We start from the raw sequence: 54,228 nt of genomic DNA, 5'->3' as shown, positions 1-54,228 counted from the left end.
GCCCGCTCGAGGGCCGCGGGCGACCTCGCAAGGGTTAAAAACGACGGGCAAAAAGGGAGGGGTATGAGTACGACGGACGAGCAGGACAGACGCTCCTGCGTCTCCTGTGGGATCAATATCGCGGGCACGAACGCCGCGGCGTTCAAGTGTCCCGACTGTGGCGCGCGCATCTTCCGCTGTGCCAAGTGCCGCAAGCAGAGCAACCTCTACGAGTGTCCCGACTGCGGATTCACCGGGCCCTGATACGACCATGGGAAAAGTCGCTGCCAAGATCAAGGTCATGCCGGACAGCCCCGAGATGGACCTGGACACCCTCCAGGAGCGCCTCGAGAGCTCCCTCCCCGAGGGCGCGAAGATCAACGGCGTCGAACGCGAGGAGGTCGCGTTCGGTCTCGTCGCGCTCATCCCGACCGTCATCGTCCCCGACGGCGCGGGCGGTACCGAGGCCGTCGAGGAGAACTTCACCGAGGTCGAGGGTGTCGAGAGCGTCGACGTCGAGAACGTCGGCCGTATCTGAACGCAACTCCGCTCCGCTCGCCGGACCGGTCCCCGTAGCTCGTACGGCCCGGGTTCGTCCCGGCGGTCCTTCTCCAAACGCTTACTGTCGCCCCCGAGAAACGTCTCCGGCGTGAGCGCATTGACGGATCCGACGAAGCGGCGGTGGCTGGCGTGGGCCGCGCTGGCGACCGTCTTCCTGCTGGTTAACCTCCACCGACTCTCGACGGGGGTTCTCTCCGAGGAGCTGACCGTCGCCTTCGAGACGACGGCGGCCCAACTGGGGACGCTGCACGCTTCCTTTTTCCTCATCTACGCGGCGATCCAGGTACCGACGGGTGTGCTCGCCGACCGAATCGGTCCGCGCTACGTCGGCTCGGTCGGCGGCGTCGTCCTGAGCCTGGGCGCGGTCGGGTTCGCGCTGAGCGGGAGCTACCTCGCGGCGTTCGCCTCGCGGGCGCTCATCGGACTCGGCAGCGGCGTCATCTTCGTCTCGATCCTGCGGTTCTGTGCCAACTGGTACCGGGCCGACGAGTTCGCGACGATGACCGGCCTCACCGGAAGTATCGCCGGGCTCGGGGCGATCCTCGCGACGACACCGCTGGCGGTCGCCGTCGGCCGGTTCGGCTGGCGCGCGACGATCCTCTCGCTGGGGGGCGCTGGAATCGTCGCCGCGGGCACCGTCTTCGCCCTCGCGCGTCAGTCCCCGGCTGCCGCGGGGCTCGAGCCGATCGAGGGCGTCCCCGAACAGCCCGAGACGACCCTCGCCGAACTCGGGGGCCACCTGCGAACGCTCGCGCGGGACCTCGACCAGTGGCTGCTGTCGGCCGTCTTCTTCGCGGGCAACGGCGCGATGCTGACGCTCGTGGGGCTGTGGGGGATTCCCTACATCGTCGTCGTCTACGAACTCGACGTGACGACGGCCTCCTCCTTTACCCTGCTCGCGTCGGTCGGCGTGCTGCTCGGGCCGACGACGCTCGGGTGGCTCTCGGACCGGATCGAGCGGCGGCTGCTTCCGATGGCGGTCGGAATCGGTCTGTTCGCGGTCGCGCTCGGAGCCATCCCCGTCCTCGGCCGCCCCCCGCTGGCGGTCGTCGCCGTCTCCTACTTCGCCTGCGGCTTCCTCTTCGGCGCCGCGATGTTGTCGCTGTCGGTCGTCAAGGAACGCTACCCCGCGGGCGCGAGCGGGATCGCGACCGCGACGGTCAACACGGCGGGGTTCGTCGGCGGCTCGATCCTGCCGGCGGCGATGGGGGCCACGCTTGACGCCTACCGAACCGGCGAGACCGTCGGCGGTACCGTCGCCTACACCGAGTTCGGCTACCGGGTGGCCTTCGGTATCCTCGCGGCGACGGTTGCGGTCGGTTTCTGCTGTGCGTGCTGGCTGGTCGTCCGGAAGCGCTCGCGGACCGGGGCGCCTACTCGATCGTCCGCCTCGAGTCGGGATCGACCGCGGTGAGGTACTGCTCGAGCAGGGCCGGAAACTCCCGTCCGCGGATGTACCGCAGCCCGAAGTCCTCGGTCCAGTCGATGATTCCCCGGTCTTCGGTGACGACGCCGGCCTCGAGCTCGCGGGCGAGGATCAGCAGGTCGAAGTCCTCCCGGGAGTCGAGCACCCCGGTCCGCATCGCGTCGCGGTACTTCTCCCGGAGCTGGGAGATCACCGCGTCGACCTCGGTCTTGTGGTCGTGGTCCTCGAGGGGCTCGTCGGCGCTGGCCTCCGCGCGCCGAACCGCCTTCTCGGAGACCCGAAGCCCCCGGTCGACCCGACCGCTCATCTCGTCGACGAAGCTGTAGACGACGTTGGCGGGGATCGAGACGGCGTATCGGTCGGGGTGTTTGCGGATCACCCAGGTGTTCAGCTTCGAGTAGACCTCCTCGCTCACGTCGCGGGCCTCGAGCATCGTCGTCAGCTCGTCGTGGATCGTCGGCGGCACGTAACAGGAGATGCCGAGGTTGAGGCGGGCGTTCGCGATCAGCTCGAGCAGCCGGAGCACCGCGTCCTCGAGCGACTCCTCGTCCCGGCGGATCTCCTCGGTGAGAAACAGGGAGGTGTCGAGGACGAACCGCTGTTTGAACGCCTCGGTGGACATGGGCGGGGGTACGGCCTCGAGGGGCAAATAGCTGCGTTCGCGGCGGGGTCAGGGCTCGTCCGCGTTCGGCCCCCGCGCCCCGAGGTCGGCTTCCGAGATCATCTCCGCGCTGGTCGAGGAGAGGTCGACGGTGACGTCCTCGTGGACGGCCTTGCTGATCTCGTCGACGTTGCCCGCGAGGACGGTCATGATGTCCTGGGGTTCGACGTAGATGAGCATGTTCCCGTCCGGACCCTCGGTGACCAGCTGGAGGTCGTTGAGCACGATCTGGTCGTTCTGGATCGTCGCCGAGACGACCGGCAGCGCCTCCGGCTTCCCTGGATCGTCCTCGGAGACGCGACGAACGACGACCTCGTCGAGGTCGATGACCTCCTTGTGCTCGCGGATCCGCTCCGCGCAGGCGACCATGTCGTTGATGACCTGCGTCCGCTGCTCGTTGCCGTGATCGCCCTCGAGACAGTGCTGGCAGACGCGGAGTTCGATGCGCATGGGCGCGAGTTGTCGCCGCGCACCGATGAGAATTCCGCTTCGAGCCCCGACGGGAGAGCGTGCCCCGGCAGTTATCCCCCTCGCCGTGGTAGCCGCTCGCGATGGGTGACACCGAGTACCACAGGAAGCTCGGGATCGGGACGTCGGCGTTCGAGGCCCTCGAGGACCACCTTGAGCGCCGCGCGTACGAGGGTCGGGAGTACCGCCACGTCCCCGACTACCGCCGCGGGGTCGAACGGGGAACCGTCCTGATCGCGGGCGAGGTCGTCCGCGGGTTCCCGAAGGTTCCTCGCACCCTCGTCCTCGAGACCGGAGTCCCGACCCAGTTCGAGGATCGAGTCGCCGTCGAGGAGAAGCTCAACGGCTACAACGTCCGGGTCGTCCGCCTCGCAGGCGAGCAACTGGCGTTTACCCGCAGCGGGATGGTCTGCCCGTTCACCACGCGGGTCCTCGGGCGGCTGGTCGACCTCGAGGCGCTGTTCGACGAGAACCCCGAGGCGATGGTCTGCGGGGAGATGATCGGTCCGGAGAACCCCTACACGGCCCACGACTACCCCGAGGTCGACTCGCTCGCCTTCCGGGCGTTCGACTGGCGGGATCGACGGACTGGCGAGCCCCTCGACGTGGCCGATCGCCGCGAGCGGTACGAGCGCTACGGCGTCCCGCAGACGAGACTGTTCGGCGAGTACGCGCTCGAGGACGCCGCGAGCGAGGTCGGACGGATCGTTGCGGAGCTCGACGCCGAGGGTCGCGAGGGCGTCGTGCTGCGCTCGCCCGACGCGACGACGCTGCTGAAGTACACGACGGCCGCCTCGACTCGCAGCGACCTGGCATACGCGTTCTCGCTGCCGTTCGACTACGGGCAGGCCTTCATGTTCCGGCGACTGCTGCGGGAGGGGTTTCGCACCGTCGAGCGCGGGGAGGACGACGAGGACGCCCGCGAGCGCGCCCACGAGATCGGCGAGGCGATCCTGCTGTCGATGCGCGAGGCCATCCGGACCGTCGAGGACGGCGGGTCGATCGGCGAGCGACACACCGTCCGCGCCAGCCACGAGACGATCGAGGCCTTACTCGAGCACCTCCGCGAGCAGGGGCTGACCCTCGAGATCAAGGCCGACCGACGCGAGGACGGCGATCGGGTCCTCACCTTCTGCAAACGGGTCCAGTCGAGCAACGACAAGATTCGAAACTACCTCGAGGGCCACGTCGTCCAGGAGTGATCGTCACTCCCGAAGGGCGGCGTGGATCTCCGCGATTCGCTCGTCGTCGGCCTCGACGTACCCGCCGTGGAAGCAGACCACCTGTCCGACCTCGAGGGCGGCGAGTCGGCCGACCGACTCCGTCGCGCGCGTCATGTCGGGCGTGAACTCCGGTTTCGGACCCGACAGCGGTTCCTCGCCGTCGGCGACGAGCGCGTCGCCGGCCAGCAACAGCCCGTGATCGGAGAAGTACAGGGAGACGTGACCCGGCGAGTGTCCCGGCGTCTCGACGACCTCCATCGGTCCCGCGACCGTCGGCACCCGGGTGCCGCCCGCGAGCTCCAGATCGACCGGGGCCAGTCGGTACGCGTCCGGGTCGCCCTTGATCGGGTCCCGCTCGCCGCGGACGTACGGCGCCTCCTCGGGGTGGGTCGCGACGACCGCGTCGGTGCGCTCGAGCAGCTCCGCGAGCCCGCCGACGTGGTCGCCATCGTGGTGGGTCACGATGACACACCAGACGTCCTCGAGGTCGAATCCCAGCCCGCGGAGGTGGGTCCGGAGCCCGTCGACGGCGCCGGGCGGGCCGACGTCGATCAGCACCAGCCCGCGGTCGGTCTCGACGGCCGAGGGGGTGACGGTCAGTTCGCGGCCGCCGTAGTCGACGGTGATCGGGAGCGCGTAAACGCCCGGGTCCTCGTCTGTCATGGCTCGCGATTCGGCGAGGCGGGAGGAAAGCGTTGCGTCCGCCGAGGCGTCTCGCTCCGCGAGATGGACGTCGGCTCGAGGACGATGACGGCTGGAAACGCGATCTCGTCGTTCAAACTGGATTCGAAACTGGCCTATCGGATTCGTTATCACGAACTTCGAAGTGGCAAACACGTTAGAATACGCCGATAATGAAACCAACTCCCATAACGATGAGAACAACTGCGGAAAACGCTGGGAGGTACGGCGTGTACTGCTCGACCTTCTCCTCGGAATGCTGGTAGCCAGCAATCAACAGCATCGTCAGCCCGACGATACCCACGATGACAGTGAGGGCATATGCACTCATCAGTTCGAGGCAGTGGTTTGACCCGGCACAGAGCGCAATAATCTCGAACTCCTCTTCGTGGGCGAACCCGAGAACGAACGCGAACCACGCGATTCCGAGGAGACCACGATCAGCGGTTGCTTCGGGGTCATCGTGTGAGTGAGAGTGCCCACCGACGAAAGGAACGACGCTCTTCAAACGGCTCACCAGTCCATCGTTGTGGTCGTGTGAATGGCCGTGGTCAGGGTCGTGCGAATGGCTGGAATGTTCGTTCGGATCGTGTTGGTGGTCGTGGCTATGATGGTCGGCGTGGCCGTCATCATCGTGACCGCCGTGAGAATGCCCGTGGAAGTATTCACGAATCCCAAGTACGATGAGCAGGACACCGGCAACAAGACTGACTGGCCCGCCGATTTGGATACCACCGAGTATCGTCATCGGCTCGTTGACCTGCGTGAGGTCGAAGTACTCCTTCGCGTAGAAAAACACTCCCACCATCGCGATACTGCTGATAAGGTGGCCGACGCCGATGAGGAGACTCGCCGCGAACCCGTACACCCACTTGTTCGTCTGATCGAGAGCGTACGAGGCGGCAACGGGCCATCCGTGACCCGGTTCGATACCGTGAACAGCACCGAGAGCGACCGCTCCGAGGAAGAGACCGAGCGCTTCGCCGTGTAACATCCTGATTGAGAATCTGCTACCGATATGAATAACGGTTGTTAATACCGAAACGGGTGCATCGTCATACGAGAACCTCTTGTAGAATCCCGACGAGTCAGCACCTATGCGAACGAGTTTCAATATTCCGGACGAAGTAATCGAAGAGTTCGATCGAGTCTGGCAAGAGCAGGACATCGAAAACAGGTCGCGAGCGGTCCGAGAAGCGATGCTGGAGTATATCGAGTCTCACTCCCGCCTCGAAGGGACAAGCGGGGAAATCGTCGCACTCGTTGCGTTCGATTATCGCCACCACGAGGTGATACAGGAACTCCACGCAGTCCAACACGAGTACCAAGGCGTTATCCTCAACACGAGTCATACGCACCAGGGGGAGTGGTGTCTGGAATCGCTGTTTTGTCGGGGACCAGCCGAGCAGGTACGAAACCTCACCTACCGGCTCCGCGACTTCGACGACGTAAATCGGGTCAAGGTGATGGTCATCCGGGACGGCGAGGAATGACGATCTGCCAGAGCCCTCCGGGAGGGACACTCGCTGTGTGCTTCACCTGCACCGAACAGCGACTCCGCGCGATAACGAACGCGCCCGTCTCCCTACTGCGAGGACAGCGCCGACTCGATCGCCGTCTCGAGGTCGGCGATCAGGTCCTCGGCGTGCTCGATCCCCACCGAGACGCGGACGAGCCCGTCGGTGAGTCCGGCCTCGAGACGTTCCTCGCGGGGGATCGCGGCGTGGGTCATCGGGGCGGGCTGTTCGATCAGGCTCTCGACGCCGCCGAGGCTCTCGGCGAGCGTGAAGACCTCCGTGTTCGAGACGACCTCGCTCGTCTCCTCTAAGCTCGCGTCGAGTTCGAAACTCAGCATGCCGCCGAAGTCGTCCATCTGCTCGCGAGCGATCTCGTGGCCGGGATGGGACTCGAGTCCGGGGTAGTACACGCGGTCGACGTCCGGATGGTCGTCGAGCCACTCCGCGATGGCGCGGGCGTTCTCGCAGTGGCGGTCCATCCGGACGGGCAGGGTCTTGGTCCCCCGGAGGACGAGGAAGCTCTCGAAGGGGCCCGGCGTCGCGCCCACGGCGTTCTGGTAGAAGCCAAACTGCTCGTCGAGGTCTGCGTCGTCGGTCAGCAGGGCGCCCCCGACGACGTCGGAGTGGCCGCCGAGGTACTTCGTCAGCGAGTGCGAGACGATGTCGGCGCCCAGCTCGAGCGGGCGCTGGAGGTACGGCGTCGCGAACGTGTTGTCGATCGCACACAGGGCGTCGTGGGCGTGAGCGATCTCGGAAGCGCCCTCGACGTCGACAATCGACATGAGCGGGTTGGTGGGGGTCTCGAGCCACAGCAGTTCCGTCTCCTCGCGGAACGCCGCCTCGATGGCCTCGAGATCGGTCATGTCGACGAACGAAAACTCGATATCGTAGTCCTCGTACACCTGCGTGAAGATGCGGTGGGTGCCGCCGTAGACGTCGTTGCCCGTCACGACGTGGTCGCCCGACTCGAGCAGGTTGAGGACGGTGTTGATGGAGGCCATCCCGCTGGCGAAGGCCCGTCCGTACTCGGCGTTCTCGAGGGAGGCGAGGTTTTCCTCGAGGTCGGTTCGGGTGGGATTTCCGGTCCGGGAGTACTCGTAGCCGCGGTGCTCGCCGGGGGCGTCCTGCTCGTAGGTCGAGTTGGCGTGGATCGGCGTCATCAGCGCGCCGGTCTCCGCGTCGGGTTCCTGCCCGGCGTGGATCGATCGGGTCTCGAACCGGAACTGGTCGTCGTCCATACGCGGGCCGACGCGGCGAAGGTAGGTGATACTGACGGATACTCGGCGAGTCCCGCGTGACGCGGGCTGTCGCGGCTCGGGACCGCCGTTCCGTTCCACGCGATCCCCCTCCGGAGCGTATCCACCCGCCTCCTTACCACAGCGTACCGTCCCACCAAAATACAGGACCGAAGTAATGTAAATAGATATCCATAATATTCGTTTATGTCTGTCGGTGGCGGAATATACTACATGGGTTCCAGTTCAGATCACGCCGACCACGCTCACGGTCACCACGGCCACGAACACCGCGTCAGTGACGTGGGCTACGAAACGCCCCAGGCCGCCATCGAGCAGTCGGCCCGCGAAACGACCGCGTACGTGCCGGCGCTGTACGTCGGTACGGATATCGACGCGCCCGACATGCTGGCCGTCGTCGACCTCGACCCCGACTCCGAGACGTACTGCGAGATCGTCGATCGTATCGAAATGCCCGTCAAGGGCGACGAGTTACACCACTTCGGCTGGAACGCGTGTTCGTCGTCCTGCCACGTCGAGGGGGCACAGCGGCGGTATCTCGTCGTTCCCGGGAACCGCTCGTCCCGGATCTACGTCGTCGACACCGACGACCCGCGACACCCCGAACTCGAGACGGTCGTCGAACCCGACGAGGTCTTCGAGCACGACCTGTCGGCCCCCCACACCGTTCACTGCATCCCGGACGAGAAGATCATGATCAGCATGCTCGGGAACGCGGACGGCGACCTCCCGGGCGGATTCCTCCTCCTGGACGCGGACTTCGAGGTCGAAGGGCGATGGGACGCGCCCGGCGACATCGAGATGAACTACGACTTCTGGTACCAGCCGCGTCGCAACGTGATGGTCTCCTCCGAGTGGGCCGCCCCCGCGACCTACCAGCCGGGGTTCGACCTCGAGGACGTCGAGGCCGGGAACTACGGCCAGAAGCTCCACTTCTGGGACTGGGAGAACCGGACCGTCGAGCAGACGATCGACCTCGGCGAGGAGGGGCTCGTCCCGCTGGAGGTCCGCTTCCTGCACAGTCCCGACTCCGAGCACGCCTACGTCGGCGCCGCGCTCTCCTCGAACATGTTCCACCTGACTCGGGAGAGCGCGGCGCCGCGCGCCGTGGATGAGGCGAGCGGTGGCGAACCGCGAGCCGGCGGCGAGTGGCGGGCCGATAAGGTCATCGACGTCGAGCCGCGCGAGCACGAGGACTGGGACATGCCGGTGCCAGGTCTCATCACGGATCTGGTGGTCTCGATGGACGATCGCTACCTGTTCTTCTCGAACTGGCTCCACGGCGAGGTCCGCATGTACGACATCTCCGACCGGTCGAACCCGCGGCTGGTGGACACGGTCTCCGTCGGCGGACTCTTCGGCGACCGCAGGGAGGTAGCGGGGCGGACGATCAACGCCGGCCCGCAGATGCTCCAGCTCTCGCTGGACGGCGAGCGCCTGTACTTCACGACGTCGCTGTACTCGAGCTGGGACGACCAGTTCTTCCCCGAGGAGGCCGAGCAGGGCTCGGTCATGCTGAAAGTCGACGTCGACCCCCGCGAGGGGACGATGTCGCTGGACGAGGAGTTCCTCGTCGACTTCGGCACCCTCCCCGAGGGCCCGGCCCGCGCCCACGAGATCCGGTGGCCCGAGGGCGACTGCACGAGCGACATCTGGATGTAGCGGCAGTGGCCGAACGACAGACGCGGGGTCGGCGATCGCTCCCCGCGCCACTACCTTCGATGATCGACGAACCAAACAGCAGTACCGCAACGAGCCCATGAGAGTCAGTCGAACGACGGCCGTGGTCGCCCTCTGGGTTCTCTCGACCTGGCCGGCGGTCGTCGGCGCCCACGGCACGGAGGCGGGCGCGCAGGGCCAGGCTTCGACGGTTCCGTTCGCCGCGGCGATCGGCGTTTCGACGGTTCTCAGCGTCTCGATCGGGCTCGGAGCGGCGTGGTACTACCGGTCGAGACTCGGCGCCGAGTCGGGTCACGGGTCGGAACCGCGGGTCGAGGTGACAGTGCTGCTGGTCGTCCTCGGACTCGTCGCGTTGCTCTCGGCCGTTACGCAGCAACCGACCGTGGCGGTCGCCGGCGCGGCGCTCGGAGGGTCGATCGCGTGGGTCGATCGAACCGGCGGCGTTTCGGCTCACGGCGGCTGCGCTGACGCCGCCTTCGGCGCGATACTGCTTCACCGGACCGTCGAGGGAGTCCTCGTCGCGGGCGTCTACGCCGCGAGCGCCGCGTTCGGACTGGTCGGGCTGGCGTTGCTGACGGGACACGCCGTCGGAGAGACCGTCGCGATCGCCGGGCTGTACGCGGCCGTCGGTCGGGGCTGGGTGATCGCCAGCGTCGTCGCGATCCACCTCGGGTTCCTCGTCGGGTCGCTGACGGGCTACTACGTTACGGGGTTGCTGTCGGCACCGGTCGAGACGATCGTTCTCGCGGGCGTCGGCGCCGTCCTTCTCGTCGCGGGCGCGACGGAGGTCGCGTCGGCGCGGCGGCGCCGGCGGCTCGAGGTCTCGCCGAACCCGCGTTCGGAACCGTGACGATCGACGGGCGCCACCGAACGTTCGCCGGCCCGACTCGGCTCGGAACCGACGCGAGGGCGGAACGTGCGTTTTATAACCGTCACGAAGTAAGAGGGCCGTACGACTATGCCGAACTCTAATGGACCTCGCCAAGGGACCCGGGACAAGCTCTCGAACGATCCGCGAAGCCGCGGCGCCTCTCCGCCACAGCGGGCGATTCAGCAGTACGACGAGGGACAGAAGGTCCACCTGAAGATCGACCCGAGCATTCAGAACGGACGCTTCCACCCGCGATTCGACGGTCTCACCGGCGAAGTCGTCGGGAAGCAAGGCACCGCCTTCAAGGTGCAGATCGACGACGGCGGCAAAGAGAAGACGCTGATCGTCACCGCCGCCCACCTCCGCGCACAGGATCAGGACGAAGTCAGCGTCTGAAACGCATGACGATCTTCAAAGAGATCGTCGACGAGGAGTACCTGACCGTCTCGGAGACGAAGGAGCTCCTCGCCGACATCGAGGCCGAACGCGCGATGGACGAGGACCGAGAGCTGCGCTACGAACTCGCGCGAGCGATCGAGCACGCGAATCGCTTCGCCGTCCTCGAGCCCGAGGAGTCCCGGCAGCTCGTCGCGGACCTGCAGGAACTCGAGTACGTCGACGAGCCGACCGCGTACAAGATCACCGACCTCCTCCCGCGAAACCGGGACGAGCTCCGATCGGTGTACGCCCAGCAGCGCTACTCGCTGTCGGGCGACGAACTCGACGAGATTCTCGACGTCGTCGCGCAGTACGCCTGACGGCGGGCCGATTCTTTAAGTGCGGCGTCGCCGTACCGTCACCCAATGAGCGAAGCCGACAGCGACGAGACGGACGTTCGCCGCGCAGTCGTGTTGGATTACCTCGCACACGGACTCTCGGACGATGGCCGGCCGCAGTACGCGAAGTCGCCCGCGGGGTACGCCCTCGACGTCGAGGACTTCCGGCTCTACCAGGTCGCCTTCGACGAGGACACGCGGCTCACCATCGGCAGCGAGGTCGTCATCGAACCGACGGAAGAACGCGACGCCGTCGTCGAGTGTCAGGAAGTCGAGTACGAGGAACTCTCGTCGGGTGCCCAGACCGAACTCGAGTACGTCGTCGAGGACCTCGTCGAGGAAAACGAACAGCGGTTCGTCGACTTCTACAACGACGCCCAGCCGATCACGCTGCGGCTCCACCAGCTGAACCTCCTGCCCGGGATCGGCAAGAAGCTTCGCAACGGGATCCTCGAGGAGCGAAAGCGCAAGCCCTTCGAGAGCTTCGAGGAGCTCTCCGAGCGCGTCTCGGGGCTCCACGATCCCGGCGACGTGCTGGTCGAGCGCATCCTCGAGGAGCTTCGCGACGACGACCTGAAGTATCGGACGTTCGTCGGCCGCCAGCAGGACGGGGAGTGAGCGCAGAGTCGCGCGCGACCGCAGCCGTCGACGCCTTCGCTTCCGCCACGGAGCGCCTCGACGCGTTCACGGTCCCGCACATGTGAACTACCCCTGCCTACTTCGCTTGCCTGACGGCTCGCTTCGTTGAGGCAGGGGCTTCCAAGTCGGCTCGCAAGCGTACCGTTGCAGAGGCTTGGTCAGCACCGCTCGGTTCGAGCGCAGGTTCACAAACTGCGCCGAGACTGGATAGTGGGCACGCGATGTCCTTACCCAGTCCTTTCTTTGCGATGTTCGTCGCACCGTTCTTATCCGCATTGTCGTCCAACCCGCACTCATGGCACAGGTGTTGGCCCTGTCCCTTGCGGGTCGTCGCTTCCTGCACACCACACCGCCAGCACGTCTGACTCGTCATATACTCGTTCACGGACTTCACCGCAATACCCGCAAACGTCGCCTTATACTCGATATACTTCTTCAGTGTGTGGTGTGGCATCGAATGGAGCCGACGATTCATCTCCGCACCGAGGTCTTGGTTGTGGATACCTTCGAGGTTCCCGACCACGATGAGCGCGTTGCGCTCTTTAGCTTCCTCCACGATAGCGCGAGAAATCTTGTGGAGACGGTCGTTCACTCGACGGTACTCCTTCGCCTTGATCGACTGGAGCGTGTCGTAGGCTCCCTTCTCTTGCAGGCGAGTGCGAAGGTTGTGATGGTGGCGACGGATACGGCGAATCTCTCTACCGTAGAACTCGGTGTTACGGGAGGGCAACGCCACCGACGTTGCCATCCATCGAACACCGAAGTCCACGCCGATGACACCGTCGTACTCCTCGCTGACTTTCACCTCTTGCCGAACCGTCAGGTGCGCGTAGTAGTCACCGTTCTCCCGAACGATTTTCGAGTCCTTCACGTCGGCCTTGTCGGGTATCTCGTCGTGCGGTTGAATCGGGACGTTCACTCCACCCCAGACCTGCGAGACGGGGAGTTTCAGCCACCAGTCCGTCAGGTCGGTGTCGTGCTGTTCCACGTCCACGCCAACGTCGAATACGTCGTTGCGGATGAACCACGGGTAGTCGTGGTCGTCACGTAGGTTGTCGGTGTCCACGTAGGCGTCGGCGCACTGTTTCGTGGCTGAGTAGAGGTCGACGTCTTCGTCGCCACGAATGTATCGCTGGAACGCTTCGTACTCGTGGTTGATGGCGTTGAGTTTCGACTGCGTAAGGTCGTCGGTGAGGATTTTCGCCACGACCGTCTTCTCGGCAGTCTGTTTCATTCGTCGTCACGTTCCCGCTGGTTCTCGACGTACTCTTTCAGTACGTCCAGCGATACTTGTCCCGTGCTGATGAGGCAGTACGAGTCTGCCCAAAACGAGTCGCCCCGCAGTTTATTCTTGATGTGGTCGCCGTACTCGTTGCGGATGCGTCGAGCCGATGCGCCTTTGAGGACGTTGATGAATTTGGCAAGGTCGGTTGTGGGGGTGGCTTTGAACAGGAGGTGAACGTGGTCGCGGTCGGCTTCGAGGTTTTTGATTTCGACGTTCGCAAGACACGGCGCGTCTTGCGAGTACATCAGAACGGCACCGCCGTTCTGAGGACGCCGTAGTTGTCAGCGAACCCACTCACGACCTCGCGGAAGAAATCTCGGAGTTCTTCGTTGAACACCTCGCGTCGGTATTTCACAACGAGGACGAGGTGGTAGTGCAGGGAGTATGTCGAGTGCGCTCCCGTATCGAGGTCGTATTCCATTGGGCTCACTTCAACTATCGGGCTACTGTCACATGATTCTTTAGTTAGAGTGTACGATTTCGTGGATAACCTAATCTCGTGTCGGCTGTATCCCCGCCCTACTGCGTCCTCAGAACGCTTCGCGTTCTGATGTGCGAACGAGAGCGAAGCTCTCGTTAACGCTACTCGGTCGCTTCGCTCCCTGCGTTGCTCCTTGAGGACGGCGACTTAGCCTCGCAAAAGTTAAGAGACGACCGAGTCAATCGATACCAATGCTTTCGACGATTCTGCTCCCGGTGGGAACCGGCGACAGCGATCGGATCGACGGACTCGTCTCGCACGCGATCGACGTCGCCGAACCGGTCGACGCCACGGTCGTCGTGGCTCACGTCGTCGGTTCCGACGAGTACGACGACGACGTACAGAGCTACCCGGATGCCGTCGCGCAGATCGGGTTCGACGTTCAGAGCCGGGACCTCCCGGCCGAGAAGGTCGCTCGGGAGACGAAACCGGTCGGCGAGATCGCCGACCGCCTCGAGGAGGCCGGGATCGACGTCGAGGTGCGGGCGTCGGTCGGGAATCGGGAGTCCGAGATCCTCCGGATCGCCGAGGAGGTCGGCGCCGACAACATCGTCGTCGGCGGGCGGAAGCGCTCGCCCGCGGGGAAGGCGGTGTTCGGCAGCACCGCCCAGAAGATCATGCTCAACGCGCCCTGTCCGGTGACGTACGTCCGCGACCAGTCGTAGTCGTCTCCGCTCGGCCACGGTGGTCCGCCCTCGAATCGAACCGACGCCGGAGCCGAGACGGTGCGTTTACACCGCCCCCGCCGCTAGCAGGGGCGATGAGAGATCCCGACGATCTGATCGCCCGCGCCGGCGTTCGCGGCGATCCGGACCGCGACCAGCACTTTCTGGTCGACGACCGCGTCCTCGATCGACTGCCGACGTACCTGGCGGAACTCGGCGCCGATACGGGTCACGTCCTCGAGATCGGGGGCGGAACGGGCGCGCTGACCGACCGACTGCTCGAGACCGCCGACGAGGTAACCGTCGTCGAGCGCGACCGCGAACTCGCGGCCTTCCTCCGCGAGGAGTTCCGCAAGGAGATCGACGCCGAGCGACTGACAGTGCTCGAGGGTGACGCCCTCGCGGTCGACCTGCCCGACTTTTCGGCGTCGGTATCGAACCTTCCCTACGGCGTCTCGAGCGAGATTACGTTCCGACTGCTGCCCGAGAAACGCCCGCTCGTCCTGATGTTTCAACAGGAGTTCGCCGAGCGGATGGTCGCCGAACCCGGGACGAGCGAGTACGGCAGGCTCTCGGTGTCGACCCAGCACTACGCGGCGCCCGAGCTCGTCGAGTCGATCCCGAAGGAGGCGTTCTCGCCGCCGCCGGCGGTCCGGAGCGCGGTCGTCAGACTCGAGCCCCGCGACCCCGACTACGTGGTCGGCGACGAGGCCTTTTTCCTGCGGTTCGTGAAGGCGATGTTCACCCAGCGCCGGAAGACGATCCGGAACGCGATCCGGAACACGGCCCACATCACGAACCTGGGGGCGCCCGACGCGGTCGTCGAGGCGGCCGACGACGACCTCTTGCAAAAGCGCGCCGACGCGATGACGCCGACGGAGTTCGCCGAGCTGGCGACGCTGGCCCTCGAGGTCGGCGAACCGGAGGACGGCTAATACAACCGAAACCGCCCGTGAAACGATCTCACCGACGGATACAGGTGGCTGGGTCGCCGACTCGAGCGGGAACGGAACGATGACCACAACAGTAGGCCTCGACTGGCTGTCCGACGTCTTTCGGACGACGCCGGCCCGGATCGCGGTGACGCTGCTCGCGGCCAGCGCGTTGATCGCCGTGATCCTCTCGTTCCAGCAGCTACAGGAGCGGTTCAACGAGCGGCTGCGCCCGCTGTACAGCGACGTCGTCGCGACGGCGCTGCTAGTCGGCACCTGCGCGATCAGCCTGGCGGTGATCGTCGGCGTCTGGGGACAGACCAACAACCTGCAGTACCTCTACGCGGAGTACGACGTCGGCGGCGACGCCGTCGCCCGCGGCGTCTTCACGTTCGTCCTCGCGCTCGCGGCGGTGATCGCCGTACGGGTCGTCGAACGGGTGATCGAGGAGGTGTTCAGCTCCGCGTCGGCGGTGACGGCCCACCAGCGCGAGGTCACCCAGCGGCTCTCGCAGGTGATCATCCTGACGGTGGCGTCGATCGTCATCCTCGCGCTGTGGGTCGACGACCTCGGCGGATTGCTCGTCGGGGCCGGCTTCCTGGGGATCGTCATCGGGATGGCCGCCCAGCAGGTTCTCGGCACCGTCCTCGCGGGCTTCGTGTTGATGTTCGCTCGCCCGTTCGAGATCGGCGACTGGATCGAGGTCGAGGACGATCAGGGGATCGTCACCGACATCTCGATCGTCAACACCCGCATCCGCTCGTTCGACGGCGAGTACATCATGATCCCCAACGACGTCATCTCCGCCGGGGTCGTCACCAACCGCTCGAAGCGGGGCCGAATCAGGGTCGAGGTCGACGTCGGCGTCGACTACGCTGCCGACGTCGAGCGGGCGAGCGAGCTGGCGGAGTCGGCGGTCGCAGCGCTCGAGGACTCCCTCGAGGCGCCCTCGCCGCAGGTCGTCACCAAGTCGCTCGACGACTCGGCGGTGCTACTGGGGGTGCGGTTCTGGATCGGCAAACCCAGCGCCAGACGGGAGGCCGAGGCCCGGAGCGCCGCGATCCGTGCGATCAAAGCCGAGTTCGAGGACGCCGGGATCAAGATCCCCTATCCGCAGCGAGAGCTCAGCGGTCGCGAGGAGACCGGCGGCTTCCGGATCGACGACGAGCGGACGGAGCGGACGGAGACGGATCGGACGTCGAACGAACGACGGTACGCGCCACCGGAGGACGAGTAAATGGATCTTCAGGAACGACGTGGTATCGAAACGGACGTTTACCAGCCCGCCGAGGACTCGCGGTTGCTCGCGGACGCGGTCTGCGAGCGACTCGCGAGCGCCGAGGACAGTACCGACGGCGAGCGTCTCGTCCTCGAGGTCGGGACGGGATCGGGCTACGTCGCCGGCCGCATCGCCGCGGAGACCGACGCCCGCGTGATCGCCTCGGACCTCAACCCACACGCCGTGCGACAGGCTCGAGAGGAGGGGATCGAGACCGTTCGCGCCGACCTGGTCTCGCCGTTCGTCGACGGCGCGTTCGACGCCGTCGCCTTCAACCCGCCGTACCTGCCGACCGAGCCCGACACCGAGTGGGACGACTGGATGGAGCGGGCGCTGTCGGGCGGGGAGGACGGCCGGGCGATCATCGATCCCTTCCTCGCGTCGGTCGGCCGCGTCCTGGCTCCCGACGGCGTCGTCTACCTGCTGGTCAGCAGCCTCGCCGACGTCGACGCGGTCGCCGAGCGCGCCGGCGAGGAGGGCTTCAGCGCCGCCGCGGTCGCCGATCACTCCTTTCCCTTCGAGACGCTGACGGTGCTCGAGCTGCTTCGCTGATCGGGCTCGAGCGGCGGGTAGCGCGACGGTACTCGCCGATCACGCCCCGCTTCGCGGCCGGAGCGGGGCCGGTCGGCGTCCCCGTGGAACCTGCAAGAATTACTGCTGCGTATTCCACCGTATGGAAAATATTAAGCCCCGGCATAGCCTAGCCGGGCTCACGAATGACCGACTACGTCTCGACCACGCCGGGGCTGTTCCCGCTCCCGGACTGGGCGAAAGAGGACCTCTCGGACCTGAAGGGACACCAGAAGGGCGACCTTATCGACGGCGACGAGGGCGCAGAGATCGCCGCGGCCTACGACGAGGCCCGCGAGGAAGTCATCGGCGTCCAGCAGGAGGCCGGGCTCGACCGTGTCTCGGAGGGCCAGCTTCGCTGGGACGACATGCTCGCCCATCCCCTCGCCGTGCACGACGCCGTCGACACCCAGGGGATCGTCCGCTACTACGACAACAACAACTTCTACCGCGACCCCGTGGTCCAGGGTGAACTGGACTCCTCCGGGGACGTCGCGAGCGAGCTCGAGGCCGCGGCCGAGTTCGTCGACGGCGACGACCTGCAGGCCGTCCTCCCCGGTCCGTACTCGCTCTCCGACCTCGCGACCGACGACTACTACGGCGACGAGGCCGAGTTCCTGGCGGCCATCGCCGACTTCCTCGCGGGCGAGGTCGACGCCTTCCCCGAGGTCGAGACGCTGTTCCTGCTCGAGCCGTCGCTCGTGGAGAACGCGCCCGAGGACGGCCTTGACGAGCGCGCCAGCGAGGCGATCGATCGGGTCGCGACGGCGACCGACGCCGACGTCGTCGTCCAGCCCTACTGGGGCGCCCTCGAGGAGAAGGTCTACGCCCACCTGCTCGACGCCGATATCGACGCGATCGGCTTCGACTTCGTCGCCGAGCGGGACGATAACGTCTACAACCTCCAGGAGTATGGCGCGACCGACGACGTCTCGCTGGGGCTGGCCGACGGCCAGAACACCCTCGTCGAGGAGCCCGAGGCGATCCGGGACCGCGTCGACTGGGTCTACGAGCAGATCCCGGTCACCGACTTCGAGACGGTCTACCTGACGACGAACACGGAGACGTTCTACCTGCCCTACGCCAAGTTCGAGGAGAAACTTGCCGCCCTCGCGGAGGCCGCCGAGATCGCGGAGGTGAAAGCAGCATGACGAACGAGAACAAGGATCAGTTCCGACCCGACGAGCACGAGAACGACAGCTTCCTGCTGACGACGGTCGTCGGCTCCTACCCGAAGCCCAAGTGGCTCAACCGCGCGAAGGAGCTCTACCAGGACCCCGACCACGGGTTCGACGAGGAGGACTACCAGGAGGCGAAAGACGATGCCGCCCGCCTCATCACGGACGAACACGAACGCGCCGGCCTGGACGTCGTCGTCGACGGCGAGATGCGGCGCAACGAGATGGTCGAGTTCTTCGCCCACCGCATCGAGGGCTACGAGTTCAACGGCCCCGTCAAGGTGTGGGGACACAACTACTTCGACAAACCCTCCGTGGTGAGCGAGGTCGAGTACACGGATAGCTGGCTCGTCGACGAGTACGAGTTCACCGCGAGCGCGACCGATCGCCCGGTCAAGGTCCCGATCACGGGCCCCTATACCCTGGCGAACTGGTCGTTCAACGAGGCCTACGACGACGACGAGGAGCTGACCTACGACCTCGCCGACCTCGTCAACGAGGAGATCGAGAAGCTCGTCGACGCCGGCGCCCGCTACATCCAGATCGACGAGCCCGCGCTGGCGACGACGCCGGACGACCACGCCATCGTCGGCGAGGCCCTCGAGCGCATCGTCGCCGACATCCCCGAGGAGGTCCGGATCGGACTGCACGTCTGTTACGGCGACTACTCCCGGATCTACCCCGAGATCCTCGAGTTCCCCGTCGACGAGTTCGACCTCGAGCTCGCCAACGGCGACTACGACCAGCTCGACGTGTTCAAGGACCCCGAGTTCACGAAAGACCTCGCGCTGGGCGTCACCGACGTCCACGTCGGCGAGGTCGAAAGCGTCGAGCAGATCGAACGTAACATCGAGAAGGGCCTCGAGGTCGTCCCACCCGAACAGCTCGTCGTCTCGCCGGACTGCGGCGTCAAGTTGCTACCCCGCGAGGTCGCCTACGGCAAGATGGCCAACATGGTCGAGGCGGCCCGCAACGTCGAGGCGAAACTCGACGCGGGCGAGATCGACGTCGATCGCGGCGCGCCCGCGACAGCCGACGACTGAACGCGACCCTATAGTTTCTTTTCGTTCGACGTTCTACGAGGCGGTATGAATCGTCGAGCGCGGCGGCTGGCCGACCCGGACGCGCGAGCGAGACGTGCTCGACTCCGGAGGCGGTAGCGCGTGGTCGCCGATCCGTTCACGGGGCTGTTCGGCGCCGACCCGGTCATCCACGGCCTCGTCGGCGGGATCGTCATCGCCGCGCTCAACCTGCTTGGCGCGTCGCTGATCTTCGTCTGGCGGAACCCCTCCGAGCGGGCGATGAACGGGGCGCTGGGCTTCGCCGCGGGGATCATGCTCGCAGCGAGTTTCACGAGCCTCATCATCCCCGGCGTCGAGACCTACGCCGACGGAAATCCAGTTCCCGTCCTCGTCGGCGTCGCCCTCGGCGCGCTGTTTCTGGACCGGTCGGACCTGCTCGTTCCCCACGCACACTTCCTGCTCTCGGGGCGACGGCGGCCCGACGCCGCCGATCCCGGGACCGACCTCCCGGTCGACGACGACCGCCTCGCGGCCGTCGTCCTGTTCGTCCTCGCGATCACGCTGCACAACATGCCCGAAGGCCTCGCTGTCGGCGTCGGCTTCGGCAGCGGCGATCTCGAGACGGCGATCCCGCTGATGCTCGCGATCGGCATCCAGAACGTTCCGGAGGGGTTCGCGGTGTCGCTGGCGGCGGTCAACGCCGGGCTGAACAGGCGGTTCTACGCCGTACTCGCCGGCGTTCGGTCGGGCGTCGTCGAGATCCCGCTGGCCGTCCTCGGCGCCTACGCGGTCCAGTCGGTCGCCGCCTTGCTCCCCTACGCGATGGGGTTTGCCGCCGGCGCCATGCTGTTCGTCATCAGCGACGAGATCATCCCCGAGACCCACGCGAGCGGGTACGAGCGCGTCGCCACCCTCGGGACGATCCTCGGAACGATCGTGATGCTGTACCTCGACATCGCGCTCGGATAGTTCGTCGACTCGGCCTCGAGTCGGACCAGTGCTCGGTTCGTCGCGGTTCGCCGTCTCCTGCGAGTGGGCCGTGTGAACGCGAGCCGACGGCGCGACCGTTACCGGGTGACTCGAGCGTCCGGGAACAGTCATACGTCGCAGACGTCTAGCCCGGAGTATGCAGGAATTTGCCCAGCGACGCGAGATCCGAGACGAGGTCGCCGACCACCGCGAACCCGACCACGAGATCGACCCGCTGTTCGTCAACCGCTGGTCGCCCCGCGCGATGACCGGCGAACCCCTCGAGGAGGAGGAGTACCTGCCGCTGTTCGAGGCCGCCCGGTGGGCGCCCTCGGCGTTCAACAACCAGCACTGGCGCTTCCTCTACGCGAGCCGCGAGGACGAGGAGTGGGACGCCTTCGCCGACCTGCTTTTGGGGGGCAACGAGGAGTGGGCGACCGACGCGGCCGTCCTCGTCGTGATCGTCTCGAAGACCACCTTCGACCACAACGGCGAGCCCGCGCCCGTCCACTCCTTCGACACGGGCGCCGCCTGGCAGAACCTCGCGCTCGAGGGGGCCCGCCGCGACCTCGCGGTCCACGGGATGGCCGGCTTCGACTACGAGCGCGCGGCCGAGGTGCTCGACGTTCCCGAGGAGTACGAGGTCGAGGCGATGGCCGCCATCGGCGAGCGTGCGCCCCCCGAGAGCCTCCCCGAGGAACTGCGCGACCGCGAGGAGCCAAGCGACCGCAAACCCCTCGAGGAGATCGTTCACCGCGGCGGCTTCGAGTAACTGACCCGCGCTCGAACGGGAGCGTCGGCCCCGTTCCGAATCAGGCTGTACCTTTTTCCGATTCCGGAATCCGGTAGTTGGTAGATGACAGTGCCGAATCACGATCGTCGAACGGCTTCGAACCGGCGGGCACGGAGCACGGTACCCGCCCGGAGCGACGGATGAGCACGATCGGCTCGGAACGATCGGGACGGGTCGGACGCTTTTTTACGCAACTGGGCGAGGTCTCGAGCAGAGTGATCAAGCGATACCTGCCCGACGCCTTTATCTTCGCGTTGCTGTTGACACTGTTGACGATGGTCGTCGCGGTGGTCGCCACCGACGAGGGGCCCGTCGACGTCGCCACCCACTGGGGCGAGGGGTTCTGGGAGGTCGTTTCGTTCTCGACGCAGGCCTCGCTGGCGCTGCTGACGGGCTGGGCGCTGGCGGATTCGCCACCGATCAAGCGCGGCCTGCGACGGATCGCCTCGGTACCGAGCACGCAGACGCAGGCGATCTTCGTCGTCGCGCTCTGCGGTCAGCTGTTCGGGCTCTTCCACTGGGGTGTCGTGTTGATCGCCGGGGCGATCCTCGCCCGTGAGGTCGGGATCGCGATGGCCGAGAAGGGGACCGACGTCCACTATCCGCTGCTGGTCGCGGCCGCCTACGCGGGACTGCTACCCTGGCACCAGGGACTGTCCGGCGCCTCGCTGTTGCTCGTCGCGACCGAGGGCCACTTCGCCGAGGAGACGATGGGCGTCATTCCGGTCTCGGAGACGATCTTTCACCCGTTCAACCTCGCGATGATCGCCGCGATCGTCGCGGTCGTCGTCGTTCTCATGCCGCTGATGGCGCCCGAGGCGGAGAACGTGACGACGGTCCCCGAGGAGAAACTGCGGGCCGCCCGCGGCGAGGGCGCGCGGGGCGGCGACGTCGGCGAGCGCCCCCACCGGCTGCGCGACTCGCGGCTCAAGGCGTTCCTGCTCGACAGCACGGCCGTCTGCGTCGGCGTCGGCGTCGCGATCTGGGCGTACCTCCTCTATCTGTTCTCGACCGAACCGTTCGTGCAGGCGCTCGACATCAACGTCCTCATCACGGCGATGTTCGGACTCGGCTTTCTCGCCCACGCGTCGCTTCGGAGCTACATCGGCGTCTTCGAGGAGGCGATCCGCGGGGCCAGCCAGATCGTCATCCAGTTCCAGTTCTACGGCGGCATCATGGGGATCATGGTGTTCTCGGGGCTCGTCGAACTGATCGCGACCACGGCCGCCCAGTACGCCACCGACGCGACCTGGTACGCGATGGTGTTCGTCTCGGGCGGGATCGTCAACTTCTTCGTCCCCTCGGGGGGCGGCCAGTGGACGGTCATGGGCGAGATCTACGCCTCCGCCACCCAGGAGATCGCCGGCACGCAGATGAACCACGTGATGATCGCGTTCGCGATGGGCGACCAGTGGACGAACATGATCCAGCCCTTCTGGGCGATCCCGGTGCTGGGAATCGCGGGCCTGACCATCCGCGACATGATGGGCTACGTCGCCGTCCTGTTCGTCTTCGTCGGCGTCGTGATGGGCGTCGGGACGCTCGCGATCGGGGTGTTGGGGTGATTCCGATGGCGGGAGAACCTACCCCGGCGACGGAGAGCCGATCCGACGACGCCGCCACCGACGCCGATTCCGAGGGCGACCTGCGGTCCGCGTTCGTGCCGACCTTCGGGAAGTACTTTCCCGAGTCGCTGGTCGGCGCGCTCGGACTGGCCGTCCTCGCGGTCCTCGTCACCGTCCCCGAACTCGAGCCGACCACCCAGCTCGAGCTGTTCGGCGGCGGCTTCTACGTCTACGACCTGTTCGCGCTACACATGCTGTTGATCCTCTACTGGGTGCTCAGCGCCGCGGCCGTCGAGTCACCCCGGGTCGGCGCCGCGCTCGATCGGCTCGCGGCCCTCCTGCCGACGAGCCAGGCCGGCGCGATCTACGCGACGGGCGTCCTCTCGCTCGCGCTGGGGTGGTTCAACTGGGCGCTGGGACTGATCGGGGGGATCCTGCTTGGCCAGCGGCTCTGTCGGCGCGCCCGCGAGAACGGCACCGCGATCCACTACCCGTCGGTGCTGACGGGCGGGCTGCTGGCGCTGGTCGTCGCCAACCAGGGGCCCTCGAGCCCCGGCGCGCTGATCGCGGCCGACGACACCGGGCTGGCGAACGTCATGGTCGACGACGCCGGGACGATCGGGATGGGCGAGTTCCTCGTCCACCCGGCGAACCTCGTCCCGACGCTGCTGTTCGTTCTCACGCTCCCGCTCCTGCTGGTGTGGCTGGCGCCCGACAGCGAGGACGAGATCGAACCGCTCGAGGACCGGGATCGACTCCTCGAGGGATCGATCGCCGAGACCCTCGAACACTACGCGCCGGCGCGCGAGCCCGTCGACTGGCAACTCGGCGACCGCCTCGAGAACGCCGAGTGGCTCACCTGGATCGTCGTCGCGATCGGCGCGGTCTCGCTGGGGTGGCACTTCGGCACCGGAGGAGCGCTGACCCTGCCCTGGCTGGCGTTCGGGCTGGTCGTGGTCGGCCTCGCGGTGCAGGGGCCGCCAATGGCGTTTCGCGAGAAGACCGAGGACGCCACGCGGTGGGCCACCCACGTGGCGATCCCGTTTCTGCTGTACGCCGCGACGTTCGCGCTGCTGATGGAGGCGGAGCTGTACGCACGACTCGGCGACGGGCTGGCGGCGACTGGGCTGCCGTCCGTCGGCTCCTACGTCGCCGCGTTCGCGCTCGGTCTGCTGGTGCCCGATCCCGGCTCGCTCTGGTTACTCCAGGGGCCCGCGGTGGCGGCCGCAGGGGTCGAGGGGGCACCCGCGCTGGTCGCGACGATGTACGGTGCGGGCATCTCGAACCTCTGGCTCGCGTTCCTGTTCGCCAGCGTGCTCTCGATCTACGGCTTCGACTGGCGGGAGTTCGTGACCTACGCCGCCGCCGTCACGGCGTACGTCTCGGTCGTCGTGGTGGGACTTCTGCTCGCGTTCTGACCCAGAGCAGGCCGTAACACATTATCACCCGGGGTGAGAACGGGGTCGCATGACGCGCGACATCCTGGTCGCCGGCGAGACGCTGATCGACTTCATTCCGGAACGTCCCGGCCCGATCTCGAGCGTCGAGGGGTTCGACCGACGCGCCGGCGGTGCGCCCGCGAACGTCGCCGTCGCGCTCGAGCGCCTCGAGCGGACGCCGCTGTTCTGGACCCGCGTCGGCGAGGACCCGTTCGGTCGCTACCTCGCCGAGACCCTCGCGGACCGCGGGCTGCCCGATCGGTTCGTCGAGCGCGACCCCGACGCGAAGACGACACTCGCCTTCGTGACCCACGACGAGACGGGCGACCGCGAGTTTTCGTTCTACCGCGACGGCACCGCCGACACCCGCCTCGAGCCCGGTCGGATCGACGACGCGACCCTCGCAGACCTCGAGTGGGTCCACGCCGGCGGGGTCGCGCTCTCGGCGGGCTCCTCGCGCGAGGCCACGCTTGACCTGCTCGAGCGCGCCACCGCTGCCGACTGTACGGTCTCGTTCGACCCGAACGCCAGACCGGAGCTGTGGCCCGACGACGCCGAGTTTCGCGACGTCGTTCAAGGGGCGCTCGAGTACGTCGACGTGCTGAAGGCCGCCGAGGAGGAACTCGAGGCGCTCGGGTTCGCGGGTGCGGACCTCGAGGCGACGGCTCGCGACGTCCTCGCGCTCGAGCCGGGGCCGTCGACGGTACTGGCGACCCGCGGCGGCGAGGGCGCCCTCGCGATCGCCGACGCGGACGCCCCCTGGTCGGATACCGCCAGCCACCCCGGCTACGACGCCGACGTCGTCGACACGACCGGGGCGGGCGACGCCTTCGTCGCCGGGGCGATCGCGGCGCTGTCGGAGGCGGCGGATCTCGAGGAGGCGCTCGCCTTCGCCAACGCCGTCGGCGCGGCGGCGACGACGGCCGCGGGCGCGATGACAGCGCTACCGGATCGAGAGGCGGTACGGGAGCTCAGGGACGACGAGTAGCTCAGCGCTCGCGGTCGAAGGTGAACAGGCGAACGTCACAATCCGGACAGAACAGCTTCTCCGCGGGCAGCGAGCCGATCGGCGTCACCTCGCCACAGCAGGTCGACTGCGTGATCTCGAGGGGGCCGTCACAGAGCGGACACGCCTCGAGCAGCGAGCGCAGCGGTTTGCCGGCCGCCCGACGGATCGCGGGATCGTCGACCCGCGACTCGAGGGCGCGGGCGGCGCCGAGTTCGGCGACGGCGACCTCCCGCCGGAGCGTGACGAGCCCCCCCTCACCCTGCAGGACGAGATAGGAGCGACCGAAGCTGCTGCCGACCCGGGCCTCTGTCTCCGGGCCCGTGTGCTCGTCCGCGAGCGCGGCCAGCGCCTCGAGGTCGCGCTCGCGCAACGTCCGCATCTCCTCGCGCCAGTCGGTCCTGAACCCGTCCGCGAGACGGAGCTGCTCGCCGTCGGGAACGACGACTTCGGCCTCGATCAGCGCCGCGAGAACGTCCTCGCCCGGGATCGCGTCGTCGTCGCTCGCGGAGTCCGCGTCGGTCGGCACGCCCGAGAGCGAACCGGGCTCGTCGGAGTCGTGGGGATCGAGCGAGAGCGCGGCCGCCAGTTGCGGCGCGAAGCGGGGGGTGTAGGGCACGACGTAGCCGCGAGCGCCGATCGAGGCGAGTCCGACGGCACCGACCGCGGCGGCGAGCAGTCGACGGCGCGCGAGCGCGAGCGCGGCGACCGCGGCCGCGACCAGCGCGCCGTTCGTGATCGTACAGGGCCAACACCGGTTCGAACCGGTGTACTCGGGGCGACGAATCCGTTCGAGAAGGCGGCTCATACGGTCGCGTTTCCACCCGATCGCCTTCAGTGTAGCGCCAACGAGAGTCTTTTTTACAATTACCGTTGTACACTGTTCTATGCGACTATCTATCACAGGACGCGGGCGCCGGACCCGCACGGTGATCGGGGAATGAACCCCGACGAGCTCGCGGCGACACTCGAGGAGGCGGGGCTTTCGCCCTACCAGGCCGACGCCTTCGTGACGCTGCTCGAGCGGGGGTCGGCCTCCGCGACCGACGTCGCCCAGGCGAGCTCGGTCCCGGATCCGCGGATCTACGACGTCCTTCGAGGGCTCGAGGAACGCGGGTACGTCGAGACCTACGAGCAGGGGAGTTTGCAGGCTCGAGCGCGCGATCCCACGGAAGTGCTCGACGACCTCCGCTCGCGAGCGACCCGGCTCGAGGACGCGGCCGAGGAGATCGAAACCCGGTGGACCCGACCGGATATCGAGGACCACGCCGTCAGCATCGTCAAGCGGTTCGATACCGTTCTCACCAGAGCGAACGAGCTGATCAGGTCGGCCGACCACCAGATTCAGATCGGGCTTACCCCCCCGCAGTTCGACGCGCTCGAGGACGCCCTCGTGGCGGCCCGGGAGGCCGGCGCCGACGTGAAACTGTGTCTGTTTCCAGAGACGGCCGCGGAGCCGTCGCTGCCAGCGACCGAGCGACTCGCCGAGGCCTGTACCGAAGCCCGGTACCGCCGTATCCCCGCGCCGTTCGTGGCGCTGGTCGACCGCTCCTGGACGTGTTTCGCACCGAACCGACACTCGGCCAACGAGTACGGCGTCCTCGTCAACGACCGCACCCACGCGTACGTCTTCTACTGGTACTTCAGCACCTGTCTGTGGGACGTCTACGAGCCCGTCTACTCGGCCCGGGACGACGAGCTCCCGACGACGTACGTCGACATCCGGGAGGCGCTTCGCCGGATCGAATCGCTGCTCGAGGAGGGACGGCGGATCGAGGCCACCGTCGAGGGGTTCGAGACGGACACCGGGCTCGAGACGACCGCCTCCGGAACGGTGACGGACGTCGACTACACCGGCCGTTCGGACGGGGACGGGGGGGCGGTGCCGATCACGCAGTTCGCGGGGAAGGCCGCGTTCGCGCTCGAGCGCGACGGCCGAACGCGCACCGTCGGCGGCTGGGGGGCGATCGTCGAGGACGTCGAGGCGGTCCGGATCACCCTTGAGTCGGCGACCTGAAGTCGATCGCCGCAGGATCGGACGATCCGCGGCCCGTCGGGCCGCGAGGGGGCGATCGACCCTTGTTGCTCGGGCCGAGTGTGAGAAGTTAACTACATCCGTTGTACCCAAGGCAGCAATTATAAATAGGTACAATTCAATGTTACAGTTCATGAGTGACAGATATTCACGGGGGCGTACCGAAAGCGAATCGAGCGTTTCGCGGCGGACGTTCGTCGCCGCGGCCGGCGCGACCGGGGCGACGGCCAGTCTGGCAGGGTGTATCTACGGGGACGGCGGCGACGGGGACTCCGTCGTCATCGCGATGGGGTCGACGACGATCAGCGACGTCGAGGACGGGATGCCGGACCTGCTCTACGAGAACGGGCTGGACGAGGAAATTGAGATCTCCTTCAGCTCCCAGTCGGACGACACCGGCGAGCAGCGGGACGCCTACTCGCAGCTGATCGAGGCGGGCGAGTCCGAGCCGGACCTCATGATGTGTGACACCGGGTGGACGAACGTGCTCGTCGAGAACGGCTACCTCGCGAACCTCTCGGAGGAGCTCGACGACGAGACGCTGAGCCTGATCGACGAGGAGTACTTCGAGGCGTTCGTCGGCACGGCCCGCGACCCCGAGAGCGAGGACCTCATGGCGCTCCCGCTGTTTCCGGACTACGGCTGCCTGTACTACAACAAGAGCTACGCCCGCGAGGCTGGCTACGACGACAGCGACTTCGAGCAGTGGGCGACCGAGCCGATGAGCTGGCAGGAGTGGGCCGAGATCACCCAGGAGATGGTCGACGCCTCCGACGCCGAGACCGGGCTGGCGACCCAGTTCGACATCTACGAGGGAACCTCCTGCTGTAGCTTCAACGAGGTCATGACGTCGTTCGGGGGCGCCTACTTCGGCGGCGAGGAGAACCTCGGCGGTCCCGTCGGCGACCGACCCATCACCGTCGACGAACAGGAGTTCATCGACGCCCTCGCGATGATGTACACGTTCGTCGCGGACGGCCAGGACGAGAACACCCTCGAGGAGTACCCGACCGGGATCGCCCCGACGGACATTACGTCCTGGGGCGAGGAGGGCTCCCGCGAGCCGTTCTCGTCGGGCCGGACCGCGATGCTTCGAAACTGGCCGTACATCGTCCCGACGACGCTCAACGGGGACGACTACCCGTTCGAGGGCCCCGACGATCTCGGCGCGATGCCGATCCCCTACGCCGTCGAGGAGGGCGAGGCCGCCCAGCCCGGCGCCGGCGGAACCGCGTCGGCCCAGGGCGGCTGGCACATCGGCCTCAACCCCAACTCCGAGCGGACCGAGGAGGCCGTGCAGGTCATGCAGGCGATGACCGAGGACGATTTCAACCTCGGCATGCTCGAGCTGGTCGCCTGGCTTCCCCCCAAGCCCGCGCTGTTCGACGACGAGGAGGCGACGAACCCCGACTCCGTCGGGCCGATCGGGAACTACATGGAGACGCTGCGCGTGGCCGGGGAGAACGCGATGCCCCGCCCCGTCACCGAGCAGTGGCCCTCCCAGGCGGAGATCATCGCCGAGCAGCTCAACCAGGCCGTCGCCGGAGACGCGACTCCCGCGGACGCGGCGGCTGAGCTCCAGTCGGCACTCGAAGAAAGCGAATCGTAAGCATGAGCACGGAACAAAAGTCGGATACCGCGAGCCGGGAGTCGCGGCGGTCGGGACCGCTCGTCGCGATCACGCGGTGGCTCGAGAACCTGGGAGAGACCGCGTTCGCGTACCTGCTGCTGGTGCCGGTCTTCATCATCCTGGGATCGATCGCGCTGTATCCGCTGTTGCGGACCTTCGAGCTGTCGATGTACGTCAACGTGCTGGGAACCGGCGATCCGGAGTTCGTCGGGTTCCAAAACTATATCGACATGTTCACCGGGGAGCGCGACCCGGACTTCCCAGGATCCACGACGTTCCTGCCCGAGGTGACCACGAGTTCGAGTTTCCCGTTCGTCCACGTCGAGGGCTGGTTCCGGAGCGCGCTGATCGTGACGCTTCTGTTCACCGTCGTGAGCGTCTTCTTCGAGACGGTCATCGGGTTCGGACAGGCGCTGATCCTCGACCGTGAGTTCCGGGGACGGCGTCTCGTCCGCGTCGTGATCATCATCCCGTGGGCGATCCCGCTGGTCATCCAGGGGATGATCTTCTACCTGATGTTCCACCCGAGCACCGGGTTCCTGACAGAGTACCTCGCGAACGCGGGGATCCTCGCACCGACGAACACGCTCAACGACCCGCTGAGCGCGCTGATTATCGTCACCATCGCCGACATCTGGAAGACGACGGCGTTTATGGCGCTGTTGATCCTGGCGGGGCTCCAGAGCGTCGACCGAAGCCTCTACGACGTCGCGAAGGTCGCCGGCGCGAGTCGCTGGCAGCAGTTCAGGCTGATCACGCTGCCGCTGGTCCTGCCGGCGGTCGGCGTCGCCGTCCTCTTCCGGACGATCGACGCGATGCGGATCTACGGGCTGGTCGACATCACCTCGAGCTGTACGGTCGTGCCGTCGCTGTCGTGTATGGTCGTCGAGACGTTCAACACGAACCGCGGGTTGGCCTCGGCGATCGCGTTCGTGACGGCGGGGATCATCGGCGCCCTCGCGATGATCGTTATCTACAGGCAGTTCAAGGAGGGATTCTGAGATGGCTACGACAACCGAATCGCGATCCGATTCGACGGATTCCGACGACGGCGTGCTCGCGCGATGGACACAGGGCGTCATCGGGGACGACGAGAAGCGCGCCCGGCTCTACCGGGCGCTGTTTTACGTCGCGTCCGCCTTCTTCCTCGTCACGACGCTGTTCCCGTTCTACTGGCTGTTGGTGCTCGCGATCACGCCGAACAGTTCGATCCTCACGGGCGACTGGTCGCTCCCCGTCGTCGGGATCGAGTTCCCGCACCCTCAGGGGTTCAACCCCGAGGCGTTCATCGACGTGTTCCAGCAGGTCCCGTTGCACCTCCACGTGTTCAACAGCTTCGTCCTCGCCACCGCGACGACGATCATCGTGCTTCTCATCGCGAGCCTGGCCGGCTACGTCTTCGGCCGCCTCGAGTTCCCCGGGAAGGGACCGCTCATGCTCGCCGTGTTGATGATCTCCTATTTCCCGCCGGCGGCGTTTCTCATCCCCCTGTTCGACGCGTTCCTCGGGAACGCCATCGTGATCCCGTTTCTGGGAATCGAGCTGTTCCAGCCGCCGCGGCTGGTGAACACGCCGGGATCGATGATCCTGCCGTTCAGCGCGCTGTTCATGCCGCTGGCGATTTTCATCCTCACGACGTTTTACTCCCAGATCCCCGACGGACTCGAGGACGCCGCCCGCGTGGAGGGAACGACCCGCCTGGGTGCGCTCTTTCGGGTCATCATGCCGCTGTCGGCGCCCGGCGTCGCGACCGCGGCCGTGTTGACGTTCATCTCGGTCTACAACGAGTATTTCTTCAGTTCGATCATGGCCCTGGAGAACGTCCCCGAGAACTGGTCGCCGCTGGTCGGCGCAATTCTGAGCTACCAGGACCAGTACACGACCGACTTCAACCTCATGGCGGCGGCGAGCATCGTCGGGGTCATCCCAATCCTGATTCTCGTCATCGTCGCACAGGAACGAATCGTTAGCGGACTAACTGCAGGCGGACTCAAGGAGTAACACATGGCACGCGTATCACTCAACAACGTCACGAAGCGCTACGAAGACGTCGTCGCGGTCGACGAGATGAACCTCGATATCAAAGACGGGGAGTTCGTCTGTTTCGTCGGCCCCTCGGGCTGTGGAAAGTCGACGACGATGGAGACCATCGCCGGCCTCACCAAGCCGACCGAGGGAACGATCCGAATCGGCGAAACCGACGTCACCAAGCTGCCGCCGAAGGACCGTGGGGTGTCGATGGTCTTTCAGAACATCGCGCTGTTCCCCCACATGGACGTCTACGAGAACATCTCGTTCGGACTTCGGCTTCGGAAGTACGATCAGGACGAGATCGACCGCCGGGTCGAAAACGCCTCGGAGATCGTCCAGCTCGAGGGGATGCTCGACCGCGAGCCCAACGAGCTCTCCGGTGGCCAGCAACAGCGCGTCGCGATCGCCCGCGCGATCGTGCGCGACCCCGACGTCTTCCTGATGGACGAGCCGCTGGCGAACCTGGACGCGAAACTGCGGGTCCACATGCGGACCGAACTCCAGCGCCTGCACAAGCAACTGGACACGACGATCATCTACGTCACCCACGACCAGGCCGAGGCGATGACGATGTCCGATCGGATCGCCGTCCTCAACGCGGGGCAGCTCCAGCAGATCGACCCGCCCCTTACCTGTTACAACGAGCCCGCGAACCTGTTCGTCGCCGGCTTCATCGGCTCGCCGTCCATGAACTTCACGGAAGGCGAACTCGTCGACGGCGGCATTACGACCGAGCACTTCGACATCGAGTTCGACACGACCGAACTCGGCGTCGATCCCGGCCACGAGATCACGGCCGGCGTCCGTCCCGAGGACATCCATCTCACCAGAAACGACGACGATATCGACCACCACTCCGAAGTGATCGAGGCGACGACGGACGTCCTCGAGCCGATGGGCGACGAGATCTTCGTCTACCTCTCGCTGGACGGCACCAGCAGCTCCTCGATGACCAGCGACGAGGCCGCGGGCGCCGCCAACCAGCTGCTGATGAGCGTCGATCCCGACACCGAAATCGCCGAGGACGAATCGATCTCGGTCGTGCTCGACCGCTCGAAGATCCACCTGTTCGACACCACGTCGGGCCACGCGCTGGCACACGGCGTCGTCGACCTCTCGGAGGCCGAGCGAACGAAGGCGGCGGCCGAATCCGGTGGTCAGCGTGAGTAGCCTCGTTCCCGTCGTCTACTACGGGGGCGGTCTCGTGTTGTTTTTCTTCTGGATCTACGGGATCGTCTCGTTCGCGCTGGACGTGAAGAACAAGGTCATCCCCGGCATCAGGCAGTACCGCCGCGGACGCAAGCGCCAGCAGGCAAAACAGGAACGCGAGCAGGAACAAAACGAGCAGGAACAGCAGCTGTACTGAACGGCCGACCGACCCCGTTTTCGCTCCCGACTCCAACGGTGTCGAAAGCGCGAACGCCGACTGCGACTTCTTCGGAAAACCCCGTTTCACGGGCCGTCTCTCCGCGGTACGCGAACCTCGCTCCACCCGGATTTATGGACTCTCGCCACGACCGTCCACCCGTATGGATATCGGCGTACACACCCCGCCGCTCGCTGACGAATCGCTCGAGGGCGCCCTGGCGTACCTCTCGGATATCGGCGTCGACGCGATCGAACCCGGCGTCGGCGGCTTCCCCGGCGACGACCACCTCGTTCGCGAGGAGTACCTCGACGACGAGGACGCCCAGCTCGAGCTCGAGGAGCTACTCGGGGAGTTCGAGATGCGGATCAGCGCGCTCGCGACGCACAACAACCCGCTGCACCCCGACGAGGAGCGGGCCGAGGAGGCCGACACCGAGCTCCGCGAGGCGATCGAACTCGCCGACCAGCTCGACGTCAACACGGTGACCTGCTTCTCCGGACTCCCCGCGGGCGGTCCCGACGACGAGGTGCCGAACTGGATCACCGCGCCGTGGCCGACCGAGCACGCCGACGCCCACGACTACCAGTGGGAGGTCGCCGTCGACTACTGGTCGGATCTCGCCGCGTTCGCCGACGACCACGGCGTCGACCTCGCGATCGAGATGCACCCGAACATGCTCGTGTACGAACCCCACGGGATGGCCCGCCTGCGCGAGGAGACGGGCGAGCGCGTCGGCGCGAACTTCGATCCCTCCCACCTGTACTGGCAGGATATCTCGATCACCGACGCGATCCGGTATCTCGGCGAGCGTGACGCGATCCACCACTTCCACGCCAAGGACACGAAGGTCTACGAGGAACAGGCCCGCGAGAAGGGCGTCCTCGACACCACGGCCTACGACGACGAACCGAACCGCTCGTGGCTGTTCCGCTCGGTCGGCTACGGCCACGGCGAGGGCCACTGGAAGGACGTCGTCTCGACGCTGCGGATGGTCGGCTACGACGGCGCGCTCAGTATCGAACACGAGGACTCGCTGACCAGCTCCCGCGAGGGCCTCGAGAAAGCCGTCGAACTCCTCGAGCGAGCCCTCTTCCGCGAACAGCCGGGCGAGGCGTACTGGGCGGAGTAAGAGGGTCGAGCTTACCGCTCGGCGACTCTCGCGTTCGGGCCCGCGGCTTCGATCGCCTCGCTGAAGATCCCGATCCCGAGTTCGATCTCGCGCTCGCTCGAGTCAAGCGGCGGGAGCAGCCGGATCGTCTTCTTTCCGCAGCCAAGCGTCAGCAGTCCGCGGCGAAGCGACTCCTCGACGACGGCGCTGCGGCGCTCGGGGGTGTCGAACTCGACGGCGAGCATCAGCCCCTTGCCCCGGACGTCGACGACGTGGTCGGGAGAGTCGTCCCGAAGCAGTTCCTTCGCCTGCTCGCCGCGGTCGGTGGCGTTCTCGAGCAGATCGTACTCGTCGATCGCCTCGAGGGTGAGCGCGCCCATCATCGAGCCGAGCAGGTCGCCGCCGCCGAACGTCGAGCCCAGGCGGTTCTTCTCGCTGGGGAAGATCTCCGACCGGGAGATCGTCGCGCCGACGCGCAGCGCCTTCGCCGCCGAGATGACGTCGGGCTCGATCGGGTAGTGATCGGAGGCCCAGATCTCGCCGGTGCGGCCGACGCCGGACTGGATCTCGTCGACGACCAGCGGGATGTCGTACTCGTCGGTAACGGCCGCGACCTCCTCCATGAACGCGTCGCTGGGGAAGCGGTAGCCGCCGACGCCCTGGATCGGCTCGAGGGTCAGAAAGGCGATCTCGTCGGGGTTGATGTGGCCGCCCTCCGGGGACAGCGAGTTGCGAAGCTGCGAGCCGCCGTTCGCGAAGAACCCGCAGTCGCAGCTGTCGGCGTCACAGCCCCGATCCGCACAGAAGGGTACCGTCTCGATCCCGTCGATCTGGGGGTAGTGACGCGTGTAGACCTCTTTGGACTTGGTGATCGACAGTGTCCCGAAGGTGCGCCCGTGGAAGCTCCCGGCGAAGGCGACGCCGTACTTCGCGGGCGCCCGGTAGTCGTGGGTGATCTTCATCGCGTTCTCCATCGCCTCTGCACCGGAGTTCGAGAGGAAGACCGTGTCCATCCCGTACCGACTCGAGACGTTGACCAGCTTCTCCATCAGGTGGCTCGAGCCCGGCACCGCCGACTCTTCGGGGGTCGGACCCGCGCCGAAGTACATGTCCTGGCCGGCGATCTTCATCGGCTCGACGAGGTCGAACGCCCGCAGTTTGTCGGTGACTTTCTCGTTGTTGTAGCCAAGCGGCGCGGCGCCGATGTGACACGTGAAATCCAGCAGTACGTTGCCGTCGACGTCGGTGACGAACGGACCGTCGGCCTCGCGGGTCACGTCCCAGACGAACTCGTGGGAGTACTCGCTCGGCGCCGCGTTCTCCCCGTGGAACTCGACCCACTCCTGGGCGTTGGGGCCGGGGAACGCGTCCACGTTCGGTTCGGCAGTGTCCCTATCCATACACAGATAATGTGTACGTCGTACATTAAATGTTGTTATAGATGAGCACGGAAGTCGAAAATCGAACCGTCGCGGCGAACGAACCGACGTGGACGATACCGGACGTTCCGAACGTCTCCGTCAGTCGTCGTCGCCCGGCTCCGCGGTCGTGGTCGGATCGTCGGATCGCCGTTCCGTCGAGCCGACGAGCACCGTCTCCTCCTGGAGCAGCACGCGGCCGTTGGTGCCGCTCAGGTTCTTGATCAGCGACAACATCGCGAGGAAACAGACGATCGCGAACGGCGCGCCGGTGATGACGACGGCCTGCTCGAGGGCGCCGGCACCGCCCTCACCGCCGAGGATCATCAGGATCGCGGCGGTCAGCCCGAGGACGATGCCCCAGAAGACCCGGTTGATCGTCGAGGGCGACTCCTTGCCACCGGTGGTCATCATCGAGACCGCCAGCGTCGAGGAGTCCGCGGAGGTGATGAAAAACGTCGTCACGAGCACGAGGAACGCGACCATGAGGATCGCACCGAACGGCAAGGCGTCGAACAGGATGAACCCGGAGATTTCCGGACCGGCCTCGCCGGCGATAACCGCGCCGAAGTCCGCGGCGCCCGTGTCCTGGAAGTAGACGGCGGTCCCGCCGACGAACGTGAACCACGGGACGGTCGCGGCGGAGGTCGCGACGATCCCGGTGAAGGCGACCTCGCGGATGGTTCGACCCTTCGAGATGCGGGCGATAAAGAGCCCGGCGAAGGGGGACCACGAGAGCGCCCACGCCCAGTAGAAGACGGTCCAGCTCTCGACCCAGGCGGTGCCGCCCTCGCCGGCGCCGGTGTAGAGGCTCATCGAGACGAAGTCGCTGATCATGCCGCCGATGGCCTGCGAGCCGAGCAACAACAGGAACATCGACGGACCGAGGACGAACGTCACAAGCATGAGCAGGGCGAACAGCCCCATGTTGAAGTTCGAGAGCCGACGGATCCCCTTGTCGACCCCGAGCACCATCGAGATCGTAAAGAGGATCGTCATCGTCGTCACCACGAGCAAGATGCCGACGTCGCCGAAGTTGAGCCCCCACTGGTACTCCAGCCCGCTGACGAACTGGCTGCCGATAAAGCCCAGCGAGGTCGCGACGCCGCCGATCGTCGCGAAGACGGCGAGGATGTCGATGACTTTAGCGACGGGGCCGTCCAGGTTTTCCTTCCCGAGAATCGGCGTCAGCGCCGACGAGGCTCGTAGCGGGACCTTCTCGTAGTTGTACGCGAAGTAGCCGATCGCGATCCCCATGATCGTAAACACCGCGAGTTGCGGGAGCGCCCAGTGGAACAGCGTCTGCTGGATCGCGAGCGGGACCGCCTCGCTCGTGCTACCTTCGACGCCGAACAGCGGGTTCGGATCGGCGTAGTAGAACAGCCCCTCGGTCGGCCCCCAGAAGACGACGCCGGCCGCGAACCCGGCCGAGTACAGCATCGAGAAAAACGAGAGGAAGCTGTACTCGGGGTCCTCGTCGCCGAGTTTGAGCCGTCCCCAGGGACCGACGATCAGGTACAACAGGAAGACGACGATCAGGAACACGATCACCAGCAGCGCCCAGCTCATGTAGCTGAGCATCTCCGCGTGGACCGTTTCGATCCCGCCGGCGACGAAGTCCCGATCGACGAAGAAGGCGACGATCACGCCGACGGTAAGCAAGGCGCCGAACGCGAAGACGACCGGGTCGAGCTCGTCGAGGAACCGGCCGACCATCCCCCGTTCGCTGTTGCTCACGCGAACTCACCTCCGGCTCTCGAGCCGAGCAGTCGGTTCGATCCGCGGCTGTTCTCCCTCCCACTCGCCGTGCGCTGCGATGGCATACCGAACCCATTGCCAGTATCTCGCATAAACATTTCCTTTTCGTATCTACCATACACAGATTGCGTTTATTATACGGATCGCGTACGGATCTCCTCAACGGAACCCATAATCGGACAGTCGGGCAGTAGTTATAGCGATATCTCCAGGAGTTCACGGTATAGCATCCAACAATCAAATCTGCGATCCGAGTCCGTGATTCGTCGAACTATCCGCCAACTATGTCAAACGATGATCGTAATCGCGTTCTGTATTCAATTTTCGAACACCCTCGTTCGGTGCGAAACCGAATCGGACGGCGGTCAGTTGGTCAACTCCTCGAGGTTCCGCTCGCGAGCGGCCGCGCTATCGTCGGTGCGCTCGGCGAACTCGTCGACGCGGTCCTTGATCTCCTCGCGGGTGGCCTCCGGGGAGAAGGAGTCGGACATCGTCAGCAGCCGGACGAACGCCCGCAGCTCCGCGTCGGTGAGCTGGGCGAACTCCTCGTTCTCGAGTTTCGCGACGACCTCGTCGACGTCGATCTGGCCGACCGGTTCGACGCTGAACTCGACGTTGACCATGCGGTAGTTCGATCCCGCGAGGCGCTGTTCGGCCTTGCCGACGCCCTCCGAGAGCATGTCCCTGAACGGGGTGTGATACCCCATCGCCCCGAGGTGGAGGAAGGCGAGCATGTCGGTGATCCCCTGGGTGTAGGCGTCCCGGTCCTCGTCGTCGGGATCGAACACCGTCTCGCGGTCCCGTTCCTCCATGTACTCGAAGAGGATGCTGAAATCGAGGATCGCGTTGCGGACCCGGCGTCGGATCCGATTTCGCTTCTGTTTCTTGGAGTGGTCGGTGTAGTCCGTCTTGCGACCGAGGAGGAAATCGCGATCGGAGGGCGTAAGGATCCCGCGGGGCCGATCCGAGTCGGCCGCGGTCCGAAGCGACTGCGGAACGTCATCCTGGCTCATACGCAATACTGGCGGATCACGGGAATTAACGTTTCTGATCCGAGCAACCTGACGGCTAGATGATATCTTCGTCGAACCGCGACGATCTCAGACGGGTCGCCGGGACAGCTCGAGGATCGTCCGCGAGAGCACCGCCGCGCCGATTCCGAGGCTGTCCTCGTCGATATCGAACGTCGGCGTGTGATGGTTGGTCGGGTGATCGGTCCCCACGAGGAGGTAAGATGCGAGGCCACCGCGGTCCTGAACGCGGTTCATCAGGTAGGTGACGTCCTCGCTGACGCCGAACTCCGTCGAGGGGATCACCCGGTCGACGCCGTCGACGTCGCGGGCGACGCCCTCGACCAGCTCGCGCAGGGCGGGGTGGCTGTCGGCCCTAGGAGACTCGCTGACGACCCGGGGCGTGACGTCGCAGTCGTGCATCTCCGCGGCCGCGTAGCAGACGCGCTCGAGTTCGGTCCGCATGTACTCCATCAGCCCCGTCGTCTCGCCGCGGACCTCGGCGTCGATCGCGATCTCCTCGGCGATGACGTTGCTCGCGGTACCGCCCTCGATGCGACCGACGTTGACGCGGGTCTGGCCCTCGCTGTGTCGGGGGATCGCGTAGGCGTTCTGGATCGCCGTCGCCGCGGCCTGCATCGCGTTGCCGCCCTCGTTGGGCGCCTTCCCCGCGTGGGCGCTGGCGCCCTCGAACGTCGCCGTCAGGTGGGCCATCGCCAGCGGCTTCTCGACGCCGGCGACGATCTCGCCCGTCGGGTGGTCGAGCCCGACGTGGAGCGCCAGCAGGTAGTCGACGTCGTCGAGGTACCCACCCTCGGCCATCGCCTTCCCGCCGCCGGAGATCTCCTCGGCGGGCTGGAAGAAGACCTTCAGCGTCCCCGAAAACTCGCCGTCTGAACCCCGTTTCGACGGGGATCGCGCCCCGTCGAGTCGCTCGCCGCCGTCCGCGATCGAGGCGATCGTCCCCAGTGCGATCGCGATGTGGGCGTCGTGGCCGCAGGCGTGCATGAACCCCTCGTGTTCCGAGCGAAACCCCTCCGCGGCAGGTCGGTGCTCGGCCAGGTCGGACTCGGTCATCGAGATCGCGTCCATGTCGACTCGCAGGCCGATCGTCGGCCCCTCGCCGCGCTCGAGGACGCCGACCACGCCGGTGTGGCCGTCCGCGGTCCGTTCGAGGACGTCCTCGCGAACCCCCGCCTCGCGGGCGCGCTCGAGCCAGGGCTCGAGTTCGCTCGAGTCGGGCACCGCCATCCGCTGGGCGGTCGAGAGCGCCTCCCGACCGACGGCGATCTCGTCGACGCCGAGTCGCTCGAGCTCCTCGACGATCCGGGCCGTCGTCCGGAACTCCCGCCACCCCGGTTCCGGGCGTCGGTGGAACTCCCGTCTGAGCTCCGACAGCCGGTTTCGAACGTCGTACACCATCTTTCGTGGCGGTAGGCAGTCGGTTCACTTAACGGTACGTTTGTCGGGACGCCCGTCGTTCGGACGGCGAACGGCGATGCGACGATCGAACCGCGCCGACCCGCGGGGCGGCGTCGCGGACGGGTCGTCGACGGTCGAGGCGTCCCGTCTCCGGGCGACGCTACCCCTGCGCGCAAAACCGGTCGAAAACGAGTCTCGTCGCGCCTAGCCGAGGTAGGCGGTCGCGTCCATCTCGACCCGGACGTCCTCGGGCAGCCGCGAGACTTCGACGCAGACCCTGGCGGGCGGCTCCTCGCCGAACTTCTCCCCGTAGGCCTCGTTGACCAGCTCGTAGTCCTCGAGATCGGTGAGGTAGACGGTCACCTTCACGACGTCCGCGAGACCGTCGCCGCCGGCCTCGTCGACGACCGCGGCGACGTTCTCGAGTACGCGGTCGGTCTGGGCCCCAATGTCGCCGTCGACGGCCTCGCCCGTCTCGGGATCGACGGGGCCGTAGCCCGAGACGTGAAGCGTGTCCCCGGCGCGGACGCCCTGGGAGTAGGGGTTGTCGTTGCTCGGTGCGTCGTCGGTCGTGATGGGTTCGGTGTCGGACATCGTTCGGGTCGTCAGGCCGTCTGTTTGGTCTCGGCCGTCGCGTGCTCGATCGCGTCGGCGATAACGTCGAGCGCCGTCTCTGCGAGCTCCTGGGTGAGCACGAGCGGCGGCAGCAGCCGGAGGACGTTGCCGTGTCGTCCGGCCGTCCAGACGAGCACGCCGTGTTCGAAGCAGTACTGCTGGATCGCGTCGACGAGGTCGCTGTCGGGCGCGCCGTCGCTATCGACGAACTCGGCGCCGATGAACAGCCCCTGGCCGCGGACGTCGCCGAGGCGGTCGTTCCCATCGGCGACCTCCCGGAGTCGGTCGCGGATGTAGGTCCCGAGCTCCCGGCCGTGAGCCAGCAGGTCGTGGTCCTGGACGTACTCGATGGCGCGGGTGCCGGCCCGCATCGCGACGACGTGGCCGCGGTAGGTACCGGCGTGGTCGCCCGACCCCCACGTGTCGAGGTCCTCGTGGTACATCGTCGCCGACAGCGGGAAGCCGACGCCGCCCAGCGCCTTCGCCGAGGTCATGACGTCCGGCGTGACGTCGGCCCAGTCGCTGGCCCACCACTCGCCAGTGCGGCCGAAGCCGCTCTGGATCTCGTCGAAGACGAGCGTGACGTCGTTGTCGTCGGCGAGGTCGCGCAGCCCCTGCAGGAACCCTTCCGGCGGGGTAATGACGCCGCCCTCGCCCTGGATCGGTTCGACGATGATCCCCGCGGGGTTCGCGAGCCCGCCGTAGGGATCCTCGAGGATCGCCTGGACCTCCTCGAGGGCGTGGTCGACGGCCTCCTGGGGCTGCTTGCCCTGCTCGAACGGGTTCGGGTACGGCGCGTGGACGACGTCGGGCAGCAGCGGCGTGTAGTGTTCCTTGAAGCTCTTGTTCGAGGTGACGCTCATCGCGCCGGTCGTCGCGCCGTGGTACGCGCCGCGGAAGGCGATCAGGCCGTCGCCGCCGGTGTTGTACTTCGAGAGCTTGATCGAGGCCTCGATAGCGTCGCTCCCGGTCGGGCCGCCGAAGACGACCTTTTGGTTGCCCGCTAGCCCCGAGGGTGCGATCTCGTCGAGTTTCTCGATCAGCTCGAGGCGGGCCTCGGTCGGGAAGTCGACCGTGTGGACCAGCTTGTCGGCCTGCTCGTGGACGGCCTCGAGCACGTAGGGGTTCGCGTGACCGACGTTGAGCACGCCGATGCCGGCGAACATGTCGATGTAGGTGTTGCCGTCGACGTCCCGGACCGTCGCGCCCGAGCCCTCCTCGAACGCGACCGGGATGTCCTCGGGGTAGGCGACCGCGCTGCTGTCGATCTCGCGTTGTTTCTCGAGTAGCTCGCGCGAGCGCGGGCCGGGGACGGTGTCGACGTTCGGTGCCTCGTCGTAGTGGAGTTCGTCGATCGGTGGACTGCTCGTCATACGTAGGGCCAGGAGGAACAGTGATAAATAATTTGTCCACAGTAACTATAGAGGTCGTACACAGAAATCGATTCAGCAGGGTGGTCGAGCGACGTGGACGACGAAGGCGTCGAGAACCCGTCTCTCGCGTTCGACGAGGAAGCGAGCGTCCGAGCCCGACGATCACCAGGGTTCGTCCTTGAGTCCGAGCTTGTAGGCGATCACGTTCGTCGTGACGTGCAACACGGGCGTGAGCACGACGACGACGGCGACCACGCCCCACGTGAACACCTCGAAGAACCACTCGGTCGCCAGCAGCGCCGTCAGGGGAAGGGAGACGACGACGAAGTCGAGCTGGTCGAGTCCGGGAAACATCGCGCCGCGCCGGCGACCGGTCCGGCGCTTGAGGAAGGAGGCCCCGATGTCGCCGAGCATCGCCCCCGCGGTGAGCCCGAACGCCGCGAGCGGGACGAACGACGGTACGTCGATCCCGGTCGCCGCGCGCACGGGGTCGGCGAGGAGGTTCAGGACGCCGGCCAGCGCTACGCCGGCGAGGATCCCCGCGGCGGTTCCACGCCAGGTCTTTCCGTCCCCGAGCACGCGCTTGTCGCCCCAGGTCCGTCCGCCGTCGATCGGGCGACCGCCGCCGGCGAGCACCGCGGCGTTGTTGGGAACGTAGGCCGGCAACATCGCCCAGAAGGCGACGACGATCGTCTCGAGTACTGCCATGTGCGGCGGAACGAACCCGCGTGTCTTAATCGAGGCGGTTCCGCAGCGTCCCGGCGGTTCCGGCGCGTCGGTTTCCCGCGAGGAGAGCGAGCGCTACTTCCTTGTGAACGGCGTCGTATCACTCGAGTATGATACCGCCAGTCGCGAGCCGATTCGTCGCCGGGGAGGGACCCGCCGGGGCCCTCGAGCACGTTCGCCAGCTGAACGGCCGGGACGTGAAGGCGATCGTGAACCTGCTGGGCGAACACTACGACGACCGCGAGGACGTCGACGCCGACGCCCGCGAGTACCGCGAGCTCGTCGAGGATATCGCGCGGTCGGACCTCGAGGCGACGATCTCGGTCAAACCCACCCAGATCGGCCTCGACCTCGGCGAGCGCGTCTTTCGGGAGAACCTCGAGGAGATCGTCGAGACGGCGGCCGACCGCGGCGTCTTCGTCTGGATCGACATGGAGGATCACACGACGACCGACGCGACCCTCGACGCCTACGAGGACCTCGCACGAGAACACGGGGGAGGAGTCGGCGTCTGCGTCCAGGCGAACCTGAAACGGACCCGCGGGGACGTCGAACGGCTCGCCGACGTTCCCGGGAAGGTTCGGTTCGTCAAGGGCGCCTACGACGAACCTCCCGAGATTGCCTACACCGACGGGGCGGCCGTCAACCGCGAGTACGAGGCGTTGCTCGAGTTCGCCTTCGAACAGTTCGAGGACGGCATCGCGGTCGGCAGCCACGACCCGGCGATGATCGAGCGCGCGATCGAACTCCACGGGGAACACGGCACCGACTTCGAGATCCAGATGCTGATGGGCGTCCGGAACGACGCCCAGTTCGAGCTCGCCGAGGAGTACGAGGTCTACCAGTACGTCCCCTACGGCGCCCGCTGGAAGTCGTACTTCTACCGCCGCGCGATGGAGCGCAAGGAGAACCTCCGGTTCGCGCTGCGAGCCGTCCTCGGCCGATAAAGGAAAGGGCTCATTAGCTCCGGTGAGAGTGAACGCACAATGGCTTCGTGGAAGCGGGACTTCGCGAGCGGGCTGATCGTTCTCGGCCCCATCCTCGTGACGCTGTACGTCAGCTACTGGCTCTACGGGTTTATCGCGGGACTGACGCCGGAGCTGATCCTCGACGAGGCCGTCCTCCGCCCGCTGATCCCCGACGACGGGGCACAGGCCCAGCAGACCCGCGAGGAACTCGCCCAGTTCCTCAGGGTAATCGTCGCGCTGGCGGTGCTGATCATCCTCACGTTCTCGGTCGGTTACCTCATGCGAACGACCGTCGGCGGACTGGTCGAACGGCTCCTCGACAACGTCGCCAACCGGGTTCCCGTGATCCGGGTCGTTTACAACGCCTCGAAGATGGCCGCCGAGACCGCCTTCGGCGAGCAGGACTCCCTGCAGAAACCCGTCAAGATCGAGACCTGGCAGGGACTCCGGATGACCGCGTTCAAGACCGGAAAGGTGACCGAGGACGGTCGCGAGGTGCTCTTCTTGCCGACGTCGCCGAACATCACGACGGGGTTCGTCGTCGAGGTCGAATCCGAGCGGATCACTGAACTCGACGAGGACGTCGAGGATGCGCTCACGCGCGTGCTGAGCGCCGGCTTCGGCGACTCGAATCGGAGCCGCGACATGGAGTCCGGAATTCCGATCGACGTCGTCGACGAGGCGACCGCCGACGGCGGGGAGACTGACTCCGAACCGCGCCTCGAGGACTGATCGGGGCTCGCTCACCGAGGCGCTGCCCGCGCCGTCGACGCCGAAACCGGGCCCTTTTGATCGGACCCCGCCTTCGAACGAGTATGCAACGACGAACGGTTCTCGCGGGGGTTTCGAGCGTTCCGTTCCTCGCCGGGTGTCTCTCGGACGACGGGGTCAACGCGAGCGGCGACATCGAGATCGTCATCGACGGCGACCCGATCGATCTCTCGGCGGACCGGTACCAGGCCGAGAACGCCGAGAACCACTCGGTTCGGTTTCACCTCCACGACGGCGACGAGAACTGGTACATGGAAGGCGAGGAACCGGTGACGATCGCCGAGGGGATTGACCTGCTGCCTCAGTTCCGGTTCGAGACGATCGAGGGCAACCACGTCCTCGAGCACGACGGGGTAACCTACGACGAGGCCGACGCCACCACCGAGTTGCGGGCGCTGGTCGACGGCGAGCCCGTCGATCCCGCGTCGTACGTCCCTGAGGACGGCGACGGGCTGCGCCTGGAAGTGACGACGAGCAGGCGCTGACGGCCGCGAATCCCCTCGTTCGGACGATTCGAGCGTCCGACTCGACGCTCCCTAGACGTACGTGAACCAGTCGTCGTACTCGTCGGTGCGCCGTTCGACGACCTCGAAGAACTTCGACTGGAGCTCCTCGGTCACCGGACCCCGCGAGCCGTCGCCGATGACGACGTTGTCGACCTTCCGGATGGGCGTGACCTCCGCCGCCGAGCCCGTAAAGAAGAGTTCGTCGGCGGTGTTGAGTTCGCCCCGCGAGATCGAGGCGCTGTCGTGGACGGTGTAACCCAGATCCTCCGCGAGCGTGATCACGGTCTTGCGGGTGATGCCGTCGAGGATCGACTCCGAGAGCCCGGGCGTGTAGATCTCGCCGTCGCGCACGAGGAAGATGTTCTCGCCGGGCCCCTCTGCAACGTCGCCCTCCTTGTTGAGCACGATCGCCTCGGCGTAGCCGTTGCGGCGGGCCTCCTCGCCCGCGAGCATACTGTTGACGTACAGCCCCGTGGTCTTGGCGTTCGTCGGGATCTGGCTCGAGGCGTGTTTCCGCCACGAGGAGACCATCACCTCGATCCCGTTCTCGAGGGCGTCCTCGCCGAGGTAGGTGCCCCACGGCCAGGCGGCGATCGCGATCCGCGTCGGACAGTCGCCGGGACTCACCCCGAGGCTGTCGTAGCCATAGAAGGCGACGGGGCGGATGTAACAGGAGGCCAGCTCCTGGCTCCGGACGAGCTCGAGGGTCGCCTCGGTCAGCTCCTCGCGGTCGTAGCCGATCTCCATCTCGTAGGGTTTGGCCGACTGGTAGAGCCGCTCGAGGTGGGCGTCCCAGCGGAAGATCGCGGGCCCTTCCTCGGTGTCGTAACAGCGCGCCCCCTCGAAGATGCCCGTCCCGTAGTGCAGACCGTGGGTGAGCACGTGGATCTGCGCGTCGTCCCAGTCCACGAACTCGCCGTCCATCCAGATCGTGTCGACGTCCATCTCGTCGAATCCCATAGACGGGGGGACGAAGCCCGGCGTAATGAACGTTCGCGATTGGCGGTCCGCGCGAACGTGCCGAAGCGGGATCGCGAACGCCGACGCGTCGTTACGGGTCGCGGTCGCGGAACCGAACCGCCTCGATCGCGACGGCGACGGAGCCGACGACCGCGACGGCGACCGCGCCGAACTGGAGCAGGGTCGCGAACGCGGAATCGCTCTCCGGCGCCGCGTCCTGGTCGTCGCCGTGCGCGTCGTGATCGCGGCCGTCTCCCTCGGCGACGACGCTGGCGTCGAACCACTCGCTGGCGTACTCTCCGTCCGGTTCGCCGGTAATGCGCAGACGCCAGTCCCCCTCCGCGGGCAGGGTCCGGACGGTCGTGTAGGTGCCGTCTTCGGTCTCCTCGAGATCGACCTCGAAGGTGGTCCCCGCCTCGGCGTCCGCGAGCAGGCGGACCGTTCGCTCGGACTCGAGCGACTCCCCGTCGGCGTTCCGGAAGGCGACCTCGAACACGACCGGGTCGCCGCCTCGGACCAGCAGCCGATCGGAGTCGCCGTCGCCGGCCGGAACGGCCGTCAGTTCGACGTCGACGTCGCCCTCGCGTTCGATCGTCGCGGTTTCGAGGCCGTCGCCCTCGTCGACGACCGCGGCCGTCGGAACCGAGGTGAGCACGCCGGAGAGCAAGACGGCGAGGACGAGGACGGCGACCTCGAGCCGAACGGCGCGGACGAACAGCGCCGTCGGTTCCGCGGACTCGAGTCGCCGGAGGAGGACGAACCGAGTGATCCCGCCCAGGCCGAGCGCCAGCAGGACCAGCAGCGTCTTCGCTGAGAGGGAGCCGCCGTAGAGGCTCGCCCGGAGGGCCTCGAGGTCGGGGACGTGCCACGCGGCGAGCGCGAGACCGGTCGCGCCCGCGAGGGTCACGCCGGAGAGCGCGAGCAGGGAGTACCGCCGAACGGTTTCGGCGGCGATCGTCGCGCGGTCCGTCGGCTCCGAATCGCGAAGGGCCGCCGGAACTGCGAGCGCGAGAACGATCAGCCCGCCGAGCCACAACCCTGCGCCGGCGACGTGCGCGAAGTCGACGGCCGTCCCCTGGAGCCGATCGATCGCCGTCGCCGAGTGGCTGGTCCAGCTCGCGGTCGCGCCGACTCCGAGCGCGCCGACCAGCGTCGATCCGAGCCGGAGCCGCCGGGAGAGCGCGCCCGTAACGCCGAGTGCGAGAGCGACGAGCAGGGCGAGCGCGAGGGCGAGCTGGGCCAGCCAGGCCCGACCGAGCGGCGTGCCGGTAAACTCGACGAGCGTCGCCGGCGAGAGCGGCCCAATCGACGTCGATCGAGCGAGCCCGAGTCCGAGGACCGATCCGAACAGGACGACGCCGGTCCCGGCGAACAGTCGCGCGAGCCGACGATCGATCGATCGCGCGAACGAGCCGGAGTGATCCGCGGCCGGGTAGACCGCGAGAGCCGCCGTCACCGGACCGCCGACGAGCGCGACGAGCGCGACCAGCAACACCCCCTTCGCGACGGTTTCGCCGGGTGCGGCGGATTCGTCCGCGGCCCCGTCCCCCTCGTAGGCCTCGAGCACGGCGTCCCGGTCGAGCGGCTCGTCGCCGACGCTGAAGACGAACGAGCCGGTAACCGCGTGTCCGTCGTCGGCGAGGATCTCCCACTCGACGGTGTACATCCCCTCGGCGGCGTCGCCGTCGGCCGCGTCCTCGATCGGGACGCGGACAGTCCGGGCGGCGTCGGTGTCGATCTCGGCCTCGGCGCTGACGTCCTCGCCGTCGGGCCCGATCACCGCGACGTCGGCAACCTGCACGCCGTCGCCGGAAAAGGAGAGGGTCACCGCATCGGGAGCGGTCTCGACTCGCTCGCCGTTCGCCGGGGCCGAATCACTCAGGTAGGCGTGGGCCGCGACCGGCATCGCGACGCTCGCGAACGCGAGCGCCGCGAGGGCGAGCGCGAGGAGCGCCCGCGCTCGCGTCGAGCGGCCGCGGCCCCGTCCGAGCGATCCCGGCGGGCTCATTCGGGGACGTACTGGACGGTGTCGATCCCGTCCTCGACGGGGACGTGCTCGATCAACTCCCGCGCCTCCATGTCGATCACCGCGACGGTGCCGTCGGCGCCCGCCGGGGTGAAGAAGTACCCGTCCCCGGAGACGGCCGAGCGGTGGAGGTGCTGTGCGTCCTCGGGGCGCTCGATGTCGCCGACGCCGATCCGATCGACGACCTCCATCGCGTCGACGTCGACGACGGCCGCGTCCGAGTTCATCGTGTTCGCAGTGAACCCGTAGACGCCGTCGTCGCCCTCGTAGTACTCGAGGGCGTCCGGGCCGCCCTCGACCGCGACGGAACCGACCTCATCGGCGTCCTCGCTCGTGGCGTCGAAGAAGCGGATCTCGTCCTCGCCGACGATCCCGAGGAGTTCCTCGTCGGGCGTGAGGTACATCCCGCCGGCGACGTCGAGTTCGTCGACGACCTCGTTCGTCTCGACGTCGACCACGGCGGTCACGTCGCCGTACTCGACGTACGCGAGCCCGTTTTGCGGACCGTAGGCCTTGTAGTGAGTGCCGCCCTCCTCGCCGAGTTCGATCGAGTCCGTCCGCTCGTACTCGGTCAGGTCGATCACGTGGAGCGCCGGATCGTTGACGTTCGTTCCGTAGCCGACGTCGCCGAAGTCCTCGTGGGAGAGGAGCTTGCCGTGGCCCTCGCCCTCGAGCCCGGCGTCGACGGTCTCGACGACCTCATGGTTCTCGGTGTCGATCACGTAGAACGTCCCCTCCGCGTCCGAGTGGGCCCACATCTCGTCGTCCACGGGGTGGTACATGTGAGTCCCGTCGGGCCCCATCGCGATCTCGGCGGCGATCTCGCGGGCCTCGAGGTCGATCGCAAGCACCTGGCCGATCGTCTCCTCGATGACGAACAGTTGGCTCCCGTTGCTCGTCACGACGGCGTCGCCGTAGGCGTAGCCGTCGACGCCCTCGGTGATCTCGTCGACGACCGCGCCCTCGGCGGGATCGACGAGCGCGATCGTCTCCGAGCCGAACGCGTAGGCGAGTCCGGCGCTTCCCTCGCCTCCCTCGCCGCTCCCGCTCTCGCCGTTCCCGCCGTTGTGATCGTGGTCGTGGTCGTGGTCGTCGCCCCCGTCTCCGTCACCGTCGTCACCGAGACAGCCGGCGACTCCGACGACCATACCGCTTCCCAGTACCCGTCCGAAATCCCGCCGTCCGATCGATCGGTCCATGAACGCCAGTCCGCTGGATTAACTCCTTTGTCTTCTGGTCCAGTTGCCGAAATCGTGGTTCGATTCTCGAAAACGCGCGGGAGTGCGGGCCGGGCGCGTCGCCCGTCGAACGAGCCGCGGCGCGCGATCGGGGCGATAGCTACTCCGAGCCGCACGGGTTCTCGAGCAGGCCGTCGACGAGGCGGGTGAACCGATCGAGCAGTCGGTCCGGAACCGTCGGCTCGATCGCCGACAGCAACTCGGCGGTCCGCTCGCGGTTCGCGAGCCGGAGGACGACGCGGTTGCGCTCGTCGTACTCCTTCTCGACGACCGTCCGTTCGACCAGGCGCTCGAGGTGGTACTCGAGGGTGCTCCGGGCGATCCCGAGCGCGTCGGCGACCGCGCTCGGTCCCGTCGGCTCGTGCTCGATCAGGTAGACGACGATCTCGCGGGCGGTTTCGCGCCGGAACAGCGCCAGCACCGCCCGCTCGCGTTCGTCGTACTCGGGTGTGTAGTAGTGCGTTCGGCCGTAGAACTCGCCGCGAACGAGCTCGCCGTCGTCGATCGATCGACGAACGTGGTACTGGATCTGCCCCGGCGCGAACGACGACTCCCGGACGAGCTCGTTGAAGTGAATGCCGGCGTTCGCGCGGACGTGGGCTTCGATCTGTCGTCTCGTGTCTGTCATTGGCATCGGCTCCGTCGGCGGGCGGTCGGTGTCGACCGCTAGCGGATCCGCACTGATAACCGGTTCCGATCGTTCCCGATCCGCGAGAACGGGCCGACCGCCGTCTCCGGACGAGTGTGGAACGGTCGACCCCGATCGACGGACACCCCGTATCCGCGACCGAAGGACATAGTACTGCCCCGGCCGACGTACGACACCGAAGATGCAGTTCCCGATCCCGGTCGGCGGCGGCTGGGTCGATCCCCAGCTGACCCCGATACTGCTCGTCGTCATCGTGCTGGCAGCGATCGGGACGACGGTGCTGTTCTGTTTCGGGGTCGTCGCCTACTCCCGTCGACGATCGAGGCGATACCTGCTGATCACCGCCGTACTCGGGTTGCTCGTGATCCGGTCGATCGTCGGGCTGGGCACCGTCTTCGGACTCGTGCCCATGACGGTCCACCACCTCGTCGAGCACGGGTTCGACTTCTCGATCGCCGTTCTCGTGTTGTACGCGGTCTACCGGAGCGGTCCGGGATCCCAGCGGCGCTCGCTGGGAAGCGACGGCGACTGACGAACGGTTCAATCCAGCCGCTCGAGCACGTCCCGACCCTCGAGGTAGACGTAGTCGTGGCGGTCGGCATATCCGCGGGCGTCGGCCGGGACGAGCGCCTCGCCGGTTCGTTCGTCCAGCATCTCGCAGACGACAACCGCGGGCGGGAGGTCGGCGGCGTCGGCGAGGGCGAGCCCGAGTTCGGTGTGTCCCTCCCGCTGGTCGAGCAGCTCCGGGGCCGCCTTCAGCAGGTGGACGTGGCCGGGCACCCGGAACTCGGACGCGAACTCCGTCGTGGCGGGGTCGGCGGCGGCCTCGCCCAGCGCTTGGATCGTCCGCGAGCGGTCGGCGTCGGTGATGCCCGTGTAGGTGTCGCGGTGGTTGACCGTCAGCGAGAACGACGAGCGCTCGTCGTACCCCAGCTCGTGGTCGGCCGCCGCGGGGTGGTCGACCGCCTCGGCGTAGAAGGGAAGGTCGAACGCCTCCGCGACGCCGTGGCCAAGCGCGACACAGACCAGCCCGCCCGCGTCGTTGCGCAGGTGCGCGACGGCCTCGGGCGTGACGGCGTCGGCGTGGTAGATGAGGTCGGTCTCGCCCTCGCGGTCGGCCGCGTCGTGGACCAGCACCGGCTCGCCGGCCCGCAGCGACTCGAGGGCGCGCTCGAACGTCGCCGGCGAACGTCCGTCCGCCCCGGCGTTCGCGCTGGCGCGGCCGCCGGTCATCGGCGATCACCCACGGTGACCGTCACGCGGTCTCCGTCCGCGAGGTCGAGCTCCTCGCGGAGCTTGTCGGGGGCGATGACCTCGAGCTGGTCCTCGTCGTGGTGGGTTCGTTCGGGGGCGATGATGTGTGCTCCCTCGTAGGCGTCGCCGTCCGCGGTCTCGACGGTCGCCGGGTGACAGACCGCTGGGCCGTACGTTCGGTCGTCGTCCTCCCAGCCGTCGATCGGCACGGGCTCGAGCGAGGCCAGCGCGCTCCGGCGGCGGACGCTGTCCTCGCGGAGGTCGACGTTCAGCGTCCCCGGGAACGGCTCGTAGCCGAGTCGCTCGGCGAACTGGCGCTCGTACCCCGGCAGCGAGATGTAGTGGCGACCCTCGCCCATCCCGCTGGTGACGGTTCCCTCGAGGGCGACCTCGGCGTCGGTTTCGAAGATCCGGCGGTAGTCCTCGTACTCGGCGTGGAGGGCCCGCTCGCCCGCGTCGGTCACCGCGACCCACTGGCCGTCGCTGACGGTGTCGCGCTCGAGCAGGTCGGCCGCTTCGAGGCGCTGGAGTCGCCGCGAGGCGGTCTGGTTCGACGCGTCGAGCCGATCCGCGAGGCGGGAACAGGAGATCTTGACGTCCCCCTCGAGCCCGCCCTCGAGGGCGAGCAGCTTGAGAACGGCGAGCTCGTCGTGGCCGACCGAAGACTCCGCTGACACTGACATAGCTGGACGTTTCGTCGGATCACCCAAAAGCGTATCGGATGTGGAATGCGTAACGGAACCGTTATGCAGTTGGCGGTAGTTTATTCGCCTCGCACTGAACGTCCGCCCGACGCGGGTAAAAGACCTCCGGCGAACGCCTTCGGGACTGGGCGCGTCGACGGGTCGACCGTACGGGCCGGCGCTCGGGTCAGTCGCCGGTCATCGGGTCCCGCTCCCAGAACTCGCTGTCCTTCTCGAGTTTCGGCACCCAGGTGTCGGTCGTCTTCGAGAGCAGGGCGACCCGGGAGGACGGAACCCCCTTTACCTCGGTGAACTCGGGCATGTACTCCCCGACGCGCTCGGCGAACGCGACGACCTCCTCGTGGTCGGGCATCGACGAGCGGTCGAGCCGTCCCTGGGAGTGGCCGACGTGCATGTACGCCTTCAGCTCGACGAAGTCGGGGTCGGCCTGCTGGTAGAAGCCGGCGTACCAGTCGGGGTGGTGCATGTTCTCGCCGTCGACCAGCGTCGTCCGCAGGACCGTCCGCGTCTCCTCTTTCTCGCTGAGGACGTGCATCGTCTCGAGCAGGCGGTCCCAGGCGTCGTCCTCGACGGCCTTGACGACCCGATCGAAGGTGTGTCGTTCGGGGGCGTCGACGCTGACGTACAGCTGGGTCGGATCACAGTCCCTGAGGACCTCGGGACGGGTGCCGTTCGAGACGAGGAAGGTGGTGATATCGCGGTCGTGAAAGGCCTCGATGAGCTCCGGGAGGTAGGGGTACAGCGTCGGCTCGCCGTCCAGCGAGATGGCGACGTGGCGCGGTTCCATCGCCTCCTCGAAGACCTCGCGGGGGACCTCGTCGTTCCCGCCGAATCCGGACAGCAGCTTCTTCTGCAGGCGGATCGAGGCGTCGACGACCGCCTCGGGATCGTCCCACTCGACGTCGCCCAGTTCGTAGGCGTGGCCCCGGTGGTCCCGCCAGCAGAAGACGCAGCGCTCGTTGCACTTGACCACCGGTGTCATCTGGATGCAGCGGTGGGACTCGATTCCGTAGTAGACCTTCTTGTAGCAACAGCCCTCGCCGCGCAGGGCGTTGGCCGTCCAGCCGCAGGTCTGGGCCGCGGTGTGGTTCTCGCTGTGGTAGTCCGGGCTCGAGACCTGGGCGGGGGCGTCGTCCCCGTCGGCGCTCGATCCGGGATCCGCGGAGTCGCTCATGTTGGCCTCCATTTACGCGGCGCGGGCAAAAGCCGTGCGGTGTCGGGAGAGTCGAGGGCGCTACTTCCGGTGGGGGAGCGTGCCCGGTTCGCCGCCGTCCTCGTCGTCCTCGTCGGCGATCTCGCGCTCGAACGTGTAGATGACGATCCCGGTGTTTGCGGTCATGATCACGCCGGTCATCGGAACCGGCGCGAACAGGTAGAGCCCGACCCCGAGCAGGAACGGAATCGCAGTGACCGCGGCCCAAAAGACGGGCCGGGAGATCTCCCGTCGAATCGCGTCCCGGTAGGTGAGCGCGAAGATCGCGGCCGTCCCGCTGAGGCCGAAGGCCCCGACCGCGAGATCTAGTCCGTCCATACGGAGGGGTTGGTCGGTTCGTAGAAAAGGGTTCTGCGACCGGTCGGCGCCTCGAGCGATCGGGGCGATCGAGTGCGCCGGTTCCCGACCCCCGGGGTTCGGCAGAAGTATCTTGGTGGTCCGCCCGGACCACCCCACGCATGGCAGATCAGATCGACGATCCAGACGAACTGCCGTCGACGGCGGGCGAGTTCGCCGACGACTACCCCGCGGTCTGGGAGGCGTACGCCGACCTCGGCGAGGCCTGCTCCGAAGCGGGCCCGATCGACGACGAGACGAAACGCCTGATCAAACTCGCGCTCTCGATCGGCGCCCAATCGGAGGGGGCCGTCCACTCTCACGTCCGGCGTGGGCTCGAGGAGGACGTCGACCCCGAGGCGCTCAAACAGGTCGCGGCGCTGTCGATCCCGACGCTGGGGTTCCCGCAGGCGATGGCCGCGATCAGCTGGATCGAGGATCTCACCGACGAGGACGAGGCTTAGCGGGTCGCCGCTTCCGGCCGTTTTCTCGCTTCCGAGGCTGGGCGCGACGGGGTATCTGTGCAGCGTTCGCTCGAGTCCCGACGGACGGCCGGAGACCGTCTCGACGCCGGCGTCGACAAGGCCGTCGCCCGCGACCGGGCGTCCGGCGGCGACGATCGGTCCCGGTCCGACTACCGACTCCCGCGAACGCGCTCGAGCGCGGTCAGCGTCCCGTCGGCGTGGCCCTCCTCGAGGACCTCGTCGGCCGCCTCGGTCGCGGCCGCGTCGGCGTTTGCCACCGCGAAGCTCCGGCCCGCGACCTCGAACGTCGAGACGTCGTTGATCGAGTCGCCGACGGCGACAGTCTCGGCGAGGTCGAAGCCGACGTGCTCGGCGATGGTCTCGACGCCGTCGCCCTTGTTCGGCTCCGTGTCCTTGACGTGGTAGGCGTAGCCCGTGTCGACGACCTCGAGGCCGTGTTCGGCGGCGATCTCCCGCAGCGGTTCGACGGGCTGCTCGAGGTTGATCGCGACCTCGGTCTCGCGCCAGCGGTTGACGGTGTCCTCGGCGCCCCAGCCGGGTTCGTAGCCCGCTGCGCGGTAGTCCTCGACGACGGCCCGGGCGGCCTCCGGGTCGGCGGTGAAGAAGACGTCGTCGCCGGTGTAGACGACGCCGCCGTTCTCGGCGACGACGAGTTCGGGGACGCCGACGAACTGACAGAGGGCGACGGGGTAGGGGAAGGCCTTCCCGGTGGCGATCACGACCGGGGCCTCCCACTCGCGGAGCGGATCGAAGACGCGCGGATCGAGTCCCCACCCCTCGGGGCGAGTGAGCGTGCCGTCGACGTCGAGCACCAGCGGCGGATCGGCGGTCATGCCCATCACTCGAGGGCTAGGAGACCTAAAAGAGTCGGTTCGAGGGCTACAGCGCGAGGTAGCCCGCGTTGGGGAGGAGCCCGACCAGGTAGAGGACCCCGAGCACGAACATGAACTCGGCGATGGCCATCGCCGGCGGGTCGACGTGGGTCCCGGAGTGGGAGTAGAACACGCGCTGGGAGATCTCACCCAGAAGGCCGCTGACCGCGCCGAACGCGCCGGCGACGAGCAACACGACCGGATCGCTCCCGATCGTCGGGGCCGCGATCACCGCCCCCACCGCGCCCAGCAGCGTCATGTGGTGGGTGACCGGGATCTTCTCGACGCCGAGGTTGAGAAACAGCAGGCTCATCGCGGAGATCGCATAGCCCAGGAAGATGCTCCCCGTCTGGAGCCAGATGAACCCGCCGAGGATCCCGCCCACGAGGCCGACGGCGGCGACACCGGACCACTCGTACTGGTGGGGGAGCCACGGCTCGGTGGCCAACCGGCCGCCGGCGTCGCCGCCGTCGGCCGCCACGCGCGTCTCCTCGCGCTCGAACGGCGTCATGTCGAGGATGTTCGCACCGCGGACCTTCCCGATCAGCGGGTAGCCGAAGGCCAGTCGCGCCAGAAACGCCGTCGCCACGACCGAGAGCGCGATGTTGTCTGTCGGGAAGCCGACCCCGTCGAGCACCTGGGTGATCAACAACCCGACGACGCCGAAGATCGCGCCGACCGCGAGGATGTCGGGTTTGGTCCCGAACGCGTACAGGATGTTCTTCCCGAAGTGGTAGTCCCAGCCGGCGGGTTCCATCTCGGGATAGCGCTTGCCGGCGTAGGCCGTCGCGGCGACACCGCCGGCGAAGGCGATGTGGGGACCGGTGAC

At 67.0% G+C, this 54,228-nt stretch carries 57 protein-coding genes and 1 pseudogene (1 of these 58 running past the window's edge); 33 read left to right on the top strand and 25 right to left on the bottom strand.

Annotated elements, in window-relative coordinates:
- Positions 1 to 63: 63 nt before the first annotated feature.
- The 3 genes from GWG54_RS03350 (at position 64) to GWG54_RS03340 (ending at position 1,954) form a co-directional block, all read left to right on the top strand.
- The gene (locus GWG54_RS03350) at positions 64 to 243 is read left to right on the top strand and encodes an HVO_2753 family zinc finger protein (protein ID WP_008424243.1); all 180 of its coding nucleotides are present in this window, start codon (positions 64 to 66) and stop codon (positions 241 to 243) included.
- Between the two features lie 7 nt (positions 244 to 250).
- Positions 251 to 517: an elongation factor 1-beta gene (locus GWG54_RS03345; RefSeq protein ID WP_008424241.1), complete on the top strand. Its 267-nt coding sequence runs from the start codon at positions 251 to 253 to the stop codon at positions 515 to 517.
- A gap of 111 nt (positions 518 to 628) precedes the next feature.
- Positions 629 to 1,954 carry an MFS transporter gene (locus tag GWG54_RS03340; protein ID WP_167936426.1) on the top strand — a complete coding sequence of 442 codons (1,326 nt, stop codon included), beginning with the start codon at positions 629 to 631 and terminating at the stop codon, positions 1,952 to 1,954.
- Here GWG54_RS03340 and GWG54_RS03335 read toward each other — a convergent pair.
- Positions 1,914 to 2,588: an RNA ligase partner protein gene (locus GWG54_RS03335; RefSeq protein WP_167936425.1), complete on the bottom strand. Its 675-nt coding sequence runs from the start codon at positions 2,586 to 2,588 to the stop codon at positions 1,914 to 1,916. The two genes, GWG54_RS03340 and GWG54_RS03335, sit on opposite strands and share 41 nt — an antisense overlap.
- Before the next feature lie 48 nt (positions 2,589 to 2,636).
- A complete protein-coding gene (locus GWG54_RS03330) occupies positions 2,637 to 3,077 on the bottom strand; it encodes a hypothetical protein (RefSeq protein WP_167936424.1) in 441 nt (146 codons plus the stop codon).
- A 101-nt stretch (positions 3,078 to 3,178) separates the two neighbouring features.
- Here GWG54_RS03330 and GWG54_RS03325 point away from each other — a divergent pair, with 101 nt between their 5' ends.
- Positions 3,179 to 4,297, top strand: coding sequence for an RNA ligase (locus GWG54_RS03325; RefSeq protein WP_167936423.1), 1,119 nt, complete (start codon positions 3,179 to 3,181; stop codon positions 4,295 to 4,297).
- Positions 4,298 to 4,300: 3 nt separating this feature from the next.
- Here the strand turns inward: GWG54_RS03325 and GWG54_RS03320 are convergent, their stop codons facing one another.
- Both GWG54_RS03320 and GWG54_RS03315 read right to left on the bottom strand, forming a co-directional pair.
- Complete coding sequence (locus tag GWG54_RS03320) at positions 4,301 to 4,981, bottom strand: MBL fold metallo-hydrolase (protein ID WP_167936422.1); 681 nt, start codon at positions 4,979 to 4,981, stop codon at positions 4,301 to 4,303.
- Between the two features lie 175 nt (positions 4,982 to 5,156).
- Positions 5,157 to 5,993: a hypothetical protein gene (locus tag GWG54_RS03315; protein ID WP_167936421.1), complete on the bottom strand. Its 837-nt coding sequence runs from the start codon at positions 5,991 to 5,993 to the stop codon at positions 5,157 to 5,159.
- 103 nt (positions 5,994 to 6,096) lie between these two features.
- Between GWG54_RS03315 and GWG54_RS03310 the strand changes: the two genes are divergently transcribed.
- Positions 6,097 to 6,492, top strand: a complete 396-nt coding sequence (locus GWG54_RS03310) for a CopG family ribbon-helix-helix protein (RefSeq protein ID WP_167936420.1) — start codon at positions 6,097 to 6,099, stop codon at positions 6,490 to 6,492.
- Between the two features lie 92 nt (positions 6,493 to 6,584).
- Here the strand turns inward: GWG54_RS03310 and GWG54_RS03305 are convergent, their stop codons facing one another.
- Complete coding sequence (locus GWG54_RS03305; RefSeq protein ID WP_167936419.1) at positions 6,585 to 7,754, bottom strand: cystathionine gamma-synthase; 1,170 nt, start codon at positions 7,752 to 7,754, stop codon at positions 6,585 to 6,587.
- A gap of 231 nt (positions 7,755 to 7,985) precedes the next feature.
- On the opposite strand from GWG54_RS03305, the gene GWG54_RS03300 reads away from it, so the two are divergent.
- The 5 genes from GWG54_RS03300 to GWG54_RS03280 all read left to right on the top strand — a co-directional run bounded on the left by GWG54_RS03300 (position 7,986) and on the right by GWG54_RS03280 (position 11,717).
- Positions 7,986 to 9,434, top strand: coding sequence for a selenium-binding protein SBP56-related protein (locus GWG54_RS03300; RefSeq protein WP_167936418.1), 1,449 nt, complete (start codon positions 7,986 to 7,988; stop codon positions 9,432 to 9,434).
- 97 nt (positions 9,435 to 9,531) lie between these two features.
- Complete coding sequence (locus tag GWG54_RS03295; RefSeq protein WP_167936417.1) at positions 9,532 to 10,302, top strand: hypothetical protein; 771 nt, start codon at positions 9,532 to 9,534, stop codon at positions 10,300 to 10,302.
- A gap of 108 nt (positions 10,303 to 10,410) precedes the next feature.
- Positions 10,411 to 10,719, top strand: coding sequence for a 50S ribosomal protein L21e (locus GWG54_RS03290; protein ID WP_167936416.1), 309 nt, complete (start codon positions 10,411 to 10,413; stop codon positions 10,717 to 10,719).
- Between the two features lie 5 nt (positions 10,720 to 10,724).
- Complete coding sequence (locus tag GWG54_RS03285) at positions 10,725 to 11,081, top strand: RNA polymerase Rpb4 family protein (protein ID WP_167936415.1); 357 nt, start codon at positions 10,725 to 10,727, stop codon at positions 11,079 to 11,081.
- Positions 11,082 to 11,126: 45 nt separating this feature from the next.
- The gene (locus GWG54_RS03280) at positions 11,127 to 11,717 is read left to right on the top strand and encodes a DUF655 domain-containing protein (RefSeq protein WP_167936414.1); all 591 of its coding nucleotides are present in this window, start codon (positions 11,127 to 11,129) and stop codon (positions 11,715 to 11,717) included.
- Between the two features lie 97 nt (positions 11,718 to 11,814).
- Here the strand turns inward: GWG54_RS03280 and GWG54_RS03275 are convergent, their stop codons facing one another.
- Entirely contained in the window at positions 11,815 to 12,972 is a 1,158-nt protein-coding gene (locus tag GWG54_RS03275; protein WP_167936413.1) for an RNA-guided endonuclease TnpB family protein, read from the bottom strand.
- A pseudogene (gene tnpA, locus GWG54_RS03270) lies at positions 12,969 to 13,444 on the bottom strand (IS200/IS605 family transposase). Before tnpA ends, GWG54_RS03275 begins: the two are co-directional and overlap by 4 nt.
- Positions 13,445 to 13,695: 251 nt before the next feature.
- On the opposite strand from tnpA, the gene GWG54_RS03265 reads away from it, so the two are divergent.
- The 11 genes from GWG54_RS03265 (at position 13,696) to GWG54_RS03215 (ending at position 24,904) form a co-directional block, all read left to right on the top strand.
- Positions 13,696 to 14,169, top strand: coding sequence for a universal stress protein (locus tag GWG54_RS03265; RefSeq protein WP_167936412.1), 474 nt, complete (start codon positions 13,696 to 13,698; stop codon positions 14,167 to 14,169).
- Positions 14,170 to 14,264: 95 nt separating this feature from the next.
- Entirely contained in the window at positions 14,265 to 15,104 is an 840-nt protein-coding gene (locus tag GWG54_RS03260) for a 16S ribosomal RNA methyltransferase A (protein ID WP_167936411.1), read from the top strand.
- Between the two features lie 79 nt (positions 15,105 to 15,183).
- Entirely contained in the window at positions 15,184 to 16,338 is a 1,155-nt protein-coding gene (locus GWG54_RS03255; RefSeq protein WP_167936410.1) for a mechanosensitive ion channel family protein, read from the top strand.
- Entirely contained in the window at positions 16,339 to 16,932 is a 594-nt protein-coding gene (locus tag GWG54_RS03250) for a HemK2/MTQ2 family protein methyltransferase (RefSeq protein WP_167936409.1), read from the top strand. It begins immediately after the preceding gene.
- Positions 16,933 to 17,096: 164 nt separating this feature from the next.
- Complete coding sequence (locus GWG54_RS03245) at positions 17,097 to 18,101, top strand: 5-methyltetrahydropteroyltriglutamate--homocysteine methyltransferase (RefSeq protein ID WP_167936408.1); 1,005 nt, start codon at positions 17,097 to 17,099, stop codon at positions 18,099 to 18,101.
- On the top strand, positions 18,098 to 19,171 hold the full coding sequence (locus tag GWG54_RS03240) for a methionine synthase (RefSeq protein WP_167936407.1): 1,074 nt from the start codon (positions 18,098 to 18,100) through the stop codon (positions 19,169 to 19,171). The genes GWG54_RS03245 and GWG54_RS03240 overlap by 4 nt, the downstream gene beginning before the upstream one ends.
- A gap of 120 nt (positions 19,172 to 19,291) precedes the next feature.
- Positions 19,292 to 20,119 carry a ZIP family metal transporter gene (locus tag GWG54_RS03235; protein WP_167936406.1) on the top strand — a complete coding sequence of 276 codons (828 nt, stop codon included), beginning with the start codon at positions 19,292 to 19,294 and terminating at the stop codon, positions 20,117 to 20,119.
- 157 nt (positions 20,120 to 20,276) lie between these two features.
- Positions 20,277 to 20,891: a nitroreductase family protein gene (locus GWG54_RS03230; protein WP_167936405.1), complete on the top strand. Its 615-nt coding sequence runs from the start codon at positions 20,277 to 20,279 to the stop codon at positions 20,889 to 20,891.
- 161 nt (positions 20,892 to 21,052) lie between these two features.
- Positions 21,053 to 22,477 (top strand): short-chain fatty acid transporter, encoded by a 1,425-nt coding sequence (locus GWG54_RS03225; protein ID WP_167936404.1) that lies wholly within the window; start codon positions 21,053 to 21,055, stop codon positions 22,475 to 22,477.
- A gap of 5 nt (positions 22,478 to 22,482) precedes the next feature.
- Complete coding sequence (locus tag GWG54_RS03220; protein ID WP_167936403.1) at positions 22,483 to 23,895, top strand: TIGR00366 family protein; 1,413 nt, start codon at positions 22,483 to 22,485, stop codon at positions 23,893 to 23,895.
- A gap of 49 nt (positions 23,896 to 23,944) precedes the next feature.
- Positions 23,945 to 24,904, top strand: coding sequence for a carbohydrate kinase (locus GWG54_RS03215; RefSeq protein WP_167936402.1), 960 nt, complete (start codon positions 23,945 to 23,947; stop codon positions 24,902 to 24,904).
- A 1-nt stretch (position 24,905) separates the two neighbouring features.
- Here the strand turns inward: GWG54_RS03215 and GWG54_RS03210 are convergent, their stop codons facing one another.
- Positions 24,906 to 25,730, bottom strand: a complete 825-nt coding sequence (locus GWG54_RS03210) for a hypothetical protein (protein ID WP_167936401.1) — start codon at positions 25,728 to 25,730, stop codon at positions 24,906 to 24,908.
- 132 nt (positions 25,731 to 25,862) lie between these two features.
- Here GWG54_RS03210 and GWG54_RS03205 point away from each other — a divergent pair, with 132 nt between their 5' ends.
- The 7 genes from GWG54_RS03205 (at position 25,863) to GWG54_RS03175 (ending at position 33,116) form a co-directional block, all read left to right on the top strand.
- A complete protein-coding gene (locus tag GWG54_RS03205) occupies positions 25,863 to 26,939 on the top strand; it encodes a TrmB family transcriptional regulator (protein ID WP_167936400.1) in 1,077 nt (358 codons plus the stop codon).
- Positions 26,940 to 27,090: 151 nt separating this feature from the next.
- Positions 27,091 to 28,566 carry an extracellular solute-binding protein gene (locus GWG54_RS03200; protein ID WP_167936399.1) on the top strand — a complete coding sequence of 492 codons (1,476 nt, stop codon included), beginning with the start codon at positions 27,091 to 27,093 and terminating at the stop codon, positions 28,564 to 28,566.
- 2 nt (positions 28,567 to 28,568) lie between these two features.
- Complete coding sequence (locus tag GWG54_RS03195) at positions 28,569 to 29,588, top strand: carbohydrate ABC transporter permease (protein WP_167936398.1); 1,020 nt, start codon at positions 28,569 to 28,571, stop codon at positions 29,586 to 29,588.
- A 1-nt stretch (position 29,589) separates the two neighbouring features.
- Complete coding sequence (locus tag GWG54_RS03190; RefSeq protein WP_167936397.1) at positions 29,590 to 30,588, top strand: carbohydrate ABC transporter permease; 999 nt, start codon at positions 29,590 to 29,592, stop codon at positions 30,586 to 30,588.
- 3 nt (positions 30,589 to 30,591) lie between these two features.
- On the top strand, positions 30,592 to 31,788 hold the full coding sequence (locus tag GWG54_RS03185; RefSeq protein ID WP_167936396.1) for an ABC transporter ATP-binding protein: 1,197 nt from the start codon (positions 30,592 to 30,594) through the stop codon (positions 31,786 to 31,788).
- Positions 31,781 to 31,984, top strand: coding sequence for a hypothetical protein (locus GWG54_RS03180; protein WP_049893048.1), 204 nt, complete (start codon positions 31,781 to 31,783; stop codon positions 31,982 to 31,984). The genes GWG54_RS03185 and GWG54_RS03180 overlap by 8 nt, the downstream gene beginning before the upstream one ends.
- Before the next feature lie 163 nt (positions 31,985 to 32,147).
- A complete protein-coding gene (locus GWG54_RS03175) occupies positions 32,148 to 33,116 on the top strand; it encodes a sugar phosphate isomerase/epimerase (RefSeq protein ID WP_167936395.1) in 969 nt (322 codons plus the stop codon).
- Between the two features lie 11 nt (positions 33,117 to 33,127).
- Here the strand turns inward: GWG54_RS03175 and GWG54_RS03170 are convergent, their stop codons facing one another.
- The 7 genes from GWG54_RS03170 to GWG54_RS03140 all read right to left on the bottom strand — a co-directional run bounded on the left by GWG54_RS03170 (position 33,128) and on the right by GWG54_RS03140 (position 41,399).
- Positions 33,128 to 34,495 carry an aminotransferase class III-fold pyridoxal phosphate-dependent enzyme gene (locus GWG54_RS03170; protein WP_167936394.1) on the bottom strand — a complete coding sequence of 456 codons (1,368 nt, stop codon included), beginning with the start codon at positions 34,493 to 34,495 and terminating at the stop codon, positions 33,128 to 33,130.
- A gap of 120 nt (positions 34,496 to 34,615) precedes the next feature.
- Entirely contained in the window at positions 34,616 to 36,229 is a 1,614-nt protein-coding gene (locus GWG54_RS03165; RefSeq protein WP_209438243.1) for a BCCT family transporter, read from the bottom strand.
- 407 nt (positions 36,230 to 36,636) lie between these two features.
- Positions 36,637 to 37,284 carry a hypothetical protein gene (locus GWG54_RS03160; protein ID WP_167936392.1) on the bottom strand — a complete coding sequence of 216 codons (648 nt, stop codon included), beginning with the start codon at positions 37,282 to 37,284 and terminating at the stop codon, positions 36,637 to 36,639.
- Positions 37,285 to 37,371: 87 nt separating this feature from the next.
- Positions 37,372 to 38,703, bottom strand: a complete 1,332-nt coding sequence (locus tag GWG54_RS03155) for an amidohydrolase (protein ID WP_167936391.1) — start codon at positions 38,701 to 38,703, stop codon at positions 37,372 to 37,374.
- Between the two features lie 204 nt (positions 38,704 to 38,907).
- Positions 38,908 to 39,297, bottom strand: a complete 390-nt coding sequence (locus GWG54_RS03150; RefSeq protein ID WP_167936390.1) for a Rid family detoxifying hydrolase — start codon at positions 39,295 to 39,297, stop codon at positions 38,908 to 38,910.
- An 11-nt stretch (positions 39,298 to 39,308) separates the two neighbouring features.
- Positions 39,309 to 40,691 (bottom strand): aspartate aminotransferase family protein, encoded by a 1,383-nt coding sequence (locus tag GWG54_RS03145; protein ID WP_167936389.1) that lies wholly within the window; start codon positions 40,689 to 40,691, stop codon positions 39,309 to 39,311.
- A 162-nt stretch (positions 40,692 to 40,853) separates the two neighbouring features.
- Positions 40,854 to 41,399 (bottom strand): CDP-2,3-bis-(O-geranylgeranyl)-sn-glycerol synthase, encoded by a 546-nt coding sequence (locus GWG54_RS03140; protein WP_167936388.1) that lies wholly within the window; start codon positions 41,397 to 41,399, stop codon positions 40,854 to 40,856.
- A gap of 128 nt (positions 41,400 to 41,527) precedes the next feature.
- Here GWG54_RS03140 and GWG54_RS03135 point away from each other — a divergent pair, with 128 nt between their 5' ends.
- The 3 genes from GWG54_RS03135 to GWG54_RS03125 all read left to right on the top strand — a co-directional run bounded on the left by GWG54_RS03135 (position 41,528) and on the right by GWG54_RS03125 (position 43,641).
- Positions 41,528 to 42,364: a proline dehydrogenase family protein gene (locus GWG54_RS03135; RefSeq protein WP_167936387.1), complete on the top strand. Its 837-nt coding sequence runs from the start codon at positions 41,528 to 41,530 to the stop codon at positions 42,362 to 42,364.
- Between the two features lie 39 nt (positions 42,365 to 42,403).
- Complete coding sequence (locus GWG54_RS03130) at positions 42,404 to 43,117, top strand: DUF502 domain-containing protein (protein WP_167936386.1); 714 nt, start codon at positions 42,404 to 42,406, stop codon at positions 43,115 to 43,117.
- 83 nt (positions 43,118 to 43,200) lie between these two features.
- Entirely contained in the window at positions 43,201 to 43,641 is a 441-nt protein-coding gene (locus GWG54_RS03125) for a hypothetical protein (RefSeq protein ID WP_167936385.1), read from the top strand.
- Between the two features lie 51 nt (positions 43,642 to 43,692).
- Here GWG54_RS03125 and GWG54_RS03120 read toward each other — a convergent pair whose 3' ends face one another.
- The 4 genes from GWG54_RS03120 to GWG54_RS03105 form a co-directional block, all read right to left on the bottom strand.
- On the bottom strand, positions 43,693 to 44,622 hold the full coding sequence (locus GWG54_RS03120; protein WP_167936384.1) for a branched-chain amino acid transaminase: 930 nt from the start codon (positions 44,620 to 44,622) through the stop codon (positions 43,693 to 43,695).
- Positions 44,623 to 44,713: 91 nt separating this feature from the next.
- Positions 44,714 to 46,630, bottom strand: a complete 1,917-nt coding sequence (locus GWG54_RS03115; protein ID WP_167936383.1) for a FixH family protein — start codon at positions 46,628 to 46,630, stop codon at positions 44,714 to 44,716.
- Positions 46,627 to 47,847: a hypothetical protein gene (locus GWG54_RS03110; protein ID WP_167936382.1), complete on the bottom strand. Its 1,221-nt coding sequence runs from the start codon at positions 47,845 to 47,847 to the stop codon at positions 46,627 to 46,629. The genes GWG54_RS03115 and GWG54_RS03110 overlap by 4 nt, the downstream gene beginning before the upstream one ends.
- Positions 47,848 to 47,986: 139 nt before the next feature.
- Positions 47,987 to 48,514, bottom strand: coding sequence for a helix-turn-helix domain-containing protein (locus GWG54_RS03105; protein WP_167936381.1), 528 nt, complete (start codon positions 48,512 to 48,514; stop codon positions 47,987 to 47,989).
- 202 nt (positions 48,515 to 48,716) lie between these two features.
- On the opposite strand from GWG54_RS03105, the gene GWG54_RS03100 reads away from it, so the two are divergent.
- Positions 48,717 to 49,067 carry a hypothetical protein gene (locus tag GWG54_RS03100; RefSeq protein ID WP_167936380.1) on the top strand — a complete coding sequence of 117 codons (351 nt, stop codon included), beginning with the start codon at positions 48,717 to 48,719 and terminating at the stop codon, positions 49,065 to 49,067.
- Positions 49,068 to 49,075: 8 nt separating this feature from the next.
- Here the strand turns inward: GWG54_RS03100 and ribB are convergent, their stop codons facing one another.
- The 4 genes from ribB to GWG54_RS03080 all read right to left on the bottom strand — a co-directional run bounded on the left by ribB (position 49,076) and on the right by GWG54_RS03080 (position 52,024).
- Positions 49,076 to 49,768, bottom strand: coding sequence for a 3,4-dihydroxy-2-butanone-4-phosphate synthase (gene ribB / locus GWG54_RS03095; RefSeq protein WP_167936379.1), 693 nt, complete (start codon positions 49,766 to 49,768; stop codon positions 49,076 to 49,078).
- Positions 49,765 to 50,472, bottom strand: coding sequence for a DUF120 domain-containing protein (locus GWG54_RS03090; RefSeq protein ID WP_049893043.1), 708 nt, complete (start codon positions 50,470 to 50,472; stop codon positions 49,765 to 49,767). Before GWG54_RS03090 ends, ribB begins: the two co-directional genes overlap by 4 nt.
- A gap of 187 nt (positions 50,473 to 50,659) precedes the next feature.
- Entirely contained in the window at positions 50,660 to 51,667 is a 1,008-nt protein-coding gene (twy1, locus tag GWG54_RS03085; RefSeq protein WP_167936378.1) for a 4-demethylwyosine synthase TYW1, read from the bottom strand.
- A 60-nt stretch (positions 51,668 to 51,727) separates the two neighbouring features.
- Complete coding sequence (locus GWG54_RS03080; RefSeq protein WP_167936377.1) at positions 51,728 to 52,024, bottom strand: hypothetical protein; 297 nt, start codon at positions 52,022 to 52,024, stop codon at positions 51,728 to 51,730.
- Between the two features lie 140 nt (positions 52,025 to 52,164).
- Here GWG54_RS03080 and GWG54_RS03075 point away from each other — a divergent pair, with 140 nt between their 5' ends.
- Positions 52,165 to 52,506 carry a carboxymuconolactone decarboxylase family protein gene (locus tag GWG54_RS03075; RefSeq protein ID WP_167936376.1) on the top strand — a complete coding sequence of 114 codons (342 nt, stop codon included), beginning with the start codon at positions 52,165 to 52,167 and terminating at the stop codon, positions 52,504 to 52,506.
- A 170-nt stretch (positions 52,507 to 52,676) separates the two neighbouring features.
- Here the strand turns inward: GWG54_RS03075 and GWG54_RS03070 are convergent, their stop codons facing one another.
- Together GWG54_RS03070 and GWG54_RS03065 are read right to left on the bottom strand one after the other, a co-directional pair.
- A complete protein-coding gene (locus GWG54_RS03070; RefSeq protein ID WP_167936375.1) occupies positions 52,677 to 53,360 on the bottom strand; it encodes an HAD-IIB family hydrolase in 684 nt (227 codons plus the stop codon).
- A gap of 46 nt (positions 53,361 to 53,406) precedes the next feature.
- Positions 53,407 to 54,228, bottom strand: the 3' portion of a protein-coding gene (locus GWG54_RS03065; RefSeq protein WP_167936374.1) for a hypothetical protein. 252 nt of this gene lie beyond the right edge of the window; only the last 822 of its 1,074 coding nucleotides appear in the window; its start codon lies beyond the right edge, outside the window — the gene reads right to left on this strand; its stop codon occupies positions 53,407 to 53,409.

Source organism: Natronococcus sp. JC468 (assembly GCF_012163165.1).
Classification (GTDB): Archaea; Halobacteriota; Halobacteria; order Halobacteriales; family Natrialbaceae; genus Natronococcus; species Natronococcus jeotgali.
Note: the sequence above shows the minus strand (reverse complement) of the source record. Positions and strands in the feature narration are given on the sequence as shown.

Excerpts from the sequence above, each read along its gene's own strand:
- GWG54_RS03145 (WP_167936389.1), bottom strand. The coding sequence starts at position 40,691 with ATGACGAGCAGTCCACCGATCGACGAACTCCACTACGACGAGGCACCG.
- GWG54_RS03205 (WP_167936400.1), top strand. The coding sequence starts at position 25,863 with ATGAACCCCGACGAGCTCGCGGCGACACTCGAGGAGGCGGGGCTTTCG.
- GWG54_RS03135 (WP_167936387.1), top strand. The coding sequence starts at position 41,528 with ATGATACCGCCAGTCGCGAGCCGATTCGTCGCCGGGGAGGGACCCGCC.
- GWG54_RS03310 (WP_167936420.1), top strand. The coding sequence starts at position 6,097 with ATGCGAACGAGTTTCAATATTCCGGACGAAGTAATCGAAGAGTTCGAT.
- GWG54_RS03210 (WP_167936401.1), bottom strand. The coding sequence starts at position 25,730 with ATGAGCCGCCTTCTCGAACGGATTCGTCGCCCCGAGTACACCGGTTCG.
- GWG54_RS03125 (WP_167936385.1), top strand. The coding sequence starts at position 43,201 with ATGCAACGACGAACGGTTCTCGCGGGGGTTTCGAGCGTTCCGTTCCTC.
- GWG54_RS03335 (WP_167936425.1), bottom strand. The coding sequence starts at position 2,588 with ATGTCCACCGAGGCGTTCAAACAGCGGTTCGTCCTCGACACCTCCCTG.
- ribB (WP_167936379.1), bottom strand. The coding sequence starts at position 49,768 with ATGACCGGCGGCCGCGCCAGCGCGAACGCCGGGGCGGACGGACGTTCG.
- GWG54_RS03280 (WP_167936414.1), top strand. The coding sequence starts at position 11,127 with ATGAGCGAAGCCGACAGCGACGAGACGGACGTTCGCCGCGCAGTCGTG.
- GWG54_RS03220 (WP_167936403.1), top strand. The coding sequence starts at position 22,483 with ATGGCGGGAGAACCTACCCCGGCGACGGAGAGCCGATCCGACGACGCC.
- GWG54_RS03155 (WP_167936391.1), bottom strand. The coding sequence starts at position 38,703 with ATGGTGTACGACGTTCGAAACCGGCTGTCGGAGCTCAGACGGGAGTTC.
- GWG54_RS03225 (WP_167936404.1), top strand. The coding sequence starts at position 21,053 with ATGAGCACGATCGGCTCGGAACGATCGGGACGGGTCGGACGCTTTTTT.
- GWG54_RS03110 (WP_167936382.1), bottom strand. The coding sequence starts at position 47,847 with ATGGACCGATCGATCGGACGGCGGGATTTCGGACGGGTACTGGGAAGC.
- GWG54_RS03195 (WP_167936398.1), top strand. The coding sequence starts at position 28,569 with ATGAGCACGGAACAAAAGTCGGATACCGCGAGCCGGGAGTCGCGGCGG.
- GWG54_RS03350 (WP_008424243.1), top strand. The coding sequence starts at position 64 with ATGAGTACGACGGACGAGCAGGACAGACGCTCCTGCGTCTCCTGTGGG.
- GWG54_RS03345 (WP_008424241.1), top strand. The coding sequence starts at position 251 with ATGGGAAAAGTCGCTGCCAAGATCAAGGTCATGCCGGACAGCCCCGAG.
- GWG54_RS03185 (WP_167936396.1), top strand. The coding sequence starts at position 30,592 with ATGGCACGCGTATCACTCAACAACGTCACGAAGCGCTACGAAGACGTC.
- GWG54_RS03215 (WP_167936402.1), top strand. The coding sequence starts at position 23,945 with ATGACGCGCGACATCCTGGTCGCCGGCGAGACGCTGATCGACTTCATT.
- GWG54_RS03070 (WP_167936375.1), bottom strand. The coding sequence starts at position 53,360 with ATGACCGCCGATCCGCCGCTGGTGCTCGACGTCGACGGCACGCTCACT.
- GWG54_RS03250 (WP_167936409.1), top strand. The coding sequence starts at position 16,339 with ATGGATCTTCAGGAACGACGTGGTATCGAAACGGACGTTTACCAGCCC.
- GWG54_RS03130 (WP_167936386.1), top strand. The coding sequence starts at position 42,404 with ATGGCTTCGTGGAAGCGGGACTTCGCGAGCGGGCTGATCGTTCTCGGC.
- GWG54_RS03295 (WP_167936417.1), top strand. The coding sequence starts at position 9,532 with ATGAGAGTCAGTCGAACGACGGCCGTGGTCGCCCTCTGGGTTCTCTCG.
- GWG54_RS03100 (WP_167936380.1), top strand. The coding sequence starts at position 48,717 with ATGCAGTTCCCGATCCCGGTCGGCGGCGGCTGGGTCGATCCCCAGCTG.
- GWG54_RS03325 (WP_167936423.1), top strand. The coding sequence starts at position 3,179 with ATGGGTGACACCGAGTACCACAGGAAGCTCGGGATCGGGACGTCGGCG.
- GWG54_RS03330 (WP_167936424.1), bottom strand. The coding sequence starts at position 3,077 with ATGCGCATCGAACTCCGCGTCTGCCAGCACTGTCTCGAGGGCGATCAC.
- GWG54_RS03140 (WP_167936388.1), bottom strand. The coding sequence starts at position 41,399 with ATGGCAGTACTCGAGACGATCGTCGTCGCCTTCTGGGCGATGTTGCCG.
- GWG54_RS03245 (WP_167936408.1), top strand. The coding sequence starts at position 17,097 with ATGACCGACTACGTCTCGACCACGCCGGGGCTGTTCCCGCTCCCGGAC.
- GWG54_RS03120 (WP_167936384.1), bottom strand. The coding sequence starts at position 44,622 with ATGGGATTCGACGAGATGGACGTCGACACGATCTGGATGGACGGCGAG.
- GWG54_RS03285 (WP_167936415.1), top strand. The coding sequence starts at position 10,725 with ATGACGATCTTCAAAGAGATCGTCGACGAGGAGTACCTGACCGTCTCG.
- GWG54_RS03315 (WP_167936421.1), bottom strand. The coding sequence starts at position 5,993 with ATGTTACACGGCGAAGCGCTCGGTCTCTTCCTCGGAGCGGTCGCTCTC.
- GWG54_RS03165 (WP_209438243.1), bottom strand. The coding sequence starts at position 36,229 with ATGGTCGGCCGGTTCCTCGACGAGCTCGACCCGGTCGTCTTCGCGTTC.
- GWG54_RS03230 (WP_167936405.1), top strand. The coding sequence starts at position 20,277 with ATGCAGGAATTTGCCCAGCGACGCGAGATCCGAGACGAGGTCGCCGAC.
- GWG54_RS03105 (WP_167936381.1), bottom strand. The coding sequence starts at position 48,514 with ATGACAGACACGAGACGACAGATCGAAGCCCACGTCCGCGCGAACGCC.
- GWG54_RS03200 (WP_167936399.1), top strand. The coding sequence starts at position 27,091 with ATGAGTGACAGATATTCACGGGGGCGTACCGAAAGCGAATCGAGCGTT.
- GWG54_RS03170 (WP_167936394.1), bottom strand. The coding sequence starts at position 34,495 with ATGGATAGGGACACTGCCGAACCGAACGTGGACGCGTTCCCCGGCCCC.
- GWG54_RS03255 (WP_167936410.1), top strand. The coding sequence starts at position 15,184 with ATGACCACAACAGTAGGCCTCGACTGGCTGTCCGACGTCTTTCGGACG.
- GWG54_RS03290 (WP_167936416.1), top strand. The coding sequence starts at position 10,411 with ATGCCGAACTCTAATGGACCTCGCCAAGGGACCCGGGACAAGCTCTCG.
- GWG54_RS03150 (WP_167936390.1), bottom strand. The coding sequence starts at position 39,297 with ATGTCCGACACCGAACCCATCACGACCGACGACGCACCGAGCAACGAC.
- GWG54_RS03075 (WP_167936376.1), top strand. The coding sequence starts at position 52,165 with ATGGCAGATCAGATCGACGATCCAGACGAACTGCCGTCGACGGCGGGC.
- GWG54_RS03090 (WP_049893043.1), bottom strand. The coding sequence starts at position 50,472 with ATGTCAGTGTCAGCGGAGTCTTCGGTCGGCCACGACGAGCTCGCCGTT.
- GWG54_RS03260 (WP_167936411.1), top strand. The coding sequence starts at position 14,265 with ATGAGAGATCCCGACGATCTGATCGCCCGCGCCGGCGTTCGCGGCGAT.
- GWG54_RS03320 (WP_167936422.1), bottom strand. The coding sequence starts at position 4,981 with ATGACAGACGAGGACCCGGGCGTTTACGCGCTCCCGATCACCGTCGAC.
- GWG54_RS03305 (WP_167936419.1), bottom strand. The coding sequence starts at position 7,754 with ATGGACGACGACCAGTTCCGGTTCGAGACCCGATCGATCCACGCCGGG.
- GWG54_RS03240 (WP_167936407.1), top strand. The coding sequence starts at position 18,098 with ATGACGAACGAGAACAAGGATCAGTTCCGACCCGACGAGCACGAGAAC.
- GWG54_RS03300 (WP_167936418.1), top strand. The coding sequence starts at position 7,986 with ATGGGTTCCAGTTCAGATCACGCCGACCACGCTCACGGTCACCACGGC.
- GWG54_RS03190 (WP_167936397.1), top strand. The coding sequence starts at position 29,590 with ATGGCTACGACAACCGAATCGCGATCCGATTCGACGGATTCCGACGAC.
- GWG54_RS03275 (WP_167936413.1), bottom strand. The coding sequence starts at position 12,972 with ATGAAACAGACTGCCGAGAAGACGGTCGTGGCGAAAATCCTCACCGAC.
- GWG54_RS03175 (WP_167936395.1), top strand. The coding sequence starts at position 32,148 with ATGGATATCGGCGTACACACCCCGCCGCTCGCTGACGAATCGCTCGAG.
- twy1 (WP_167936378.1), bottom strand. The coding sequence starts at position 51,667 with ATGAGCGACTCCGCGGATCCCGGATCGAGCGCCGACGGGGACGACGCC.
- GWG54_RS03265 (WP_167936412.1), top strand. The coding sequence starts at position 13,696 with ATGCTTTCGACGATTCTGCTCCCGGTGGGAACCGGCGACAGCGATCGG.
- GWG54_RS03080 (WP_167936377.1), bottom strand. The coding sequence starts at position 52,024 with ATGGACGGACTAGATCTCGCGGTCGGGGCCTTCGGCCTCAGCGGGACG.
- GWG54_RS03115 (WP_167936383.1), bottom strand. The coding sequence starts at position 46,630 with ATGAGCCCGCCGGGATCGCTCGGACGGGGCCGCGGCCGCTCGACGCGA.
- GWG54_RS03160 (WP_167936392.1), bottom strand. The coding sequence starts at position 37,284 with ATGAGCCAGGATGACGTTCCGCAGTCGCTTCGGACCGCGGCCGACTCG.